At 47.0% G+C, this 56,488-nt stretch carries 56 protein-coding genes, 1 pseudogene and 1 riboswitch; of the genes and pseudogenes, 37 read left to right on the plus strand and 20 right to left on the minus strand.

The genetic code is table 11. The annotated features are described in order from the left end of the window. Positions 1-11: 11 nt before the first annotated feature. Positions 12-323 carry a DUF5658 family protein gene (locus tag ADA01nite_RS00570; protein WP_146807950.1) on the minus strand — a complete coding sequence of 104 codons (312 nt, stop codon included), beginning with the start codon at positions 321-323 and terminating at the stop codon, positions 12-14. 304 nt (positions 324-627) lie between these two features. Here ADA01nite_RS00570 and ytxC point away from each other — a divergent pair, with 304 nt between their 5' ends. The 6 genes from ytxC to rplT all read left to right on the plus strand — a co-directional run bounded on the left by ytxC (position 628) and on the right by rplT (position 7,639). Continuing rightward, on the plus strand, positions 628-1,515 hold the full coding sequence (gene ytxC, locus ADA01nite_RS00575) for a sporulation protein YtxC (RefSeq protein WP_170230039.1): 888 nt from the start codon (positions 628-630) through the stop codon (positions 1,513-1,515). Positions 1,516-1,850: 335 nt separating this feature from the next. Continuing rightward, positions 1,851-3,770: a threonine--tRNA ligase gene (thrS, locus tag ADA01nite_RS00580; RefSeq protein ID WP_146807952.1), complete on the plus strand. Its 1,920-nt coding sequence runs from the start codon at positions 1,851-1,853 to the stop codon at positions 3,768-3,770. Between the two features lie 184 nt (positions 3,771-3,954). Beyond that, complete coding sequence (locus tag ADA01nite_RS00585) at positions 3,955-6,207, plus strand: GGDEF domain-containing protein (protein WP_146807953.1); 2,253 nt, start codon at positions 3,955-3,957, stop codon at positions 6,205-6,207. 196 nt (positions 6,208-6,403) lie between these two features. Further along, positions 6,404-7,015 (plus strand): translation initiation factor IF-3, encoded by a 612-nt coding sequence (infC, locus tag ADA01nite_RS00590; RefSeq protein WP_146807954.1) that lies wholly within the window; start codon positions 6,404-6,406, stop codon positions 7,013-7,015. Between the two features lie 23 nt (positions 7,016-7,038). Further along, positions 7,039-7,239 (plus strand): 50S ribosomal protein L35, encoded by a 201-nt coding sequence (rpmI, locus tag ADA01nite_RS00595; RefSeq protein WP_146807955.1) that lies wholly within the window; start codon positions 7,039-7,041, stop codon positions 7,237-7,239. A 40-nt stretch (positions 7,240-7,279) separates the two neighbouring features. Further along, positions 7,280-7,639 carry a 50S ribosomal protein L20 gene (rplT, locus tag ADA01nite_RS00600; RefSeq protein WP_146807956.1) on the plus strand — a complete coding sequence of 120 codons (360 nt, stop codon included), beginning with the start codon at positions 7,280-7,282 and terminating at the stop codon, positions 7,637-7,639. Between the two features lie 47 nt (positions 7,640-7,686). Here rplT and ADA01nite_RS00605 read toward each other — a convergent pair whose 3' ends face one another. Beyond that, on the minus strand, positions 7,687-8,271 hold the full coding sequence (locus ADA01nite_RS00605; protein ID WP_146807957.1) for a class I SAM-dependent methyltransferase: 585 nt from the start codon (positions 8,269-8,271) through the stop codon (positions 7,687-7,689). A 157-nt stretch (positions 8,272-8,428) separates the two neighbouring features. Here ADA01nite_RS00605 and ADA01nite_RS00610 point away from each other — a divergent pair, with 157 nt between their 5' ends. Beyond that, positions 8,429-8,848 (plus strand): CoA-binding protein, encoded by a 420-nt coding sequence (locus ADA01nite_RS00610; protein WP_146807958.1) that lies wholly within the window; start codon positions 8,429-8,431, stop codon positions 8,846-8,848. Positions 8,849-9,316: 468 nt separating this feature from the next. Here the strand turns inward: ADA01nite_RS00610 and ADA01nite_RS00615 are convergent, their stop codons facing one another. The 3 genes from ADA01nite_RS00615 to ADA01nite_RS00625 form a co-directional block, all read right to left on the minus strand. Then, positions 9,317-10,123: an MBL fold metallo-hydrolase gene (locus tag ADA01nite_RS00615; RefSeq protein WP_146807959.1), complete on the minus strand. Its 807-nt coding sequence runs from the start codon at positions 10,121-10,123 to the stop codon at positions 9,317-9,319. Between the two features lie 111 nt (positions 10,124-10,234). Then, positions 10,235-10,969 (minus strand): polysaccharide deacetylase family protein, encoded by a 735-nt coding sequence (locus ADA01nite_RS00620; protein ID WP_146807960.1) that lies wholly within the window; start codon positions 10,967-10,969, stop codon positions 10,235-10,237. Between the two features lie 176 nt (positions 10,970-11,145). Further along, complete coding sequence (locus tag ADA01nite_RS00625; protein WP_146807961.1) at positions 11,146-11,853, minus strand: hypothetical protein; 708 nt, start codon at positions 11,851-11,853, stop codon at positions 11,146-11,148. Positions 11,854-12,219: 366 nt separating this feature from the next. On the opposite strand from ADA01nite_RS00625, the gene ADA01nite_RS00630 reads away from it, so the two are divergent. Next, complete coding sequence (locus tag ADA01nite_RS00630; RefSeq protein ID WP_146807962.1) at positions 12,220-13,671, plus strand: NAD(P)H-binding protein; 1,452 nt, start codon at positions 12,220-12,222, stop codon at positions 13,669-13,671. A gap of 26 nt (positions 13,672-13,697) precedes the next feature. On the opposite strand, the gene asd is transcribed toward ADA01nite_RS00630, so the two are convergent. After that, positions 13,698-14,546 carry an archaetidylserine decarboxylase gene (gene asd, locus ADA01nite_RS00635; RefSeq protein ID WP_146807963.1) on the minus strand — a complete coding sequence of 283 codons (849 nt, stop codon included), beginning with the start codon at positions 14,544-14,546 and terminating at the stop codon, positions 13,698-13,700. Positions 14,547-14,606: 60 nt separating this feature from the next. After that, positions 14,607-14,762 carry a hypothetical protein gene (locus ADA01nite_RS21835; protein ID WP_170230041.1) on the minus strand — a complete coding sequence of 52 codons (156 nt, stop codon included), beginning with the start codon at positions 14,760-14,762 and terminating at the stop codon, positions 14,607-14,609. A 115-nt stretch (positions 14,763-14,877) separates the two neighbouring features. Between ADA01nite_RS21835 and ADA01nite_RS21840 the strand changes: the two genes are divergently transcribed. From ADA01nite_RS21840 to ADA01nite_RS00655, 6 genes are all read left to right on the plus strand, one after another. Continuing rightward, the gene (locus tag ADA01nite_RS21840) at positions 14,878-15,054 is read left to right on the plus strand and encodes a hypothetical protein (RefSeq protein WP_170230043.1); all 177 of its coding nucleotides are present in this window, start codon (positions 14,878-14,880) and stop codon (positions 15,052-15,054) included. 164 nt (positions 15,055-15,218) lie between these two features. Further along, positions 15,219-15,833: a hypothetical protein gene (locus ADA01nite_RS21845; RefSeq protein WP_170230045.1), complete on the plus strand. Its 615-nt coding sequence runs from the start codon at positions 15,219-15,221 to the stop codon at positions 15,831-15,833. 148 nt (positions 15,834-15,981) lie between these two features. Beyond that, the gene (locus tag ADA01nite_RS00645; RefSeq protein ID WP_146807965.1) at positions 15,982-17,208 is read left to right on the plus strand and encodes a hypothetical protein; all 1,227 of its coding nucleotides are present in this window, start codon (positions 15,982-15,984) and stop codon (positions 17,206-17,208) included. A 48-nt stretch (positions 17,209-17,256) separates the two neighbouring features. After that, the gene (locus ADA01nite_RS21850; RefSeq protein ID WP_170230047.1) at positions 17,257-17,421 is read left to right on the plus strand and encodes a hypothetical protein; all 165 of its coding nucleotides are present in this window, start codon (positions 17,257-17,259) and stop codon (positions 17,419-17,421) included. Continuing rightward, the gene (locus ADA01nite_RS00650) at positions 17,414-18,793 is read left to right on the plus strand and encodes an arsenic transporter (RefSeq protein ID WP_146807966.1); all 1,380 of its coding nucleotides are present in this window, start codon (positions 17,414-17,416) and stop codon (positions 18,791-18,793) included. The genes ADA01nite_RS21850 and ADA01nite_RS00650 overlap by 8 nt, the downstream gene beginning before the upstream one ends. A 15-nt stretch (positions 18,794-18,808) precedes the next feature. Beyond that, the gene (locus ADA01nite_RS00655) at positions 18,809-19,477 is read left to right on the plus strand and encodes a YwrJ family protein (protein WP_146807967.1); all 669 of its coding nucleotides are present in this window, start codon (positions 18,809-18,811) and stop codon (positions 19,475-19,477) included. Positions 19,478-19,629: 152 nt separating this feature from the next. Here ADA01nite_RS00655 and ADA01nite_RS00660 read toward each other — a convergent pair whose 3' ends face one another. After that, complete coding sequence (locus ADA01nite_RS00660; RefSeq protein ID WP_146807968.1) at positions 19,630-19,809, minus strand: aspartyl-phosphate phosphatase Spo0E family protein; 180 nt, start codon at positions 19,807-19,809, stop codon at positions 19,630-19,632. A 160-nt stretch (positions 19,810-19,969) separates the two neighbouring features. On the opposite strand from ADA01nite_RS00660, the gene ADA01nite_RS00665 reads away from it, so the two are divergent. The 8 genes from ADA01nite_RS00665 to rbsB all read left to right on the plus strand — a co-directional run bounded on the left by ADA01nite_RS00665 (position 19,970) and on the right by rbsB (position 27,323). After that, on the plus strand, positions 19,970-20,908 hold the full coding sequence (locus ADA01nite_RS00665; protein WP_170230049.1) for a lysylphosphatidylglycerol synthase transmembrane domain-containing protein: 939 nt from the start codon (positions 19,970-19,972) through the stop codon (positions 20,906-20,908). A gap of 42 nt (positions 20,909-20,950) precedes the next feature. Further along, entirely contained in the window at positions 20,951-21,421 is a 471-nt protein-coding gene (locus ADA01nite_RS00670; RefSeq protein WP_146807970.1) for a hypothetical protein, read from the plus strand. 169 nt (positions 21,422-21,590) lie between these two features. Beyond that, positions 21,591-22,577 carry a LacI family DNA-binding transcriptional regulator gene (locus ADA01nite_RS00675; protein WP_146807971.1) on the plus strand — a complete coding sequence of 329 codons (987 nt, stop codon included), beginning with the start codon at positions 21,591-21,593 and terminating at the stop codon, positions 22,575-22,577. 3 nt (positions 22,578-22,580) lie between these two features. Then, positions 22,581-23,498, plus strand: coding sequence for a ribokinase (gene rbsK / locus ADA01nite_RS00680; protein ID WP_146807972.1), 918 nt, complete (start codon positions 22,581-22,583; stop codon positions 23,496-23,498). A gap of 20 nt (positions 23,499-23,518) precedes the next feature. After that, positions 23,519-23,914, plus strand: coding sequence for a D-ribose pyranase (gene rbsD, locus ADA01nite_RS00685; protein WP_146807973.1), 396 nt, complete (start codon positions 23,519-23,521; stop codon positions 23,912-23,914). A 19-nt stretch (positions 23,915-23,933) separates the two neighbouring features. Beyond that, the gene (locus ADA01nite_RS00690) at positions 23,934-25,424 is read left to right on the plus strand and encodes a sugar ABC transporter ATP-binding protein (RefSeq protein ID WP_146807974.1); all 1,491 of its coding nucleotides are present in this window, start codon (positions 23,934-23,936) and stop codon (positions 25,422-25,424) included. Between the two features lies 1 nt (position 25,425). After that, entirely contained in the window at positions 25,426-26,367 is a 942-nt protein-coding gene (locus ADA01nite_RS00695) for an ABC transporter permease subunit (RefSeq protein WP_146807975.1), read from the plus strand. Positions 26,368-26,393: 26 nt separating this feature from the next. Continuing rightward, on the plus strand, positions 26,394-27,323 hold the full coding sequence (gene rbsB / locus ADA01nite_RS00700; protein WP_146807976.1) for a ribose ABC transporter substrate-binding protein RbsB: 930 nt from the start codon (positions 26,394-26,396) through the stop codon (positions 27,321-27,323). An 81-nt stretch (positions 27,324-27,404) separates the two neighbouring features. On the opposite strand, the gene ADA01nite_RS00705 is transcribed toward rbsB, so the two are convergent. Further along, on the minus strand, positions 27,405-27,752 hold the full coding sequence (locus ADA01nite_RS00705) for a hypothetical protein (RefSeq protein WP_146807977.1): 348 nt from the start codon (positions 27,750-27,752) through the stop codon (positions 27,405-27,407). Positions 27,753-28,253: 501 nt separating this feature from the next. Here ADA01nite_RS00705 and zwf point away from each other — a divergent pair. From zwf to ADA01nite_RS22490, 4 genes and pseudogenes are all read left to right on the plus strand, one after another. After that, positions 28,254-29,741: a glucose-6-phosphate dehydrogenase gene (zwf, locus tag ADA01nite_RS00710; protein ID WP_146807978.1), complete on the plus strand. Its 1,488-nt coding sequence runs from the start codon at positions 28,254-28,256 to the stop codon at positions 29,739-29,741. A 44-nt stretch (positions 29,742-29,785) separates the two neighbouring features. Further along, on the plus strand, positions 29,786-30,679 hold the full coding sequence (gene gnd / locus ADA01nite_RS00715) for a phosphogluconate dehydrogenase (NAD(+)-dependent, decarboxylating) (RefSeq protein ID WP_146807979.1): 894 nt from the start codon (positions 29,786-29,788) through the stop codon (positions 30,677-30,679). Positions 30,680-30,789: 110 nt separating this feature from the next. Next, positions 30,790-32,127 carry a glucose-6-phosphate isomerase gene (locus ADA01nite_RS00720; RefSeq protein WP_146807980.1) on the plus strand — a complete coding sequence of 446 codons (1,338 nt, stop codon included), beginning with the start codon at positions 30,790-30,792 and terminating at the stop codon, positions 32,125-32,127. A 116-nt stretch (positions 32,128-32,243) separates the two neighbouring features. Beyond that, positions 32,244-32,390: pseudogene (locus ADA01nite_RS22490) on the plus strand (cyclase family protein); the annotation flags it as partial. Positions 32,391-32,508: 118 nt separating this feature from the next. Here the strand turns inward: ADA01nite_RS22490 and hxlR are convergent. Then, a complete protein-coding gene (gene hxlR / locus ADA01nite_RS00730; RefSeq protein ID WP_146807981.1) occupies positions 32,509-32,874 on the minus strand; it encodes a transcriptional activator HxlR in 366 nt (121 codons plus the stop codon). A gap of 330 nt (positions 32,875-33,204) precedes the next feature. Between hxlR and hxlA the strand changes: the two genes are divergently transcribed. Both hxlA and hxlB read left to right on the plus strand, forming a co-directional pair. Then, positions 33,205-33,837 carry a 3-hexulose-6-phosphate synthase gene (hxlA, locus tag ADA01nite_RS00735; protein WP_146807982.1) on the plus strand — a complete coding sequence of 211 codons (633 nt, stop codon included), beginning with the start codon at positions 33,205-33,207 and terminating at the stop codon, positions 33,835-33,837. 8 nt (positions 33,838-33,845) lie between these two features. Next, a complete protein-coding gene (gene hxlB, locus ADA01nite_RS00740) occupies positions 33,846-34,403 on the plus strand; it encodes a 6-phospho-3-hexuloisomerase (RefSeq protein ID WP_146808001.1) in 558 nt (185 codons plus the stop codon). Between the two features lie 92 nt (positions 34,404-34,495). Here hxlB and ADA01nite_RS00745 read toward each other — a convergent pair whose 3' ends face one another. Beyond that, positions 34,496-36,232 (minus strand): hypothetical protein, encoded by a 1,737-nt coding sequence (locus tag ADA01nite_RS00745; protein WP_146807983.1) that lies wholly within the window; start codon positions 36,230-36,232, stop codon positions 34,496-34,498. Between the two features lie 17 nt (positions 36,233-36,249). Continuing rightward, positions 36,250-36,519, minus strand: a complete 270-nt coding sequence (locus tag ADA01nite_RS00750; protein ID WP_146807984.1) for a hypothetical protein — start codon at positions 36,517-36,519, stop codon at positions 36,250-36,252. Between the two features lie 68 nt (positions 36,520-36,587). Here ADA01nite_RS00750 and ADA01nite_RS00755 point away from each other — a divergent pair, with 68 nt between their 5' ends. From ADA01nite_RS00755 to ADA01nite_RS00775, 5 genes are all read left to right on the plus strand, one after another. Then, complete coding sequence (locus ADA01nite_RS00755) at positions 36,588-38,579, plus strand: methyl-accepting chemotaxis protein (protein ID WP_146807985.1); 1,992 nt, start codon at positions 36,588-36,590, stop codon at positions 38,577-38,579. 89 nt (positions 38,580-38,668) lie between these two features. Next, positions 38,669-38,784, plus strand: a riboswitch (SAM riboswitch). Positions 38,785-38,891: 107 nt separating this feature from the next. Continuing rightward, entirely contained in the window at positions 38,892-39,656 is a 765-nt protein-coding gene (locus ADA01nite_RS00760; RefSeq protein ID WP_146807986.1) for a methionine ABC transporter ATP-binding protein, read from the plus strand. Continuing rightward, positions 39,649-40,311, plus strand: a complete 663-nt coding sequence (locus tag ADA01nite_RS00765) for a methionine ABC transporter permease (RefSeq protein WP_146807987.1) — start codon at positions 39,649-39,651, stop codon at positions 40,309-40,311. The genes ADA01nite_RS00760 and ADA01nite_RS00765 overlap by 8 nt, the downstream gene beginning before the upstream one ends. A gap of 24 nt (positions 40,312-40,335) precedes the next feature. Continuing rightward, positions 40,336-41,178 (plus strand): MetQ/NlpA family ABC transporter substrate-binding protein, encoded by an 843-nt coding sequence (locus ADA01nite_RS00770; protein ID WP_146807988.1) that lies wholly within the window; start codon positions 40,336-40,338, stop codon positions 41,176-41,178. A 26-nt stretch (positions 41,179-41,204) separates the two neighbouring features. Continuing rightward, the gene (locus ADA01nite_RS00775) at positions 41,205-42,773 is read left to right on the plus strand and encodes a fatty acid--CoA ligase (protein ID WP_146807989.1); all 1,569 of its coding nucleotides are present in this window, start codon (positions 41,205-41,207) and stop codon (positions 42,771-42,773) included. Between the two features lie 192 nt (positions 42,774-42,965). Here the strand turns inward: ADA01nite_RS00775 and ADA01nite_RS22790 are convergent, their stop codons facing one another. Next, positions 42,966-43,976 (minus strand): methyl-accepting chemotaxis protein, encoded by a 1,011-nt coding sequence (locus ADA01nite_RS22790; protein WP_146807990.1) that lies wholly within the window; start codon positions 43,974-43,976, stop codon positions 42,966-42,968. Positions 43,977-44,181: 205 nt separating this feature from the next. Between ADA01nite_RS22790 and dppA the strand changes: the two genes are divergently transcribed. From dppA to ADA01nite_RS00800, 4 genes are read left to right on the plus strand one after another with little or no spacing between them, the layout of a single operon-like run. Beyond that, positions 44,182-45,006 carry a D-aminopeptidase DppA gene (gene dppA, locus ADA01nite_RS00785; protein ID WP_146807991.1) on the plus strand — a complete coding sequence of 275 codons (825 nt, stop codon included), beginning with the start codon at positions 44,182-44,184 and terminating at the stop codon, positions 45,004-45,006. 34 nt (positions 45,007-45,040) lie between these two features. Beyond that, complete coding sequence (locus tag ADA01nite_RS00790) at positions 45,041-46,036, plus strand: NADPH:quinone oxidoreductase family protein (RefSeq protein ID WP_146807992.1); 996 nt, start codon at positions 45,041-45,043, stop codon at positions 46,034-46,036. Positions 46,037-46,073: 37 nt separating this feature from the next. Beyond that, positions 46,074-46,862, plus strand: coding sequence for an SDR family oxidoreductase (locus ADA01nite_RS00795; RefSeq protein WP_146807993.1), 789 nt, complete (start codon positions 46,074-46,076; stop codon positions 46,860-46,862). Between the two features lie 16 nt (positions 46,863-46,878). Then, positions 46,879-47,508 carry a fumarylacetoacetate hydrolase family protein gene (locus tag ADA01nite_RS00800; RefSeq protein ID WP_146807994.1) on the plus strand — a complete coding sequence of 210 codons (630 nt, stop codon included), beginning with the start codon at positions 46,879-46,881 and terminating at the stop codon, positions 47,506-47,508. 67 nt (positions 47,509-47,575) lie between these two features. Here ADA01nite_RS00800 and ADA01nite_RS00805 read toward each other — a convergent pair whose 3' ends face one another. The 7 genes from ADA01nite_RS00805 to ADA01nite_RS00835 all read right to left on the minus strand — a co-directional run bounded on the left by ADA01nite_RS00805 (position 47,576) and on the right by ADA01nite_RS00835 (position 56,165). Continuing rightward, a complete protein-coding gene (locus ADA01nite_RS00805) occupies positions 47,576-48,370 on the minus strand; it encodes an ABC transporter permease (protein WP_146807995.1) in 795 nt (264 codons plus the stop codon). After that, on the minus strand, positions 48,370-49,317 hold the full coding sequence (locus tag ADA01nite_RS00810) for an ABC transporter permease (RefSeq protein WP_146807996.1): 948 nt from the start codon (positions 49,315-49,317) through the stop codon (positions 48,370-48,372). Before ADA01nite_RS00810 ends, ADA01nite_RS00805 begins: the two co-directional genes overlap by 1 nt. Further along, on the minus strand, positions 49,281-50,381 hold the full coding sequence (locus tag ADA01nite_RS00815; RefSeq protein ID WP_146808002.1) for an ABC transporter ATP-binding protein: 1,101 nt from the start codon (positions 50,379-50,381) through the stop codon (positions 49,281-49,283). The genes ADA01nite_RS00810 and ADA01nite_RS00815 overlap by 37 nt, the downstream gene beginning before the upstream one ends. 25 nt (positions 50,382-50,406) lie before the next feature. Further along, entirely contained in the window at positions 50,407-51,522 is a 1,116-nt protein-coding gene (locus ADA01nite_RS00820; protein ID WP_146807997.1) for a polyamine ABC transporter substrate-binding protein, read from the minus strand. Between the two features lie 17 nt (positions 51,523-51,539). Next, entirely contained in the window at positions 51,540-52,583 is a 1,044-nt protein-coding gene (locus ADA01nite_RS00825) for a TAXI family TRAP transporter solute-binding subunit (protein WP_146807998.1), read from the minus strand. Between the two features lie 175 nt (positions 52,584-52,758). After that, positions 52,759-54,147, minus strand: a complete 1,389-nt coding sequence (locus ADA01nite_RS00830; RefSeq protein ID WP_146807999.1) for a sigma-54-dependent transcriptional regulator — start codon at positions 54,145-54,147, stop codon at positions 52,759-52,761. Beyond that, positions 54,147-56,165, minus strand: coding sequence for a transporter substrate-binding domain-containing protein (locus ADA01nite_RS00835; protein ID WP_146808000.1), 2,019 nt, complete (start codon positions 56,163-56,165; stop codon positions 54,147-54,149). The genes ADA01nite_RS00830 and ADA01nite_RS00835 overlap by 1 nt, the downstream gene beginning before the upstream one ends. Positions 56,166-56,488: the final 323 nt, after the last annotated feature.

Below are 56,488 nucleotides of genomic sequence, written 5' to 3' on the forward strand. Positions count from 1 at the left end.
TACAGAAAAACTTATACTATATACAAGCAGAAAAAGACAAGATGATAGAGGGTAACCATACTATACAGGCACACGGTAAATAACAAGGCATGCTGTACCCAGCTGCTTCGACAGTGTGGAAGCAGATAAAGCAGAATGAGAGGTCCGGCGCATTTCCAGAGAAGCACCAGGAGCGGATCCGTAGTAATTATATCCGATAACAGCGGGTTTGCTTCCTGAATATATTGATTACGGATACCGTAGCAGGTGAAATACCAGTCTGCGAGGTTGAGGAGTAACAGATAAAGGAGTAACCGCTGATAAAGGGTAAGAGAGCGAATCATTTTCATTCCTTCTTTGTCAAAAGATGTCTTCTTTTTTCCTTATAATTTCCACAGAAAAATGATCCATTGATTGTATCAATGGATCCAAGGTAGGAGTGGAGAGATTAATTCAATTCCAGGAGGTGTCAACCCATTTAAAGGGGTTGGTTTTATTATAGCCGTTTTTGTAAGCGTTATCAATACTGTTTTCCAAATTTTTTTTATCTTTTTTAAGGAGAACATTTTTCTTCTATATGACAAAAGGAGAAATACTTTTCCTTTTCATACATATAGTAAGGAAAAAAGCAGGAAAGAAGGTGCTAATGTGCGGTGGGTACAGCTATCTTTTCCACGTGCGGATGAACGTTTCTTGTTTGAGTTTCATTCAACGCTGTGCCATGGATTGGAGAGCGTGCATGCCGTGCTGCAATTCCGAATTAGAGAGGAAGTGGATGCATGGTACCGGAACTTTTATTGCCTCGGATGGCCGCGGGAAGAGCATACACCGCTGGTACATGAAGCGTGGCTGTTTGCACTGGCGCGCGCCGTGCGAACTTATGTGTCCGCCAAGGAAAAAGAGCTTGTGTATCGTCGCATCGTTCATCATGATGCATACGAAAAAATTGCAGACAAGATGCATCTTTTGCATTATGTGCTGAATTATATAGAGGCAAGAGAAGAAGAGGGCATAGAGGGCGTGCCGTACAGTAAGCATAAGGTTGAGCAGGAAGCCATCATCTATTTGGAGAGCGAACACGTATTGCGTCTGGATGGCTTTTTTCGATTTCGTTTACGGGAGTACATACAGGAATTGTGTGCCATGGTCGATTTAAAGATCGAACAATACATGGCGGAAGAAGAGCAGGAAGCGATTATTCGAAAACTTCGCGCGTTTTTGTTTGCGCTCCCGCGTCGTCAGAGTCTGCTCAGACTTGTCCATAATGCGTCCTTTGCGTTTACCTATTACAATGAAGCGTGGGAAAAGCTTATGCCCCAGGGCTTACTTTCGCTTCCTCCGCAGACCGAGTCCGCTTACGGAAATGAAGAAGCGAATATTATCGGGGCGTTGGCGGAATTTGCCCCGGAACAAATCGTCATCTATACTCGAAGGCCCGGTCATGGACTTGTCATGACGCTGAAAAAGATTTTCGAGGAGAAACTGATCGTTTGTACAGAGTTTTCGTTTCCGGTACATATTGGACCGGATACTTGACTTTCGTTTTATGGCTTACTATAATCAAGACAACAGCATGATAATAATAGCGATGATAAGGATATGGTCCCAACCAGACGGTTCCCAGAGAGGAAAGCCATTGGCTGAAAGCTTTCCAATACGAGGTTGACGACTACCGCCTTGAGCTGCCGACCGGAACGCGCAGAGGCGCCAGTATGGAAGGCCGGAACCCGGGTTCCGTTATCGAACGATGAGGGTATGGCTGCCTGTATAGGATTGCCGTGCCGAAGTAGGGTGGTACCACGAGAACAACACGCTCGTCCCTTTTGGGATCGGACGTGTTTTTTTTATTTTTGAAGGAGGAAGCAATCATTATGTCAACATTGCAAGTGACACTTCCGGACGGTTCCAAACGCGAATACGAATCCGGTGTAACGATTGAAGATGTAGCGGCTTCGATTAGCCCAAGCCTGAAGAAAAAAGCGATTGCCGGTAAGCTGAACGGCAAAATCGTTGATGTAAAAGCGATCATCCCGCATGACGCTTCCGTGGAAATCTTGACGGAAGACAGCGAAGAAGCGTTGGAAGTGATGCGTCACAGCTGTGCGCACTTGATGGCGCAGGCAATCAAGCGCATCCTCGGCGATGACAGGGTACGCCTCGGTATCGGCCCGGTTATTCAGGACGGTTTCTATTATGATATCGATACCGATGTGACGATTACACCGGAAATGCTTGAACAAATTGAGAAAGAGATGCAGAAAATCGTGAAAGAAAATCTCCCGATCGAACGCAAAGTCGTTTCTCGGGAAGAAGCGCTCGACATTTACGGCAAGCTTAATGATCACTTGAAAGTCGAAATCATCTCCGAGCTGCCGGAAGGCGAAGAGATTAGCATGTATCATCAGGGCGAATTCTTCGATTTGTGCCGTGGACCGCATGTGCCGTCTACCGGAAGAATTAAAGCGTTTAAGCTGATGAGTGTAGCCGGCGCATACTGGCGTGGCGACTCCGATCGTCAGATGCTGCAGCGCATCTACGGAACATGCTGGGCGAAAAAATCCGATCTGGATGAATACCTGCACTTCTTAGAAGAGGCAAGAAAACGCGATCACCGCAAGCTTGGAAAAGAGCTGGAACTCTTTATGTTCTCGGAAGAAGCACCGGGCATGCCGTTCTACCTGCCGAACGGGATGATTGTACGCAACGAGCTGGAGAAATATGCGCGCGGTCTGCAGATGGAGCGCGGCTACCAGGAAGTGCGTACGCCGCTCGTGATGAACCAGCGTCTGTGGGAGCAATCCGGCCACTGGGAGCACTATCACGAGAATATGTACTTCACCGAAGTAGATAACACCAAGTTCGCGCTGAAGCCGATGAACTGTCCGGGCCATATGCTCGTATTCAAAAATAAAATTCATTCATACCGTGACCTGCCGCTGCGCATGGCCGAGTTCGGTCAAGTGCACCGTCATGAATATTCCGGAGCGCTCAACGGTATGATTCGTGTGCGTACATTTACACAGGATGACTCACATATCTTCGTGCGTCCGGATCAAATTGAATCGGAAATTAAGCAAGTTATCGAACTGGTTGACAAAATTTATGGTGTATTCGGTTTTCCATACAGTGTAGAGCTATCCACTCGTCCGGAAGACTCGATGGGCAGCGATGAGCTATGGGAGACTGCGGAACGTTCGCTTCAGAATGTGTTAGATGAACTGCAAATCCCTTATCGCATCAATGAAGGGGACGGCGCATTCTATGGTCCGAAAATCGACTTCCACATTCAGGATGCGATTAAGCGGAGCCATCAATGCGCAACCATTCAGCTTGACTTCCAGATGCCGGAGAAATTCGATCTTACCTATGTGGGCGAAGATAACGCGAAGCACCGTCCTGTCGTTATTCACCGTGCGATTTACGGTTCAATTGACCGCTTCATCGGTATTCTAACTGAACACTTTGCGGGCGCATTCCCGACCTGGCTGGCACCGGTGCAGGCGAAGCTGATTACAATTGCCGAGCCGCACGTCGCTTATGCGGAGCAAGTGAAACGGAAAATGCTTGAGAAGGGCATTCGCGTCGAAGTGGATAGCCGCAACGAGAAGATTGGCTACAAAATCCGCGAAGCGCAGATGAACAAAATTCCGTTTATGCTCGTTATTGGCGACAAAGAAATGGAAGAGGGCGCATTGTCTGTACGCCGCCGCGGCGAAGGCGATCTGGGTGCGAAGCCGGTCGATGAAGTCGTCGAGATGATTCTTAACGAGATTGAGACGAAGAAATACTAATATATAAGAGATATATGTAAGTGATAAACACGGAGAGAATGAGCAGTTCTTTCCGTGTTTTTTATTTACTAATTCGTAAGACTTATCTATGAATAAAATAAAAGGGTCTTTTTACATATGTTTTACAAAATGTTAATTTTGGATTGGCATAATGAAAGGAAGAGAAAAAGGGGGGAAAACAGAGATGCTGTCGTTTTTTAGGAATTTACGGGAGAAGAAGACACCTTTTGTATACACGGACCAGCGGGTGCAGATTAAGAAGCGGCTGGAAACGGAGTTGGCCGCCCGTCATCATGTGGTGCTCCTCTATCTTGATATTATTAAGCTATCCGATATTGAAATGAAATTTGGCTATCTGACGGCCGGACGCATTCTACAGTATATGGATCAGGCGCTGCTTGTCGCATGCCGGCATACCCTAAAAGATCCGGCTCAGCTCATTGCGATTCAAAAGCTGTGGGCGGATGACTATGCTGTTTATATCTCATTCGCTCGGAATTATGCGGACACACTCATTCATAATATATGCATCGAGCTTAAACAAGAAGTGGAAAAAGTACTGAACCACAAAGTTACGCATTCTCATATCCGTAACATTGAAGTACATATCGGATACGCCAAAATTGAAGGTCAGGATCTTGCTAAAGATATGTATTCTTCCGTCAAACTGGCCAGCCAGATGGCTAAGTGCGGGTTTATGTCGGACGAATTCAGAGAGATACAGGAATTTCGCAGCATTCTTGAACAAGAAAATATCCATACGGTCATTCAGCCGATCGTCTCGTTGAAAACCGGCGTTCCGCTGGGCTGGGAGACGCTTGTGCGCGGACCGGAAGGAAGCGGATTTTACTCGCCGGGCCGCCTGTTTTCGTTCGCCCAAAAGACGGGCGCAAGCTTCCAACTGGAATCCATGTGCCGCCGTCAGGCCATAAAACGTCTTAAGCAACTGCGCCCGTCGGAAAAGCTATTTATTAATCTGGATGCACGGAGCATCGACGATCCGTTTTTATTGCGGGGTAAAGTGTTCAAAACAATGGAGGAGCACCAGCTGAACCCGCACAATATTGTATTTGAAATTACGGAACGGCACGCGATTAAGAATTTTGCTTCGTTCCGTTCCATCATTCAGGAATACCGCAAGAAGGGATATCTGATTGCCGTAGATGATGCGGGGGCCGGATATTCCAGTCTGGAGGCTATCACTGAGATTTATCCGGACTATATTAAGCTTGATATGGCGCTTATCCGAAATATTGACTCCGATCCGGTGAAACAGGCGCTGGTAGAGACGTTCGTTCAATTCGCGGATAAAGTAAAGTGCCGGATTATCGGTGAAGGAATCGAGACGGAAAGTGAGCTTGAGACGCTGGTGAAACTCGGTGTGGACTACGGACAGGGGTTTCTGTTGGGAAGACCCGAGCGCGAGAGCAGGCCGATTGCAGAACAGGCGCTCAATAAGCTTCGACAGCTGCAGGAAGAGAGAGCGCCGCTTGTGCTTGAAGAGCCTTCAGGTAAGATAGGTGACATTGTTCAAAGTACCATTTGTGTAGATCAGGATACATTGGTGCGTGAAGTTCATCATATCTTCGAGCGGAATACCAAAATTGACAGCATCGTCGTTTTAGAAAACAAAGTACCCAAAGGGTTAATCATGCGATTCCAGTTGTACAAGATTCTCGGCGGACAGTACGGCATTTCTTTATACTATGAAAAGCCGGTGGCCCAGTTGATGAATCGCAGTCCACTCGTTGTCGACCGGCGCGAAAACGTCGAGCAAGTTGCCAAGGCGGCAATGGAGCGGCAGTCTTTTCATCTCTATGATGTCATTATCGTGACGGAAAAAGGCAAGTATATGGGCGTAGCTTCCGTGCAAAGTCTGCTGGATATGCTGGCGAAAGCGAAGCTCGAAATCGCGGCCGTATCCAATCCGTTGACCGGTCTGCCGGGAAATGTACGAATTGATCGGGAGATTGCCGCACGGTTAAGCAGGTCGGAAGATTTTATTGTCGTATACTGCGACCTGGACAAATTCAAGTGGTTTAACGATCAGTTCGGATTTGAATTGGGGGATGAGATTATTCGCCGTACGGCACAAATGTTGGGGACGGCCATTCGAGTAAGCGGAGGAAAAAATTGCTTTCTGGGCCATATCGGAGGTGACGACTTCATTATTATTGCCCCACCCGAGCATGTTCCACATATTGTTTCGTATGTTCATCAGTATTTTTACAGCCATTTTCAAGACCTGGCGGAAGAGGGGAAGGACGTCTGTTCTGTGCTGTCCATTTCCATGGCCGGCGTCTGTTGTCCGGCAGATTCGTACAAGACGGCGGGACAGGTTGCGGAGAGAGCGGCCCGCATCAAGAAGGAAGCTAAGAAAATTGCCGGTATTTCTTATGTTGAAGATTCTGAACTCTGTGAAGACATATGTACATAAATCCCCCCTCCGATTTGCTTTATGGTAAAGCTGTCTAATTAAAAATATTAGTAGAGAAGACTTGACGGGACAATCTGTATCGGCTATACTATTACAAGTGTTAAGAATATAACGGATTCCAAAGCAGGAGCACCCGCTTCTCACCTGCATGACGCACATGATGTTGTCGACAGGTACTTATATATCATCCATAATCATGTATCGTAGTATCTTATGGAATGAAAGGCGGGCGCAATGCGTCCGCATTTTTTGCTTTGGATCAAGGTTCAAAAATTTCTGGAGGTGGCAGGCTATTAGCAAAGAGCATTTAATCAATGAGGATATCCGTGCTCGTGAGGTTCGTTTGATTGATCAGGAGGGTGAGCAGGTCGGTATTATGCCGCTTCGTGAAGCGCTCCGTCTCGCACAGGAGAAAGATCTTGATCTCGTGAACATCGCGCCGACTGCTAAACCGCCGGTGTGCCGTATTATGGACTACGGTAAGTTCAGATACGAACAGCAAAAGAAAGAAAAAGAAGCACGCAAGAATCAAAAAGTCGTTGACATTAAAGAAGTTCGCCTGTCACCGACGATTGAAGAACACGATTTCCAGACGAAACTGCGCAACACCGTGAAGTTTCTTGAGAATGGAAATAAAGTCAAATTGACGATTCGCTTCCGTGGACGCGCGATCACTCACGCTGAAATCGGCCAGCAGGTAATGGAGAAGCTGGCGAAAGAAGTGGAAAATATTTCGACCGTCGAGCGCAAGCCGAAAATCGAAGGGCGCAGTATGATTATGATTCTTGCGCCAAAAAGCGACAAGTAATTCTTGATTGGAGGATTTGTACGATGCCAAAAATGAAAACTCACCGTGGAGCTGCTAAGCGTTTCAAAAAGACTGGAAGCGGCAAACTGAAGCGTTCCCAAGCTTTCACAAGCCATATTCTGGAGAAAAAATCTCCGAAGCGTAAGCGTAACCTGCGTAAAGGCGCGCTTGTAGCAAAGGGCGATCAAAAACGCATTGCATCTCTGCTGGCGTACGTGAAGTAATTTCGATTTTTTGATTTGAAGATTTAGGAGGAGAACATCGATGCCAAGAGTTAAAGGTGGAAATGTGGCGCGCAAACGCCGCAAAAAAGTATTGAAGCTTGCTAAAGGTTATTTCGGTTCCAAACACCGTTTATTTAAATCTGCAAACGCACAGGTTATGAAATCTCTGCTGTACGCATACCGTGACCGTCGTCAGGTGAAGCGTGATTTCCGTAAACTGTGGATCACTCGTATCAATGCGGCAGCCCGTATGAACGGTCTTTCTTACAGCCGTTTCATGTACGGTCTGAAAGCAGCCGGTCTTGAAGTAAACCGCAAGATGCTTGCCGACATGGCTGTAAACGACAAAGAAGCATTCACGCAACTGGCTAACGCTGCAAAAGAAAAACTGAACGCGTAAGCTTTCCGGAATGAACCCGATCCCCATTGAGGATCGGGTTTTTTTGATTAATATGCTTGTCTTTCCCTTCTCCCAGAGGCAGCCGCTTGTTTTTTGCAGCGGTAAACAAATGCCGGCGGAATGTTCAAGGGAACAAAATCAATGTGAATTTGCTCAAATCGTTCCGCAAGCTGGCGTTTCATCTGATGTGAATATTGAAAGGCAATAAACAGCCCGTCCGGTTTTAAAGATTTCTCTACACCGTCCATAATCTTGTCACGCAATTCCTGTGAAAAGTTGGCGAACGGCAGACCGGAGAGAATATAATCAAATCCTTCGATATTTAATGTATGCATCACCTGATGGATGTCTGCCGCATTGTTATGGTAATGCAGTTCAGGATATGTGGCTTCAAGCCGGTGGCGCAGCTGATCATCTCTTTCGAATACGACCACTTTACAGTCGTTTTTTCTGTATTGATGTAAGTACTTGGTGAAAATTCCGGTTCCCGCGCCCAATTCGGCAATCGCTTTGGTTTTGCTGAAGTCAATCGGCTTCACCATCGCATGAGCGAGAAAGCGGGAGCTTGGCGTTATGCTGCCCACACTGCGCGGAGAGGTGAGAAATTTATAGAGGAAAAGAAGTTTTCCCATTAAGATCCTCCTTGTATGGATACTGTCTTTATTATAACAGTAACATATTTCTTTACCAAGCAAATCCGCCGACAGGCGGAAGTGCAGAGTAAAGAAGGGGATAGCGGGATACATAGCGAAAGATAATAAAGAAGACAAGAAAAAGGAGGCTGCATGTATGGCATTTACTAATCCATCAAATGAAGAACGACGCAAAATTCTTGAGGAAGCAAAAACGATTGCGGTTGTCGGATTATCCGACAAACCTGAGCGGACGAGTTATATGGTATCTCAGGCAATGCAGAACAACGGTTACAAAATCATTCCGGTGAATCCGACAATTCAGGAATCGCTCGGCGAGAAAGCGGTCGCCTCATTGACAGATATTAAGGAGCCGGTCGATATTGTAAATGTGTTCCGCCGCAGCGAAGATGTCGGTCCTGTCGTTGAAGAGGCACTGAAGATTAAACCGAAAGTTATATGGATGCAGCAGGGCATCTATAATGAAGAAGCAGCTGCGAAAGCGCAGGAAGCCGGTATTACAGTCGTAATGGACCAGTGCATTAAAGTAGACCACGCAATTTTGATGAGAAAATAATAAACGGTAGGTTCAAAGCTCGCTTCCATATATAAGACGGGGGCGAGTTCTTAATTGTAAATATAAAAAGGCCTTCCCGCAGGAAGCCGGGAAGGCGAGTAAAAAGGGATTCAACTAGACAATTCCATTTTACCATAAATATAATAATAAAAAACCTTAAAATACCAAAAATACTAATAAGAACCTATGTTGTGGAACATACAAATACGACTTCAGTCTTTCCTTTATTGTTTTTGTATGTCCGATGTACCGTAATATTCCCGCATCGGAACTTAACAGAAATTTAATCTTAGTAAAATACAGGCCTTACGTTCTTTCATTATAATAAGAAGTGTGTTGAACCCCTTGCCACTATTTAATAAGGTTCTCTTATCCCTTGTTTCGACCCTGTTTCCAGGGTCTTTTTTTTATGAATGAAGAGAACCGCTTGCTCGGCAGACGCGATGCGCATTGCGCTAAATTATTCGCTTAAAAAGAATTTTCCGGGGAACATTGATGAAAAAATGACTGTACAATATGAATGGGTGACCATTCACCGTGGGATAAGTGATAAATGGGTGGACGCTTCGGAAATAACGAACGAGTAATTTCTCGCAGATTCCAGCCCTGACGTCGCCGTTCCGCTATAATGGCCTCTATCTCTTCCAGATGGTTCAATTTTTGGCGAAGCCGTTGTTTTCCGTCAGGTACGACACCGGCGTGAGCACAAAATAAAGTATCAAAATCAAGGGCAAGCACTTTTCGCAGCGAATCGATTAGCGTGGGCATTGATTCACCCCGTATACAGATTTTTATTTTGGGGCCAAGAAACAAGTCACCGCTGAACAGCCAGCCATGTTCTGCATCATACAATACTGCGTGATCCGGAGCATGTCCGGGTGTTTCAACAATCTGGAAACGATGATGGTTTGTTTCATGTACAGGTTGTAGCGGCAAAGGGTGAAATGGTTCGGGATTTCCCCAGAACAATTCTCGATAGCGCGGAAGTACAGGCGGAAATGCTGCCGCTTCCACGGACATTGGATGAATGTAGATAGGGATTTCTTTTTCGCGCTGCAGCCAGCCCGCCATTCCGTAATGATCCTCATGCATATGGGTGATGAAAGCCTGCTCCGGCCGGTAACGGTCTACAAAAGCCTGAACATGGGGCGCAATGCTTTTGGCGCCCGTGTCAATTAGCATGCCGTCCACTTCATAAACATGGACGGAAAGTGTAACGCCATGCAGTGTAACGAATTCCTGAAGTATGTGGATATCTTCATATATACTTTCCATGCCTGTTTTCACCTCGCCTCGTTTATCTTATTTTAAACCTATTATTCAGAATATACAAACTCTTATGTTCGGATAAAATCCTCAATGCCAGTACAACATTGAGGATTATCATCAATGTTTTGTTGGAACCCATCGGGGCCGTTCAGAGAGTAGTTCGGATACTGTGACGAATTTGTAGCCTTCCTGCGAAAGGGTTTGAATAATTTTTTCCACAGCTTGGACCGTTTGTGTGCGGTTGCGGCCAAAATCATGGAACAGAACAATGTTCCCCGGACGGGCGTTCCGGCAGACGTTGGTGACAATCTTCTCCGTACCGGGATTCGACCAATCTTTTGTATCCTGTGTCCAGGACCACATGATGACAAGATGATTCCCGTTTTTGGACGCCTGAACGACCTTTTCACTGTATTCGCCACCCGGTGGCCGAAACAGTCTGGGAGTCTTGCCGGTAATGCCGTGTATGACCTCATCCGTCAGTTGGATTTCTTTTGTCAGCTTTTCCATGTTCACTTGACTCATCATTGGATGATGATACGTATGGTTGGCAATCTCATGGCCGTTGTTCTGCATTTCTTTCAGAAGGTGAGGGTATTGTTGGGCTTGTTTGCCCACCACAAAAAAGGTGGCTTTTGCATGATGTTTATGTAAGATATCGAGGATTTGCTTCGTATAGCGCGGATGTGGTCCGTCGTCAAACGTAAAGGCAATCCATTTCTTTTTCGTATGTACATCCCAAACGATATCTCCTGTGGATTCCCAGTATGCCCGATTTTTTTTTGCCGCCTGTACCGAGGGTTGGGTTATGCATAACGAAACGATCGCCAAAACCCATATCCATCGTTTCATTGCCTGAGACCTCCTGTCCATGATGTGAAATTTTCTTCTGTAGTGTATGCAGATTGCACTTTTCTATTTATGCCTTATCCCGGAAAAATGCACTGCATAAGACGTGCCGTGAAAAATAGAGAGCATAACAAAAAACCTGGCCAAAGCCAGGTTTTTTGTTATGCAAAAGAACGATTTTAGTCGTCATCATTTTCCGTATTGTCTTGCTGTTGATCATCGTCACCATTCGCTTTTTGCTCTTTCTCTTGTTTCTTTGCTTTTTCTTCTTTTTTCGGTTTATCTTCTTTCTTCGGTTTCCGGGACACTTGATCCATCACGGCTGCCAGATTTGGATTTCCGTTCTTGCGCAGGGATTGGGCAATTTCCTTCGGATCGACGCCTTCTGCCACCATGCGATCGATTTTTGCCAGATCTCCTTCCCGGATACCATGGCTGCGCAGCTGGCTAATCACATTCGCGTCAAGACCTTGGCCGGCTGCTGCGGCTTGCTCTACAGTGGCGGATTCGGTTGATTGTCCCGTTTGACCGTCAGAGGAAGATGTATTTTCCTGATTGCTGGTCTTCTCGCTATTTCGGTGCGTGCGGTCAACTGATGCCGAACCGGAGTTCGATTCCGAATAGAGTCCTTCCGCTTTCGCCTCATCAAGTGTTTTGTCTAACGGTATACGAACGACACCTTCTCTGTCACTTTCGGAAGAAACGGAAGCAGGGTCTTTTTCGTGCGAAGAAGATGCCTGCTGGGCTGTCTGTACGTCAGAAGGCGAATTGCCGGATTTCGTAAACATTGCGGCGAGCGCGAAAGCGACGAGCAGTACAACCAAGCCACCTCCAATAAGAAGGTAGATGCGCTTAATTCGCATTCGCGATTGCAACCATCTGTTCATCTATCGATGCTTCCTTTCTTTCTTTAAATCTCTCCTATCATCTTCGCATATTCCTTCAGGTTTTTAAAGGCTACAAAGGTAAGTTTTTCTTTGAAAATCATGAGAAAAGAAGGAAAGGGAAGAGGAAATAAGATTCAGGGAAGAAAAAGGCATTCGCCTTTTTCCACATTGAAATCCTCTCCTCATTCTTTCCTCTCTTTTCCTTCGTACTGCAAAAGTCAGCCGTCTTACCTTTCATTTTCATGTCGGGGTTGCGGCTGCAACGCCATGGTTGCTTGTTAGGAAAGGCCCTTGTATACTTTCCGAAATGATTTATTCCGAAATGATTTATACAATTAAAAAAGAGTCCACGAAAGGGGGCTTATTATGAAAGCAAGACAGCAAGACCGACGACCTACCGTGGCGATTGCAGGGGCCACTGGATTTGTCGGAAAAGCGCTGCTGAAGCGCCTGCTGCCTAATTATCATGTGGTTGGATTGACGAGGAGCGAGCGGAAAAAAGGCGAGCCAGATTCAGGGGGCCGACCCAACCCGGAATGGAGACGGGCGGATTTGTTTTCTCTATTAGAAGTCGAGAAAGGACTAAAGGGAGCGGATTATGCGTTCTATCTTGTTCATTCGATGGTGCCGTCCGCTCGCCTGACGCAAGGAAAATTTCAGGATATGGATTTGATTTTGGCGGATAATTTTGCGCGTGCCGCGAAAAAAGCGGGAATCAAACAAATTATATATCTGGGCGGATTGATTCCTGAGCAGACGGAAGGGCTGGCGAGCCACCTGCATAGTCGGTTGGAAGTGGAAGAGGTGCTGCGTTCGCACGGTGTACCGGTAACGGTGCTGCGCGCAGGGATTGTGGTCGGTGCGAACGGTTCGTCGTTTTGTATCATTCCCCGCTTGATTCGACGTCTGCCCGTAATGATTTGTCCGGGCTGGATGTCGTCTACGACACATCCGATTGCGCTGCAGGATGTAGTAGAGCTGTTGGCTGCGTGCATCGGACGCAAGGACACGTATCAACAATCGATCGATATCGGTGGACCGGACATGATGACATACAGTGAAATGATTCTGCATACAGCCAGGGTGATGGGAAAGAAACGTCGTCTGTATCCGGTTCCCTTTTTCGCGCCTATGCTGTCGGGCTTATGGATGACGCTTACGACCGGCGTGTCGCTAAAGATGGTGAAACCTTTGATTGGGAGTCTTAGGTATTCACTGGGAGCAAAAAACAGGTGGCTGCAGGAGGAGGTTGGAGTTCCTGGCCTTACATTTGAGAAGGCTGTTCGTATCGCACTGGAAGAGGAGCGGAAACGGGGGAAGGAACAGAGACGGAGGCAGAATCATTCTTTCGGTATAAAGAAAAGGAAGAAATCGATCAACAATGTTCGTTCCGTACAGCGGCTAATCCTGCCGAAAGGCTGGGATGCGGCCTGGACAGGCAAAGACTACGCACAATGGCTGCCGTGCTATTTAAAACCGTTTATTATTGTCCGTGAATACAAGGATGGACGCCTGCAGTTTCTGTTGAACGGCATGAAAAAACCACTGCTTGAGCTGAAGTACTCAGCGGAGCGAAGTACGCCGGATCGTGTATTATATTACATTACCGGCGGATTTCTCGCGCATGCTGACAATACGCGGCGCCGGGGAAGACTGGAGTTCAGGGAGGTGCTAAATAGAAAATATGTTATCGTAGCCATTCATGAGTTCATTCCGAAGCTTCCCTGGCTTTTATATAGCATAACTCAGGCTTTGGTCCATCTCTGGGTTATGCGTAGCTACGGTCGCCACCTTCGCCTGCAGGCAGAATCCTCATAAAAAAACGAGGCAGATGCCTCGTTTTTTTATGGTCTTGGGGAGAGGACAGTACCAATCCGCCCTCCATATTTGAGATAGGTGCCTTCTTGAATGTGTTCATCAAGTAAAATCCTGTCTTTTTCAAACAGTAAAATAACCGTGGAGCCGAATTCGAACAGACCGATTTCTTCTCCTTTCCGGTAGCGCGGCATTTCAGGCAGATCAAGGGAATACATTTTTCCTTTTTTTACATTAGTCGTATGCTCTCCATAACCAACCTTGACACTGCCGACGATAAAAGCACCGACTTTTACAATAGCCATCTCACCTGCAGGGGTGCGAGCGTACGTAATGAGACGCTCGTTTTTTGTAAATAGGCCGGGCACATGGTGAACGCCGATGGCATTGACCGGAAACAGCCGGCCGGGAATATAGGTGAAGTGCGTCAATTCTCCATCCAATGGCATGTGAATGCGATGGTAATCACGAGGACTTAAGTAGATGGTCAGAAATGTTCCGCCTTCAAACTTCTCGGCGTTTTCTTTCGGGCACCCCAGCAATTGCTCAACCGTGTACTCAATGTTTTTTGCCTGAATGAGCGTACCGCGGCGAATGGGACCGAACTGGGCCACTTTTCCATCCACGGGGCTGACCAGCGCATCGGAAAGAGAGCAAATCGGACGCGCTCCTGCTTTTAAATTCCTTGTGAAGAATGCTGTCAGGTGAGGATAGCTTGAGAGTGGTTGCTCGATCTCATCCGTATTAATATTAAAAATAGAAATATACGGTTTAATAAAACGCTTGCTTACCTTTGAACGTCCCGCACGCCCGATTAGGCGGGAGATTGCGTTTTGCGGCAGCAGCGTAATAACGGTTTTAAGCAAAGGGCGAATCACGTATTTGTATCCTTTCTTAAACTAAATGTAATGATATTATTTTATTTTAACACAAACCGCTTACCAATCTCTTACCTTTTCATCATCCGCGTCGTAGTCTCCATACCCTTCTAAATCCCACCAGTTCGTACCGCGCAGAGATTTGGCATACTTTATTTCATTATCAGGCGCATTTACGCGTGTGAGTTCAACTATGTAATTATTTCGGGAAAACACCGTAAATTCCTGCGTTTCACTAAGCAGAAGAGCGAATAAATCGGAAAAGTATAGGGAGGTCTGACATGACAAAAAATACAACCGTATGAGCTAAACAGTAAAGGAGGGAAATGACATGGGCGAAAACAGGTTCCGCCGCTATAGCCATCAGAAACCTCTGGGTCACCGGCATGTGGAGGATACCCCGTATCTTGGTGATGCGGATAAACCGGCCAAACCGTCACCGTCCGTTGAGGTGCGCAACGCTTCCGAGATGGAGAATGCGGGGGATATGCGGTTAGGAAAAAAGTAAAAATGCCAGGGCGCTCCATAGAGGAGCGCCCTTCTTCATGAATATCACGGGTAGGTAAACGCGGAATTCCGCGCAAATCAGGCGGATTCCCTATACCTTGGCTGTCCGAGCATACGTATATATATATCAATGATAATCAATTCAATGATTAGGGAGGAAGCCTAATGGAAGAGAATCATAATCTTGCATCGTTGATCGGCAGAAACATACGTATCGATCGGGGAGGTCCGGAATCGAGAACAGGTCGTTTGCTCGGAATGAAGGAAGACCATTTGGTCGTGTATGAGGAAAAAGAAGGCGTAATCTATTATAAGCGGCACCATATCAAAAGCATTGGGATAGACGCCCGGGAAAATTCTGATTTGGGCGGAGAGGATAGCGGTGATATGCCGGCATTTGTTGATGCTACTTGTTTTTGCGAATTACTGTCATCACTGCAGTATCGTTGGGTTCAAATCAATCGCGGAGGCCCAGAGAAAATAGAAGGTGTGTTGGGCGACGTCTTCCCGGACCGTGTTCTGCTTATCGTAAACAATGAAATCGTCGTTATCTTTAAATATCATATTCGCAGCATTAGTGTCGGCGCTGGAAAAAAAGAAGAGAAAGCAAAGGATGAAAAAGAAGACAAAGCAAAGGGAGAAAAAGAAAATAACAAAACAGAAAACCATAAGAAAGAAAGCGATCAAATCAGGCATGTTCGGTATAGAGAACATGATGATGACGATGATGACGACAGTAGCAACGGGAGAAGAGGTTATTATTTCAACACGAGAGCGTGATAAAAACAATGCCCGGATATATGCTTGCGTCAACTCGTATATCTGGGCTTCTTAGCCTCTTCACTGTTAGGTGGTAAATAGCATAATGATGCTTGGTGCGTAAAAGCGCGTAAGTAGAGGCATGCTCTGGAAACGGAGGAATAAAAAGATGGACGGAAGGGAAACGAAATCTCCGCTTCACTATTGGATTGGCAATGTGATTTGGATTAATAAGTTAGATGAAGGTCCTGCACATGGGCGTCTGCTGGATGTGAAGGAAGACTATGTAGTGATTGAGAATAATGAGGGTGAACACATCTACTACAAATCAGAGCAAGTCAGAAGCATTACGATTAACGTAAAAGATACGCCCCATCCTAACCAAAAACAGAGGGGAACACACACTCCTTACATTAATGAACCGAAATTCAAAGAACTCATTAAACGGCTTGCGCACCGATACGTGCGGATCAACTGCGGAGAAGAGGATATCCGCGGTATTATGGCCGGCATCCGTCAGGATGATATGCTGCTGGTCCATGAGCACGAGGTAATTATTTTATTCGCCAATGGAATCCACCACATTAGCTGCGTAAACGAAAGAGCAGACGCAAATGAAAACGAAAACGAGGAAAAGCCGGAAGTTGCCGACACGGCGCCGGCGGTCGTAAATGTTGGAGACGCAGTTGACACTCGTGCAGTTGAAGCTCGTTCGGAAGTGGCACCAGAGGAAACCCGCATGCAGGAGCAAGAAGATTACACGGAGGCTCAGAACTACGAAATTGAAGAACAGATAGAGACTCAGGAGAATAAAGTGGAGGTGCAAGCATACGTGCAGGAGGACGATATCACGGAAGCAAGAATTGTAGCGCAGGACGAGGAAGCGGATCTAGCTTTTGAAGAAGATGACGATGATATGGAAATGGATCAGGATTCAAGAATTATTAATGTAAGTCTAGAAATAGCAGATGAAGAAGTCGATGAGGAGGTAGATGGGAAGAGAGAAGGGGACAGAGGAAAAGAAGCGAAAGCTGCGGAAAATCCGGAATCGGAAAATGAACTGTATATTGCAGAATTTGAACCACTGACCCAACCGAAAACGCAGATGCCGTCAGTTCTGCCGTTTCCACGAAATGCTACGCGATCCAAAAAACGAACACTGCCCGCATGTACGAATGTTAAAAGAAATAAACGAAAAGCGACAAAAAATCGTCCATCATCTGTCCGTATCCCGCCTGTCCGTGCCCCATTCGTTGGCACTTTATCTGACGAATATGGAAATCGAAAGAAAAAAAAGGGGAGCACGAACACGAATACAAAAGGAAGCAAAAAAGCCAAGCAGTCAAAAAACAAAGCCTGGCTTTCTGGAAAGGTACATGGACGAGTTATTTCATAAAACATAGAAAACATCGTTCCTATTAGTATAAGTAGGGGAGGAAAACGTATGCTGGTCAGCTTGTTCCTTCTATCTGCGGGCTATTTCCTCTATCTATTGCTTAAACCTCCCGTGGAAAAGACCGCCAAAAGGAGAATAAAGTTACTTGCGGTAGTAAGACCGCGTCCTTTGCGCGGCAAGTCGCCTGATGACGGGGCGAAAACACATGTTTGATATGCAGACATGGTTTGTGTTGTGCATATTCTTCGCCACCGTCTTTGTTATTATTTGGCGGCCGTTCGGAGTTAACGAATCCGTACCTGCCGCAGCCGGAGCTGTTGTATTATTTGTGGCGGGAGTTGTTCCGCTGCAGGACGTATATTATATCGCCGCCACCGTAAGTGGAGCCGCGGTGACCATTCTGTCTACCATCATTATGTCTATCGTGATGGAGAGTGTTGGTTTTTTCCGCTGGGCGGCGTTTAATTTAGCCAAAAAAGCGAACGGCTCCGGGCTCGCTCTTTTTTGGTATACAAACTTACTTTGTTTCTTGATGACAATGTTCTTCAACAATGACGGAAGTATCCTCATTGCGACGCCGATAATCATTCAGACCCTCACCATTCTTAACCTTAAATCCCATCAAAAAATTCCGTACCTATTGTCGGGTGTCCTGGTGGCAACCGGTTCGAGCGCACCGATAGGCGTAAGCAACCTGGCCAATTTAATCGCACTTAACATCGTCAATCTGGATCTGAATCAGTATATCGCCATGATGTTCGTCCCTTCCATGCTGGGGATTGGCGCGATGCTCATCGTCCTTTTCTTATATTTCAAACGAAGCATTCCCCGTCGCATTCCGCTTCTTACACAGGCGTCCATCACTCAGATGACCGTCTATTATTCCAATAGGACGATGAGGGAGAGGTATCATCCGTTAGCTGTAGAAAAGCACGAAGTGCAGGAAATCGATTGGAATATGTTCCGTGTCTGCCTGACGCTCGTAGTTTTGATTCGGATAAGCTTCTTTGCGCTGGCTCCGCTGCATATCTCGACCGAATGGCCGGCATTGGCGGGGGCTGTTCTCTTAATCGCCGTCCGCTGGTATTACAAAAGGATAGGGCCTTATGATGTGCTGAAGCGGACGCCGTGGCACATTCTTGTGTTCGCTTTCGGCATGTATGTGGTGGTATACGGATTGTACAACACTGGCATGACTTCATTTATTGTAGAGGCGTTTAAAGCTCCCATCGCAGAAAGCCACTGGGCCGCCGTGTTTATTCCGGGCCTTCTGCTTACGGTTATGTCCAACCTGTGCAATAACCTTCCGTCTGTCATGATTGGAACGATATCGATTACTGAAATGCAGCTGGCTTCTCCTACGCTCCAGGTCGCCTACCTCGCTAATGTTATTGGAAGTGATATTGGAGCCTTGTTGCTGCCGATAGGCACACTTGCCTCTTTGCTCTGGATGTTTATTCTGCGAGAGAACAAGATTCCGTTTACGTTTGGCCAGTATGTAAAAGCGGCGCTGGTGGCTGTGCCTGTTGGATTGGTTGTCAGCTTATTCGGTTTATATGTGTGGACAAAGTGGCTATTTTTTTAAAAGGAGAGAAGAAGGATGGGTTTTCTTCACCAATATATCGGACAGTTTGTCTGCGTAGAACTGTCGGGTGAGAAGAAACACGAAGGGAAATTGCTAGATGTGGGTAATGATATTCTCGTTCTTAATACAATGACTCAGTTTATATATCTTCCGTTAACCCATATCCAATACGTCAACTTGCTGATGCCGCAGACGGAAGAAAGCATGCAGAGTCCGAACGTCGGATTGATTAACCATGAGAATGAGATTTCTTTCCGTAAAATCCTAAATAACGCTAAGGGTTTGTTTATCGAAATTTATGTGACGGGAAACCAATCGCTGCACGGATATGTAACCGGTGTGCTTTCCGATTATTTCGTATTTTATTCCCCTGTATATAAGACAATGTTTATTCCGTTCTTCCATCTAAAATGGTTAATCCCTTATAGCGATAATAAAACCCCGTATTCGCTGGACTCGCATCTGTTTCCGCTTCATCCGTCGAATGTGACACCGGCGCGCTCGTTTGATTTGCAGTTGAAGAAGCTGGAAGGCAGCCTGGTAGTATTTGATATTGGACAACACCCCAATAAGGTAGGGGTATTGAAGAGGGTTGATGGTGGGATGATAGAGCTTACGACTGTGAATGGTACGGTATGCTGTGGAATGCAGCATATTAAAACCGCTCATTTCCCTGACTTATGAGAAGCGCTGGTATTCATACATTGGCTGCCTATCCCACTATTTTGTATACTATGCATAAGAAAAGAAGGCGCTTCGCAAGAGCTTCGAAGGGCCTTCTTTTCCGGATTCATCACAATCGTTTACGGCGCGCCTGCGCCGATTCGGGGGAGAGGTCACAGGACGGGAGCGAAATTCTCTTGTCTTCGCATCGCTTTTATAATAAGCTGGTCCAGCTTCTGGCTTACGTATAATACGCTAGGATGCTGAAAGTCGAAGTTATGCTCCGCGGCCGTCAGCGCCAGCAGCACCTTTAGCTCTTCAATTCTGCGTGATAGCTTTTGATCGAACTTCATAAAAAACCGCCTTTTCTTAGTTTTTCATGCAGTCATTTTTGATACATGGTTATTATTATTTTCTATTTTACTGCATTTGACAACCGTATTTCTTCGACAAATTTTTAAATAAGCACAAAAAGCACATGGTTCATACGCAAAAAGGAGGATGATTTTTGAATTGCAGATAAAACTGATAGGAATTTGGGTAGTTCGCGCCTTGCTGCTGGGCGCGTTTCTTGCGCTAACGCTGTATGTGTTTGACTGGTTGCTCATCCGACGTCAGAGTGCGACCCTGCTGGCGCGTCCCGGCTGGCTCATATGGATGACGGCCATGTATATAAGTGCCTTTGCGCTGCGTGCCTGGGCTTGGCGGACGTATTTGCAGAGGCGCGTTTCGTTTGCGGATTGTATGCACGGATTGTTTTACAGTCTGTTTTTAAACCATATACTGCCGATAAAGGTGGGTGACGCGGTGCGCATTGGCTATATTGCGACACGGCAGGCGATTACGTGGGATGAAGCTGCGCATTCAGTTGTCGTGCTGCGCCTGCTTGATATGCTCGTATTGGGTGCCATAGCGGCGACCGGTATGCTGGCACTTGGTCTTGCGCTGTCTACTGCTTTTTTCTGGTTTTTTCTGGCGGCAAGTGTTGCTGGCTGCGGCGCGGTATATATGTGGCTGCGTACAAAGCCGTACGCATTTTGGGAAAAGCACTTGAGACTGTTGCAGAGCGGTCTTGCGGGGTCTGGGGGTATTTTGGTTATCGGAACCACTTTCGTAAGCTGGCTGCTGGAAGCGTGGGTGGTAGTTGGAGTCATTCGCGCAATTAATCTGGAACTTTCATTTGTGCAAGGCGTATGGGCCAACAGCATGACAATTGCCGGGCAGGTGTTTCATTTCACGCCGGGCGGGGTGGGCACATATGAAAGTGTGATGAGCTTCACGCTGGCGGCGCTTGGAATTCGCTTTCAGGATGCTTACATCGTGGCACTGTTGAGCCATGGATTTAAGTTTGCATTTTCTTATGTGGTCGGCGCGTATGTCTTGCTGCGTGTACCCATTTCTTTTCATCAGATTTGCGATTGGATAGGGAAAAAGAAGAATCGGAATGAATAGAGATAAATGATGACATACTACTATACAACAGGAAATTTGTGGATGAAGGGAGAGCAGGGAAAGGTGAAGACGGCATGGTGGATGCGTTTGTTTCATCGGGAGCGTCAGGTTCTTGAAACAGAGAGTATGGTAGAAGAAGGGCCGGATGAGCGAGAATTAACACGTATGCTGTTCACTTTGAAAGAAAAGATACGGACGGGATATGAGGAACGCACTCTTGACAACGAAATCTATGATGAATGCCGTTATCTCTTGTTTCGGCTGGACCTGCTGCTGCCGTATGCGCTTAAAGAACGCATCATCCGATTAATTGCTGAAGACGCTTTCGGTACACTGGAGCCATATCTGTCACTTCATGAAGAAAGCAGACGCAATGTTCGGGGCGAGATAGTGCGTGCTCTTCGCTGCATGGCTGCGGAAGCGGCACGTATTGTCGGCGCTATTCAGGAGTATGAACGGGAGGTATTTTCCAATCGGGCGGCATTTGTATCAAAGTGGTATGAAAAAAAGTAAAACACATTTAATAAAATAGGATTGACAAATTACAAGCTCTGCCTTTATAGTATGTGTTGAACAGAGTATGTAACCGGTTACTTATCGTATAATTATTTGTTTCCAATGATTTTTTAAAATTATGTGTAACCGATTACGCATAATGGGATAGTAAGGAAGGAAGAAACGAATGGCTACCATTAGGGATGTGTCAAAGCTTGCGGGCGTATCTGTAGCGACAGTATCGCGTGTATTAAACCGAAGCGGTTATGTGCACGAAGAGACAGAACGTAAAGTGCTGCGGGCAATTAAAGAATTGAGCTATACGCCGAACTTTGTGGCACGCAGTTTATCCAACAAGAAAACAAGTACAATCGGCCTGATGGTTCCCGATATTACAAATCCGTTTTTTCCGGAGTTGGCCCGTGCGGTGGAAGATGTAATGCAGTTATATGGCTATACAACCATCTTAGGGAATTCTGACGAAAGTGTAGAGAAAGAAAAGCAGTATGTTGAAGTGCTGAAACAAAGATATATTGACGGAGTTATTCTTGCTTCTACGGCGCTAACGGCGGACGAAGTGCATAAGTTCGGAGTGCCGGTAGTAGTACTGGACAGGGCGCTTACGTCTGATACGATTCCTATGGTAACGTCTAAGAACCGTGAAGGGGCAAGGGAGGCAACCCGTTTTTTGCTTGCGCAGGGCTGCCGCAAGATTGCGCACCTGCGCGGTCCGGCACAGCTGTTGAATGCGGATGAGCGTTGCCAAGGCTATCTTGATATCGTTGAGCAGACGGATTGGTTTCATCCAGGACTTGTTGTCGCGGGAAACTATGAGATGAAGCAGGCGACGGACGCAACGCTGGCACTGCTGAAGAAGTATCCGGATATCGACGGAATCTTTGCCGGAAACGATATGATGGCCATCGGAGCGTTGCGGGCAGCGCAAATACTCGGTATCTCCATACCGGATAAGCTGGCGATTGTAGGCTATGATGGCATCACAATGGGTGAAGTTGTATATCCGGAGCTGACGACAATGGCGCAGCCAATTTATGATATGGGAGCACTGGCTGCCCGAATGCTGATTAAGATGATTGAGAAACAGCCGCTTGATACGCTGTATTATGAATTGGACGTACAGCTTATTGAACGTGGAACGACAAGGAAGGTGTAAGGGATGAAGCGACCGAAAATCGTGGTAGTCGGAAGTATTAATATGGACCTGATAACGGAGACGCCGCGTGTGCCCGCACTGGGAGAGACAGTGCTTGGAAACAGATTTTCTACATTGCCGGGCGGCAAAGGCGCTAATCAGGCGGTAGCCTGCGCCCGGCTCGGTGCAGAGGTGCGCATGGTTGGCTGTGTCGGCGATGATGGCTTCGGTACAGAGTTAATAGAGAATTTGCGGCGGGAAGGTGTTTGCGTGGATGATGTGGAACCGGTTCCACATGTGGCGACGGGCATCGCTTCCATCGTGGTGGAGAACGGGGATAATTCGATTATTGTGGTGCCTGGCGCAAATCATGAGGTGACTGTAGAGAAGGTGCGCCGAGCCGAGCAGATGATTCGGGAAGCGGATGCAGTTCTGCTTCAATTGGAGATTCCGCTTGAAACGGTAGCGGAAACGGTGCGTATCGCAAGCCGCCATCATGTACCGGTTATCGTGAATCCGGCGCCGGCGGTTGAATTGCAGGCAGATATACTGCGAGAGATTACAATTTTGACGCCGAATGAATATGAATTGGCCGTTTTGCTGGGTAAGCATCCGGAAGAAACGGAAGACTTCCGGTCATTGATCGAAGCATACCCTGGTACGCTTGTCATGACAAAAGGCGGCGACGGAGCGTATTACAGTGATGGGGAAAAACGTGTGGCACATCAACCTGGATATAAGGTAGAAGTCGTCGATACGACCGGTGCCGGCGATACATTCAACGCAGCGCTTGCGGTGATGATTGGTCGTGGCCGAACGCTTTCCGAGGCGGTACAGTATGCAGTCGCAGCAAGCGCACTGTCTGTAACAAAGTTTGGTGCCCAGGGCGGCATGCCGTCGCATGAGCAGGTGGAAGCATTCCTGGCACAGACAGGAGAATAAGACAGCAGGGGAGCGGCAATATGAAGAAGATAGGAACGTTAAACAGCGAAATCACGGCGGTTATCGCCAGATTGGGACATACGGATACCATCGTCATCGGAGACTGCGGATTACCGATTCCGGACGGTGTGCCGCGTATTGATTTGGCGCTAAAGCCGGGTCTGCCGTCGTTTATCGAGACACTTGAGATCATTCTTGAAGAAATGCAGGTAGAAGCGGCGGTGCTGGCCAGCGAGATTCGGACGCATAATGCGGCAGTGGAACGGCAGGTAAAGGAGATGCTGTCCGGTACGGCACTGTCCTATGTGTCCCATGAAGAATTTAAGCGATTGACCGGGCAGGCAAAAGCTGTCATCCGGACGGGTGAAGCTACGCCATATGCGAATATTATTCTTTCGTCCGGCGTGATTTTCTAAGCAAAAGGGTGTGACATATATGAGCACGCTAATTGAAATGACAGGTATTAGCAAGTCGTTCGGAAAAGTGAACGTGCTGAAAAATGTTTCGTTTTCATTGAAAAAGGGCGAAATTCATGCGCTGATGGGTGAGAACGGCGCGGGCAAATCAACCCTCATGAAGATTCTGACCGGCATCTATCCGAAAGATGCGGGGACGATTCGGGTTCGCGGCCAGGAAGTAGAAATGAATCATCCGAAGGAAGCGGAGCAGATGGGAATTGCGGTGATTCACCAGGAACTGAATATCATCCCGCAGCTGACTGTAATGGAAAATATGTTTCTGGGCCGTGATTTGTGTTACGGCAGGACCGGCATTCTTCGTACGCGTGAGATGAAGAAGAAAACCAGGGAGTACTTGGCACAGCTGGGGGTGCATCTTGACCCGGATACGGAAGCAGGGACGCTTTCGATCGGCCAGCAGCAAATGATTGAGATTGCCCGTGCTCTGTCATTGAACGCGGAAGTGCTGATTATGGACGAGCCTACTGCTGCACTGACAGACAGAGAGATTGAGGCACTGTTCAAGGTAATGAAGGGTCTGCGCGCCCGGGGAGTAGGAATCGTCTACGTCTCGCACCGGATGGAAGAGATCTTTGCCATTTGCGATCGGATCTCGGTACTGCGGGACGGCATGTTTGTCGGCACAGAAATAATTAAAGAGACGGATCTGGAAACAATCGTGCGCATGATGGTGGGCCGACAGTTGGGCGACAGGTTCCCGGAGCGCAGTGTGCAGATTGGTGAAGAACGGCTGCGCGTCGAAAATATAAGCGATGGCAAGGTGATTTCAGATATTAGTTTTTCTGCCCGGCGCGGCGAAGTACTGGGGATCGCCGGCCTGATGGGCTCGGGCCGTACGGAGATTGCCCGCACGCTGTTTGGTATAGAAGGTAAGACAAGCGGCAAAGTTTTTCTTGATGGGGAAGAAATCCGTATCCGCAAACCGGATGATGCTATTGCACACGGTATCGCATTCGTTACGGAAGATCGGAAAAGCCAGGGATTGGTGCTGGAACTTTCTGTACGGGAAAACATTGCGCTGACCAATCTTGAGGCGTTATCGAAGAACGGTATCATATCGCCTGCCAAAGAAGCGCAGCTTGTACGTGATATGATTGAGCGTTTAAATATCAAGACAAGCAGCAGTGAACAGACGGTAAAATCGCTGAGCGGCGGCAATCAGCAGAAAGTCGTTTTCGGCAAGTGGTTGGGTATCAAGCCGAAGGTGCTCATTCTTGATGAGCCGACGCGCGGTGTCGATATCGGTGCCAAGAAAGAAATCTACAACATCATGAATCAACTCACGGCCGAAGGAGTCACAATTCTTATGATTTCGTCGGAGCTGCCGGAGATTCTCGGCATGAGCGACCGTATCCTGGTCATGCATGAAGGGAAACTGGCGGCGGTGATGGACAAAACACAGGCCACGCAGGAAAAGATTATGCATGCGGCCACCGGAGGAAAGTAACATGGCAGACAAGAAATCTTTCTCACGTAATCTTCAGAAACTGGGGCCATTTATCGGACTTGTTGTTATTTCAATTATTCTTGCGGTAATGAGCCCCGACTTTTTGACACTGAACAATATTTTGAATGTACTGCGTCAGGTATCGATTAATGCGCTGATCGCATTCGGAATGACGTTTGTCATCCTGACCGGCGGGATTGACCTGTCCGTGGGTGCGATTCTGGCACTGGCCGGAGCGTTGACGGCCGGACTGATGGCAAGCGGCATGGATGCGGTTCTTGCGACTCTTGTAGGATTATTGGCCGGAACCATAATGGGAATGGTAAACGGTTTGCTGGTCGCAAAAGGAAAAGTGGCGCCATTCATCGCGACGCTTGCGACGATGACGATTTTCCGCGGATTGACGCTCGTATATACAGAAGGACGTCCCATTACCGGCTTTGACAGCGACATGTTTACGATGCTGGGTGCGGGCTACTTGTTCGTTATTCCGGTTCCGGTGCTCTGGATGCTCGGCTGCTTCGCCGTTTTGTATTTCATCTTGAAGAAAACGGCATTCGGCCGTCGCGTCTATGCAATCGGGGGCAATGAAGAAGCGGCAATTCTGTCAGGTATTAAAGTCGATCGTGTAAAAGTATATATTTATGCGTTGACCGGATTCCTGTCCGCGCTGGCAGGCATCATCCTCACTTCGCGCTTAAACTCGGCGCAGGCGAATGCCGGGATGGGGTACGAGTTGGACGCCATCGCCGCAGTGGTACTTGGCGGAACAAGCCTATCCGGAGGACGCGGCTGGATTTTCGGTACGCTCGTCGGAGCGATGATTATCGGTGTGTTAAACAACGGGCTTAATTTGCTGGAAGTATCTTCGTTCTATCAGCAGGTTGTCAAAGGATCGGTTATTCTGCTCGCTGTTCTGCTTGATCGCAAGAAGGCGGCATAATCCATATATTCAAGGGGGATACAATAATGAGAAAGTTACTTAAAGGTCTTGCCGTAAGTATGCTTGGTTTGTCTATGCTGGTCGGCTGCACGACGCAGGCGCCGGGCACAGGCGATAAAGAAACAGGTGCGAAGAAAGAAGAGATTACGGTTGGTCTGGCTATTTCTACACAAAGCAATCCGTTCTTCGTTACGCTGAAAGAAGGCGCGGAGAAAGCAGCGAAAGAAAACAATATGAAGCTTATTACAGTTGACGCGCAGGATGATCCGGCAAAACAAATCTCCGGCATTGAAGACTTAGTCCAGCGTCAGGTAGACGTACTGCTGGTGAATCCGACCGATTCCGCAGCGGTTGTATCCGCAATCGAATCTGCGAACCGGGCCAATATTCCGGTTATTACGGTAGATAGAAGCGCAGAAGGCGGCGAAGTGGTGTCCCATGTTGCATCGGATAACGAAGCGGGTGGTAAAATGGCTGCCGAATACCTGCTTGAAAAGATTGGTAAGCAGGGCAATGTCGTTGAGCTGGAAGGTATTCCGGGCTCTTCCGCGGCACGGGAGCGCGGCAAAGGCTTCCATGAAATCATGGATAAAGAGAAAAACGTTAAAATCGTAGCCAAGCAGCCGGCTGATTTCGACCGTGCAAAAGGCATGAGCGTTATGGAAAATATCCTGCAGAGCAACAAAGACATCAAAGCCGTATTTGCGCATAACGATGAGATGGCCTTAGGCGCGCTGAAAGCCATCCAATCAGCAGGGCTTAAAGATGTTGTGGTTGTAGGTTTTGATGCAACTGACGATGCGGTAGCCGCGGTAAAAGACGGACGCATGGGCGCAACCGTGGCACAGAAACCGGAATTAATCGGTAAGCAGGCCATCGAAGTGGCGAAGAAAGTAGTCGCCGGCGAGAAAGTGGAAAAAAACATTCCGGTTGCACTTGAACTTATTAAACAGTAAGCAATAAGTGAAGAAGCCTCACCTCTCCGTTTCGATAAAATTCAACCGGGGGTGAGGCTTTTTTGCCCATATCCTTTTCGCTTACTCTTCTTCTGGTTGCCGGATGAGTGAGTTGCGGTGCTGGTATGCCCGCTCAAAGGAGTTAGCGGATGAGTATACGCTGTCTCTGTAATCTTCGTACCAGCGACGGATAAGTTCGAGCTTCTCTTTGTCCGATGATTTCTTGAGATACTGCAGCCGGGCTTTCTCGTCAGGCGGCATGCTTTCGGGTATTTCCATTTTATCGGCTGAGAAAAGCCGATTCATGCTGCTCATAAAGAAATTGAACATGTATTTCTGTGTGATTTCAAACGCGTATTCCTCGGCATGTCCTTTGTCGCGCCGTTCGCAGTAGATGCCGAGCAAATCCGGTTCTTCAAAAATCTTCATGAATGCTCTCCCCTTTCTCCTTTGCACCCGGGTTTTGTATCACTACAGAACAGTGTAAAGGATGAGGAACACATTCTTCAAGTAAGCCTGCTTTAGTAGAGTGTTGAACATTTGTGTTCTAATAAGAAAGGAAAAGAGAGAAAAGAACGAGACAATGATTTCAATGGGGAAAAAGGCGAAGGCCTTTTTCTTCCCTGGATCTCCTTTCCTCTTTCTCTCCGTCTTTCCTCACGATTTTCACAGAAAAAACAACGTGCAGTGACCTTTATAAAAGAGACTGCACGTTGTTTTTTCGTATATGCGGTGAGGGCGGTCCGGTAATCATCAGCTGAAATTCCTTTTTAGTTTCCTTCTTTTAGTATACTTTTCAACACTATATAACATAAAAGTATGTACTTGTTTAAAATTATTATATGTCTAATAATATCGGTATCGCCCATAAATGACATAGATTGAGCGAAATTTTTTAAGAAATGTGTTGAAAAAGTGGAGGAAGTAAAAGTGGATTCCATGACCTTTGTTTTATTTGGCTCAACAGGTGATTTAGCAAAAAGAAAAATATTTCCAGCTATCTATAATCTGCTTTTAGATCAAAAAATACCTCGTGCATTTTCCGTTATTGGTGTAGGAAGACAAGAGTTAACAGATGTTGAATTTCAAAGCTTTGTAGAACAATCTTTACGAACCTTTTCAAGACGTAAGCCAGAAGATGACTCGAATTTAGAAGAGTTTCTCCGTATCTTCCGTTATTGCCACTTAGATGTAACGAAAAATGAAGGATACCAATCGTTACTTGAAATGGTTCAATGTCGAGAAAAAGAGTTGGGCATCCCCGAAAATCGTATGTTTTATTTATCCGTTGCACCCAAGTTTTTTGATGTGATTGCGTTAAAAATCAAGGAGAGTGGATTAGGTTCTACAAAGGGATGGAAACGTCTGATTATCGAAAAACCATTTGGGCATGATTTGAAATCAGCCCAGGACCTAAACGAAAAAGTAAGTAAAGCGTTTGAAGAAGATGAAATTTATCGTATTGACCATTACCTTGGAAAACCAATGGTACAAAATCTTGAAGCGTTAGAATTTGCGAATCCTGTTTTTCAAGCTTTATGGAACAATCAATACATTGCTAATGTACAAATTACGGCCAGTGAAACGGTTGGGGTAGAAGAGAGGGCTGGTTATTATGACCATGCTGGAGCCATTCGAGATATGGTTCAAAACCACATGTTGCAAATGTTGATGATGACAGCCATGCAGCTGCCCAAACGGCTCACCGCTAAAGATATCCGTCATGAAAAGAGAAAAGTAATGGAATCTCTTCGTCCTTTACGTAAAGACGATGTAGTGAAACACGTGGTTCGTGGTCAGTATGGCCCGGGAGAAATACAAAATAAAGCGGTAATTGGATATAGGGAGGAGCCGGGTGTTACTCGTTCTTCAATGACGGATACCTTCGTTGCTGCTCGTTTATGGATTGATGATCCTTTTTGGAAAGGAGTTCCTTTTTATATCCGTACAGGGAAAAGAATGAGGGAAAAGTCTACACATATTGTCATTGAATTTAAAAATACGGTAAAGGATTTGTATATCGCTCAAAACGAAAAGCCTGTCCCCAATCTATTGGTAATCCAGATAAATCCAAACGAAGGTGTATCGCTGCAATTAAATAGTAAAAACCCATTAAAAAGTGGGCAGATTGAGCCTGTCACTGTGGATTTTTCACCTGATACGAAAGATGTACCGGAAGCTTATGAACTCTTGTTGTTTGATGCTCTGCGAGGCGACTCCACTTTCTTTGTCCACTGGAATGAAGTGGAATCATCCTGGAAGTGGGTACAGCCCATTTTAGAGGCATTTGAAGAAAATCTTTTACCCCTTCATTTATATCCGGCAGGTTCGGAGGGGCCAGAAGCTTCGCGGAAATTACTGGAAGAGGACGGGTTTCAGTGGTGGTTAGATAAAGAGCCTGCTGAGGTTTTGACTTGATTTTATGTCTTAAACTAAAAATTATTTAATAGGAGGCAATGAATATGAAAGTCGGGTTAATCGGTTTAGGAAAAATGGGATTGAACTTAGGAAAGAATCTAATCGACCACAAACATGATGTAGTGGCGTTTGATGTAAATACGAATGCGGTCGAAGAAATGAGAAGATATGGGGCTAAAGGAACGTCAAGCTTAAAGGAACTCGTTCAATCATTGGATACACCAAGAGTTCTTTGGATTATGGTTCCGCACCCCGTTGTGGATTCAGTTATCGATGAGATTACACCATTGTTAACCAAAGGAGATATTGTCATTGAAGCTGGGAATTCTCACTATAAGGAATCGATTCGCCGTTACAACCAATTAAAGAAAGCCGGGGTAAGCTTTATGGATGCAGGGACATCCGGTGGGATGGAAGGTGCCCGCAATGGAGCCTGTTACATGGTTGGGGGAGATCCTGAAGCTTGGCGCATTGTGGAGCCGATTTTCCGAGATACAGCTGTTGAAAACGGGTATTTATATGCCGGAAAAGCAGGGAGTGGTCACTTCTTAAAAATGGTTCATAATGGAATTGAATACGGGATGATGGCTGCCATTGGTGAAGGATTCGAAGTATTAGAGAAAAGCGAATTCGATTATGACTATGAAAAAGTAGCAAGAGTGTGGAATAACGGCTCGGTGATTCGTTCATGGCTAATGGAGCTAACCGAGCGTGCGTTTTCTAAAGATGCAAAATTGGATGAAATCAAAGGGGTCATGCATTCTTCTGGTGAAGGAAAATGGACGGTTGAGACCGCCTTGGATTTACAAACCGCTACGCCTGTCATCGCCATGTCTTTATTGATGCGTTATCGTTCATTAGAAGATGACACTTTTACAGGTAAAGTGGTAGCCGCTCTTCGCAATGAATTTGGAGGGCATGCTGTAGAAAAAAAGTAAAAAATTGAAAAAAGCCGACAAATGGTTAAAGATGGGATAGAGTGAATTCAAAATCCGAAAACTATCGATATCGGAACAATAAGTACGCACAGGCAAAGGGAGGAATTGGCATGGCCATTTCATTTGATTTTTCTAATGCATTACCCTTTATGAAAAAGAGTGAAGTAGAAAACCTGAGTGAATCTGTGAAAGTTGCTCATAGCTTTCTTCATGAAAAGAAGGGCCCCGGTTCTGATTTTCTTGGTTGGGTTGATTGGCCAATCAATTATGACAAAGAAGAATTTGTGCGAATTAAACAAGCTGCTGAGAGAATTAGGAATAATTCAGACGCTCTTATTGTTATCGGCATAGGGGGGTCCTATTTAGGTGCAAGGGCGGCTATTGAAGCATTGTCCCATACCTTTCATAACCAAAGGAATGATACGACACAAGTTTATTTCGCTGGTCAAAATATGAGTTCTACTTATATGTCCCATTTGTTAGAAGTGTTGGAGGACAAGGACATCTCAATCAATGTCATTTCTAAATCGGGAACAACCACGGAACCTGCTATTGCTTTCCGTATTTTCAGTGACTATATGGAGAAAAAATACGGGAAAGAAGAGGCGGGAAAACGTATTTATGTAACCACGGATCAAGCAAAAGGAGCGTTAAAAAAGCTTGCTGATGAAGAAGGATATGAAACCTTTGTAATTCCGGATGATGTAGGCGGAAGATATTCTGTCCTGACAGCAGTCGGTCTCTTACCGATTGCCGTAGCTGGACTCAATATTGATCGGATGATGGAAGGAGCAGCAGCGGCTTATCACAAATACAATAATCCTGACCTGTTGAACAATGAGAGCTATCAGTACGCTGCTGTGCGAAATGCTCTGTACCGTAAGGGGAAAACCATCGAATTGCTGGTTAACTATGAGCCATCCCTTCATTATGTATCCGAATGGTGGAAGCAGCTATTTGGGGAAAGTGAAGGAAAAGATCAAAAAGGTCTTTTTCCTGCATCGGTCGATTTTACAACGGACTTGCATTCCATGGGACAATATGTTCAGGAGGGTCGCCGGGATCTAATAGAAACCGTGCTGCAGGTAAAGAAACCTCGGATTGAATTGACGATTCAAGAAGATCCGGGAAATATCGATGGATTGAACTTCTTGGCCGGCAAGACAATGGATGAAGTCAACAAAAAAGCATTTCAGGGTACGTTACTCGCCCATGTAGACGGGGGAGTACCTAATTTGATTGTTGAACTTGATGAAATGAATGAATACACGTTTGGTGAAATGGTCTACTTTTTCGAGAAGGCTTGCGGGATTAGCGGACACCTGCTGGGTGTAAATCCGTTTGATCAGCCGGGGGTTGAAGCTTATAAGAAGAATATGTTTGCCCTGCTTGGCAAGCCGGGCTTTGAAGAAGAGAGGAATCAACTCGAGAAGCGTTTATCCAAATAAATCGTTACCATTCATTAGGTTAATGTATTTCGTATGTGGCGAGTACATTAACCTTTTGATCGGGAAAGACGCGGATATATAAGAGGTGGATAAAATGAAAATGTACGATGTAACCAAAAAATTCATTCGAAGATACATTTAATTTTGATTTTATTTTTCTGGCAGAGGATGGAGCGGAATATCTTACCCGGTTAGGAGTACGGGGAGTAGGAACAGATGCGCTTGGGATAGAAAGAAGTCAACCCGGACATCCAAGATCTAAGATGAAATCATCCATGCAGGGAAAAGGGAGCGTTTTTTTGCTCCCCAAAACTTTCTATATACTGGTTGAAATGTTTTCCTTTACCGCAATCGTTTTATCTTTTTCGTTGAGTATTTTTCCTACTGGATGGATTCCATCCTTTCCACCTGATTCTTTAAGACCGTCTCCATATAGTTTTTACCCCATTCATACATAGAATCAAGGACAGGCATTAAGCTTTTTCCCAGTTCTGTCAGTGAATATTCCACTTTTGGAGGAACAACGGGATAAACTTCGCGATGAACAATCTGATCTTCTTCCAGCTCCCGCAGATGGTTGACCAGCATTTTTTGTGTAATGCCGGGGATAAGGGCTTTCAGTTCACTAAACCGCTTTGTACCACTTTTTCCTAAATGCCATAAAATAATCATCTTCCATTTTCCGCCGATGACGGAAAGAGTCAATTCTTTTTCACAGTTAAATGCCTTTTCATGAATACGTCTCATTCGTTTCACCTCCAGGGCTACTACAAACCATAGTATACTTTTGGATACTACATGACATTAATATATCTACTTACAGATTAATATTATACATAGTATACTGACGTCTATGCAAGTAATAAATAACGGCTGCCTGTAGAAGTAATATAGTATACTTTTTGTTACTACATCACAAAAAAGTGCATACTTCCTTTTTTAAAGGTATGATCCTAAAATAAAGCATGTGTTAACCAAACACAAAACATCGAATGTTTTTTGGGCAGGTTCGTCATAATACCAAATGAATTAAGCCCGGAAAACAAAAATAGAATTTTTAATAGGAGTGAAGAATTCATGGAACTTCAATTAGCGTTAGATCTTGTAAACATCCCAGAAGCAAAAGCGCTGGTGAAAGAAGTTGAGGAATATATTGATATCGTAGAAATCGGTACGCCGGTTGTTATTAATGAAGGTCTTAGAGCTGTAAAGGAAATCAAAGAAGCATTCCCTAATTTGAAAGTATTGGCAGACCTGAAAATTATGGATGCAGCCGGATATGAGGTGATGAAGGCATCCGAAGCCGGTGCTGATATCATTACTATTCTCGGAGCGGCTGAAGATATGTCCATCAAGGGTGCTGTTGAAGAAGCGAAAAAACAAGGGAAAAAAATCCTGGTTGATATGATCGCTGTGAAGGATCTCGAAAAACGAGCTAAAGAAGTTGATGAGTTTGGTGTAGACTACATCTGTGTGCACACAGGCTATGATCTTCAAGCAGTCGGAAAAAATTCTTTTGAAGATCTTCAAACCATTAAACGTGTTGTAAAAAATGCGAAAACTGCCATCGCAGGCGGCATTAAATTAGAAACGCTTCCGGAAGTGATTAAAGCACAACCCGATCTTGTCATTGTAGGCGGCGGTATTACCGGACAAGCAGATAAAAAAGCTGCAGCTGCTGAAATGAAAAAATTGGTTACACAAGGGTAATAGCAATGATGGAGACTACTCAATATGTAGACAAAATCATCAGGGAGTTAAGTCAGACAGTTGACCTAATCTCTAATGAAGAAGCCGAAAAGCTCGTAAATGGGATTCTTGAATCAAAGAAAATTTTTGTAGCGGGCGCAGGAAGATCGGGATTAATGTCCAAGTCCTTTGCGATGCGAATGATGCACATGGGTTTAGATGCCTATGTAGTAGGCGAAACGGTCACCCCTAACCTGGAAAAAGATGATATATTGATTATCGGATCCGGTTCAGGAGAAACGAAAAGTTTGGTTTCCATGGCTGAGAAAGCAAAAAGTTTAGGTGGAACCGTGGCGGTTGTAACGATTTTCCCTGAATCGACCATCGGACGGTTGGCGGATATCGCAATTAAATTACCGGGCTCACCTAAAGACAAATCGGACAGCGGATACAAAACCATACAGCCAATGGGGTCATTATTTGAGCAAACCCTCTTATTATTCTACGATGCAGTTATATTGAGGTTGATGGAGAAAAAGGGACTGGACTCCACCACTATGTTTGGCAGACATGCCAATCTTGAGTAGAGCAAGGAGTCCTTCAGCATAACGGAGTTTTCGCTTATAAATCAAAAAATCCGGTTTTCTCTTGATTATAGAGAAAACCGGATTTTTTGGTTTCAATATTTTTCATTCTTTCTCTGCTCATCATTCTTGAATACATCCAGCAAAAGCTCCATATTGCTGTCCTCCTGCGCTTCCCAGCTGGTTGCGAAACGGACACGATGTGAAACTCCGAGTATGTCGTATTTTTGGACAAGGTGCTGGCGTGCCGAGCCGACAATAAGCGAATGCAGCCGGACATGTCGGCTCATTCCCAATTCGGCGAGCCGCTCGCGCACAGGAGGCGAGATGTGTCCCACACCGTCCGTCACCATAACGAAATCGGCGTCGCGAAATGCGGCGCTTTGTTCTATGAACTCAATACCGCGCCGGATTGGTGCGTCAAAATGCGTGCCGCCCCCGAACGCCATCTGCGATAGGCTGTAGAATGCCGGCCAATCCGGTTTCCGGTGATAGAGCGGCTGTTCTTTAAGCTCGCCTTTCGCGCCGAACAGCAGGAGCAGAAAATCACGCCTTTCCGACAGACTGAGAGCCGCGAAGGTCATGGTGAAAATCTGTGCCAGCCTTAGCTTGCTTCCGCGCATCGAATGTGACGTATCCAGCATGCAGATGACCGGGCCTTTCTGTGGCTCTTCAATGAAACCGGTGGTATTGTACGTCATTAGCTTCTGTTCAAGCCATTTCACCATAAAGTACGGCTCATAAATTTCGTCAGAAAGCAGCGCTGCCTCGCTTGGCAGCATGTGTGAGATGTCGCCGGACTGCCGCAGGTCGTCATATGCCTCCGGAATACGTGTGGTACGCCTTTTTCTTTTACTCACCCGGTACTGATGTACATTGCGTCCGACTTCCTGCAGAAACGAAAGCAAATCAGGGTGTTTCTGCAGTTTTTCCACCCATTCCAGATAGCGGTCGAACGCCTGGCGCCTTAGCTTGCCGAGTTCGCTTCCCCAGCGCCGGTTGGCGAACCGCTGGCTTGCTTCCAGAAGTTCATGCAAAAATAAGCTTTCTTCTTCTTCGGTGGAGAGCGTTTGTTTCAATGAAGTATCCAGCCATTGCCCCAGTTCTTCTTCAAGCCGGGACATTGCTTCTTTTTCCTGGCGTGCAAGTCGTTTTTGCTGTTTTTCCCGTTTGGCGAGAGCTTCTTCTGCCTTTTTCAACCTCTGTTTTAACTTAGACCTCTTGGTAAATTCGGTGCGCATCTCTTCCTGCAGGAAAGAAATACGTTCGCGCAGCGCCTGGATTTCTGCTTCCACCAACGGGCGTGTATCCTGTGCTTCCTGCCTCTCTTCCGCATTTCTCTTTTCCTGTTGAAGCGTGTAGCCGACCAGCTTTAGCTTCTCAATCTGCTTTTCCGACAGCTGCTCGCTGACTTGCACCGCTTCTTCTCCCTGCTGACCTTCTGCCTGATCCACACCGAGCGAGATATGCTGTTGCTCGTCTTTTTCCCGCTGTTTCACTTCTTCTTGATAGGTATGGGTAAGCCACATCAATGCTTTTAACGCTGTTTTGAACGACGCGCTGGCCTGTGAGACGGTGCGCGGGTGGATGGTCCGGTAGAAATACTGCTTCCTGAGTGTGTCGACCAGCCAGCGGTGAAACGGCTCCGCGTCTTTGCCCGGATCGATTTCCGGTTTAGCGAGATAAAAACAGAGAAAAAAATCGGCGAACAATTCGACGGTAAACCAGTTGGCCTGCTGCTTTGCCTCCTGTATCCACTCCTGCGCCGCACGTGAAGAACGAATGAATCCGTCAAACACATAGCGGTCGACACGGGTGCTGCGAATCATCATCTGCCATCACCGCCGTTCTAGAGGGTATAGTCGTATTCGGTGCCGGGAATGTCTTTGTCAAACAGCGTCCGGTATAATCCCTGGAGACTTTGCAGAATACGCTCGCCCTGGATACGCAAGCGCGTATATTTCACCGCATAGCGATCCGGCTGAATCAGCAGGAAGTTGCGGCCAAGCAGATAGGATTCGATGTCCTTCTCTTTTTCCTGCCAGGCCAGCAGCATAAAACGGTTTGTGTACAGCAGGCCGCATGTCTTCGGTGAATGGATATTTTCCCCGGGAAACATTGTGCTTTTTTTCACATTTTATTGTAAAATAATAGAAGAGAGGTAAAAAGGAGGAGGTTTTTGTATATATGGAAGAGAAAAAGAGACGTGCATTTGTAGTAAAAATGATTGCAATTATATTGAGTCTGACAGGGATTGCACTGACGGCGATGGGAGCTCTCAATTACTGGTCCGCCAAACGGTTGATTGTGACGTCCCTGGAGGAAAACGCCCGCTCGCAGGTAAACATTCACGCAAGCCAGCTGGAAACATGGCTTAATACCCGCATGTCGGAAGTGGTCATCATGGCGAATACGGATATCGTTCGTTTTGGAAACAAACAAGAAGTTCTTACGTATTTTCAGCGTGAGCGGGCAAGGATGGGCAGCACGTATTCTTCGATTGGACTGGGGGATACACAAGGAAATTTAACCCTTGATTTTGGTGTTACTATCCAGATTGGCAGCGAATCCACGTTTCCCGATGTGATGGCCGGAAAGAATATCATTTCCAATCCGTTTCCTGATAAAGCGGACGTCTCTAATCTGATTATCTCTTTCGAAACCCCCATTTTTGATAGAAATGAAAAGGTAAAAGGACTGGTCAGCGGGGCTTCCCCAATAAAGGAAGTATTTAAGAAAGTGACGGATTTCAAAGTGGGGAGCTCGGACATCGTATATGTATTCCAGGCGGATGGCACTCTCATCCACCATCCGGATAAAACGAAGATATTGAAAGAAAACGTACTGAAGCAGGGCGATGAGGCACAAAGAGAACTGGCTGGCCAGATGATAAAAGAAAAGAGCGGGATGAAGCAGGTTACCATTGGTGGAGTTGAGCGTATGGTATTCTTTACAACCGTAACAGGCACGCAGTGGATCATGGTACTGGATGTACCGTTGCAGGAATTCATGGCACCTCTTACTGCGCTTCTTTTTAAAGTAATTGTCTCGGCGGTTATCACCCTTCTTGCCATTGGGGCGGTTTTGTATTTTGTGCTTCGCCGGCCGTTTCGCAGAATTCGTGAAATCTCTGCCTTGGCCAATCAGGTGGCAAGCGGTGATTTACGTGTGCAGCCGCTTCATGCTGAAGGGAATGACGAAATCGGTCAGTTGTCGCATGCTGTCAACGAAATGGTTGATAATCTGCAGACATTGATTCGGCGTGTTCATACGACGGCGGAGCAGGTGGCCGCTTCTTCGCATGAATTAGCAACCGGAGTAGGGCATACCAGCCAAACGCTGGATCAGATTACGGCCTATACTCATGAAGTGGCGTCCGGAGTAGAGAATCAGGTAAAAGGGATCGAGAGGACATCGCAGATGATGGGGGAAATGAACGAAGGGGTACAGCGTGTCGCTGCTTCTTCGTCCGTCGTATCAGAAGCAGCCCGGCAGACAGCTCATGAGGCAGAGCAAGGAAATGAGGTGATTCAGAAGGCGGTACAGCAGATGGACACGATTCGCGTCTCAGTGGATGATGCGGCTTCGATCGTTCGTGTGCTTGGTGAAAGATCAAACCAGATCGGGGATATCATTAGCGTGATTACAGAAATCGCCAATCAGACGAATCTGCTGGCGTTGAATGCGGCGATAGAGGCGGCGCGTGCCGGGGAGCAGGGCAAAGGATTCGCCGTAGTAGCGAATGAAGTTCGGAAACTGGCGGAGCAATCGAAAGGCTCCGCCGCTCAGATTGCACAGATGGTACAGGATATTCAGAAAGATACCCAGCATGCTGTGAAGTCAATGGAAAAAGGCACACATGAAGTAAAAAACGGTATGGTTGCCGTCGACGATGCCGGTCGAATTTTCCAAACAATTCTGCAGGCGGTTGAGAAGATCTCCGATCAAATTGTGGAGATTTCCGCTTCGTCACAGCAGATGTCGGCCAGTTCACAGAACATTATGAGAGAGGCTAAGGACATTTTAGACATAGTGCAGAAATCGGCCGTACATTCTCAAAGCGTTGCCTCATATTCTGAGGAGCAGGTAACATCGATTCAGCAAATAGCCGCTGCTTCCACTATGCTAAGCCGGATGGCGGAAGAGCTGCACCAAGCCATTAGACAATTCAAAATTTAAAACGAGAAAATATTTATATAATTCTTAGTTGACTTTGCGGTTTAATTTGCTAAAATAAAATCAACAACTGAACATGAGAACAATTCAGACTCTTATCCAGAGAGGCGGAGGGACTGGCCCAGTGAAACCTCGGCAACCATTGGATCCTGAAACAGGATTTGAACGGTGCCAACTCCAGCAGTGCGTATGCGCTGAAAGATAAGAGGTCGGACGGACTTTAGTATATCGTATGCATTCGTCGACCTCTTGCCCGGCAAGAGGTCGTTTTTATTTCTCTTTACAGGAGACCAGGAGAAAGAGGGAGAAAAGGGCATGATTAAATTACAGAATGTTAGTAAAAGTTATATGTCACCCAATGGTGTTTTTCAGGCGGTAGCGCCGGCTTCGCTTCACGTAGAAGAAGGGGACGTGTACGGTATCATCGGATTTAGCGGTGCGGGGAAATCGACGCTGCTGCGGATGGTCAACCTGCTTGAGAAACCGGACGACGGGAAAGTGTATGTGGATGGTCAGGAGTTGACAAGTCTGTCAAAAAAAGACTTGCGGAAAGCACGGCAGTCCATTGGCATGATCTTTCAACACTTTAATCTTTTAAATAACCGGACCGTAGCAGGAAACGTAGCGTTTCCGCTTGAGGTCGCCGGAATCGGGAAAGAAGAGAGAGAAGCACGGGTTCGCGAATGCCTGGAAATTGTGGGGCTCACAGAAAAAATAAACAGTTATCCGTCCAAACTGAGCGGTGGACAGAAACAGCGGGTCGCCATTGCGCGGGCGTTGGCCAGCCGGCCAAAAGTGCTGCTGTGTGACGAACCGACGTCAGCATTAGATCCGCAGACTACGCGGTCGATTCTGGCTTTCCTTAAAGAAATCAACCAGAATCTGGGTGTTACCATTCTTCTGGTAACACATGAAATGAACGTAGTGAAAGAGATCTGCAACAAAGTGGCGGTAATGGAGAACGGGCATCTCGTTGAAAAGCTGTCGCTCTCCGAAAAAGAAATCGCGCCGAAGACCGATATTGCCAAACTATTATTTGAAGAGGAATTCACAGAGAAAAGAGGGGTCATTCATGTTTGATAATATTATTCCGCTGTTGCCGGAAATAGGTCTTTCTATCGTGCAGACCTTCGTGATGGTTGGCATTTCCATCGGAGCTGCACTGTTGTTAGGAACTCCGCTCGGTATTCTGCTCTTTTTGACAGACAAAGGACAACCTTTGGAAAAGCCGATTTTATTCCGAATCCTTAGCACCCTTGTTAATGTGGTTCGTTCATTTCCATTTCTGATTTTGCTGGTGGCATTGATTCCGCTGACGCGGGCGCTTATCGGCACAACCATCGGTCCGGTAGCGGCAGCCGTTCCGCTCTCGATTGCGGCGATTCCGTATTTCGCCCGCTTGGTTGAGCAGTCACTGCGCGAAGTATCAAAAGGCGTCATCGAAGCAGCAGTGGCGATGGGAGCTTCTACATACCAGATTGTCTGGAAAGTACTGCTGGTCGAAGCGCGTTCCGGCCTTATGCTTGGATTGACGGTATTGATCGTTAGCTTCCTTTCTTACTCGGCAATGGCCGGCGTAGTGGGTGGCGGTGGAATCGGAGACCTGGCGATTCGCTTTGGCTATTACAGATTCCAGACAGATGTAATGGTCGTAACCGTTCTGCTGTTGGTCATACTTGTTCAAGCTATTCAATTTACAGGCAATCGCCTGGCGCATTTTTTAGATAAACGTTAAATAAAACATCTAGGGGGAATTTTTGTGAAAAGAAAACCTTTTATTCTCATTGGACTAATCTTAATTTTGACGGCGTTTTTAGCTGCTTGCGGAGGACAGAAGGAAGAACAGGCAACTGCAAGCCAGCCGCAGAGTGAGACAAAAGAGTTAGTGATTGGCGCGACTGCGGGTCCGTACAGTGACCAGGTGAAAAAAGGAATCCAACCGATCCTTGAGAAAAAAGGGTATACAGTGAAAATTGTTGAGTTTAATGATTATGTACAGCCAAACCAGGCGCTGGCCGAAGGTTCATTAAACGCTAATGTATTCCAGCATATTGTATATCTAGAAAATTTTGCGAAAGAGCATAACCTGCCTATTGAAGATGTAATTCAAGTGCCTACCGCACCGATTGGCATTTACTCGCAAAAGCATAAAACATTAGATGAAGTACAGCCGGGAGCAACCGTATCTCTGCCAAACGATCCGACGAACCAGGCACGTGCGCTTGTGATGATGCAGAATTTTGGCTGGATTAAGTTAAAAGATGGTGTAGATTTGCTTCGTGTATCAGAAAAAGATGTAGTGGAAAACAAGAAAAATATTAAACTGCTTCCTCTTGAAGCGGCTCAACTGCCGCGCTCGCTCGCGGATGCGGACTATGCGTTCGTAAACGGGAACTTCGCGATCGCATCCGGCCTGAAGCTAACAGAAGCTCTTGAATTGGAAGATATTCCGGATCAGTACATGAACGTTGTAGCGATTAAAACGGCGGACAAAGACAAGCAATTTGTAAAAGATTTGATCGAAGCGTATAAATCACAAGAGTTCAAGGATGTAATCGACAAGGAATTCCAGGGATTTGTCAAACCTGATTACATGAAATAAACAAAGCGGGAAAGGGAGGAAAACGGATGAGCACAACAATCGGAGAGACTCTAGAGTGGTCGGCCCGCAATTTTCCGAAGAAGACGGCTTTAGTTTATGAATTTGAAAACAAGCATCACCGCTGGGATTATACAGAATTGGATCAAAAGGTAAACCAGTTCGCCCGGGCGCTTCAGCGCCTGGGTGTGCAAAAAGGCGATGTGGTTTCTTCCTTCTTATATAATACGAGCGAATTCGTCGTGACGCTGTTTGCGACCGCTAAAATCGGAGCCATTTTCAATCCGATTAATTATCGTCTGGCTGCGCACGAGCTTCAGTATATTCTGCAGGATGGAAAAGCGAAGGTTTTGCTGTATGAAAATCAGGGTTCCGATATCGTAGCTAAAGCACGCGAGCTGGGAAATCCGGTGGAACACTATATCTACGTAGATGCTGAAATTCCGGAAGGTGCGCTGGATTTCTATGCGCTGCTTGAGGCGGAAGACACGGCTCGTCCGAATGCGAGCGTCTCGGAAGACGATTATTGCATTATGATGTATACCAGCGGTACGACAGGGCGCCCGAAAGGTGTGCTTCATACGCATCGAAGCAAAATCCATCACAATTTCATGATGATGCAGTGCATGGGACTGACGAAAGACGATATCGGATTGGCCGCGGCACCGCTGAATCATACGGCGGAGCTGCATACGTCATTCCTGCCGCGTGTGCAGGTGGGGGCAACCAATGTGCTTTTGCACCATTTCGACGTTTCCCATGTGCTTCATACGATCGAGAAGGAGCAGATCACGCATATGTTTGCGGCGCCGACGATGGTAAATATGCTGCTGCATGCGGACGATTTCGACGCATATAATCTGTCGTCGCTGCGCTTGCTCGAATACGGCGGAGCGTCGATGGCTCCTGTACTTATCCGTGAGTTTGAAGAAAAAATTGGTGCCGACCTCATCCAGATTTACGGGACGACGGAGATGGGACCCTGCATGGCGGTGTTATATGCAGACGAGCAATTGAAGAAAGCGGGTTCGGCAGGAAAGCCGAGTCTGACACACCAATTACGCATCTGCCGGGTGCAGCCGGACGGCTCCCCTACCCATCCGGACGATATTTGCGAACCGGGAGAAATCGGTGAAATTCTGGTGAAAGGACCGTGCATGATGGGCGGCTACTATAACCGTCCGGAAGCGACAGAAAAAGCGCTGGCATACGGCTGGTATCATACCGGGGATATGGGTGAATATGACGAGGAAGGGTATGTCTGGATACGCGACCGGATTGACCACATGATTATTTCGGGAGCGGAAAACATCTACCCGCGTGAGGTGGAAGATCGGCTTGTCGAGCATCCCGGGGTACGCGAGGCAGCGGTTGTGGGAAAACCGGACCCGAAATGGGGACAGATCGTGTTCGCCTATGTCGTTCGTGCTAAAGGCAGTCAGGTTACGGAACAGGAGCTGGACGAATTCCTCCTTACCGGCAATCGACTTGCCAAATACAAGCGCCCCCGTGCCTATTGTTTCGTCGATGAACTTCCGAAAACGGCAAGCGGTAAAATTCAGAAGTTTATTCTTGAAAAGCAGGCGGCCCATGTATAGAGTGAATAGAAAAAGGAGCGGACGGTACCGCTCCTTTTTCTGTGAAAATTGTGAGGAAAGAAGGAGAGAAAGAGGAAATGAGATCCAGGGAAGAAAAAGGCATTTGCCTTTTTCCACATGGAAATCATTGTCTCGTTCTTTTCTCTCTTTTCCTTCGCACCTTAAAAGTCAGCCGTCCTTTCAGCATATTTATTAGCTGATCGATTCGCTAACAATAACAGACCAGCCTTTTCCTTTGTATGCGTTATACCCTTTCGTTTGGCAGAAGGCGTATATTTTTTCTTGGCCGAAGCGGTCACGCTCAATCGTATAGCCGTATGGCTGACCTGAGAGAAGTTTTTTAACGGCAGACAACGAGGCGAGGTTTGTCTTTAGAATTCCTTGCCGATCGCGGGAAGCGATCACTGTACCCTCTTGATTAATAACATAGAGTTCGCTTTGACTATCAATTTTGACCGTGTCGATAATATCGTAGATATAATTCCAATTGAAACGGGTGGTAAAGACGCCAAGTACGGAACCGTCGTCTTCGCGAACCGGGCAAGAATAAGCGATGGTATGCCCGTTCATCGCTTTGGAATAGTACATGTCCGTAACGTAAACATTGTTTGTTTTCATTGTCTCGCGAAACCACTGGCGATCGGACATATCGAGTCCGACTAGGTTCTGGTTAACGCCAGCCGCCACAACCTTTCCCTCTACATCAGTGACGAACAAATCGAAGTATACCTCATAAATGTCAACGATCTTTTTCATAAAGGCGGTTGCTTTTCGCTTTCGTTCCGGTTCTTGAACACGGAGGCACTCTTTAATGGCATTGAAGGTAGCCCAGGCTTGCACATCACAGTTCCGTTCAAAAAGGTTGCGATCGATTTTGTCAATGGTGTCAAAAGCTACGTCCGCTGTCCGGACGGCGATGACTTCGTTTGCCTTTCTCTGGATATTACGGATGAGTTCATCGCTTTCCTGATTGGCGGCTAAACATTGCTGCGAAAATCGTTTGATTTCGTCAGCTACGACAGAAAAACCGCGTCCATACTCTCCGGCTCGTGCAGCTTCAATAGCTGAATTAAGCGCGAGTAGATTGGCCTGGGAGGCGACATGGTTAATCGTCTTTACTACTTGCCCCATTTTTTCGTTTGCCTGCTTTAGCTCATGAAGCAGCAGTGAGACATTCAACGACTCTGAATTCATTGTCTTCATGGAAATACCACCTTCCTTTTAGCCAAAATGAATTTAGTGTTATATATATGTTAGATAATTTAACATTAAATGTAAAGATATTTTTGACAAAAGGAATGTATTTTAACGAAAAAAGTGAAGCATATAGTATGTTGCTGAAAGAAAGGAATCTCTGAAGAGAATATAGAATATTTAAATTTGAGGAAAAGTAGAGAGGAGTGAAGAGATGAAACTGTATCTTTCCGTCGATATGGAAGGGATTACCGGGCTTGTGGATCAGACGTTTGTGGATGCACGAGAGCGAAATTATACGCGCGGCCAAAAGCTAATGACCGATGAAGCAAACCATGTTATTGAAGCCGCATTTCAACAGGGATTCAAAGAGATTGTGGTCAATGACAGCCATTCTAAGATGAATAACCTGGTAATCGAACGGCTGCATCCGGAAGCGCAGCTTATCTCCGGAGATGTTAAGCCGTTTTCCATGGTACAGGGACTTGATGATACATACGCCGGTGCCATGTTTCTCGGGTATCATTCACGTGCCGGAAGAAGAGGTGTGCTCAGCCACACGATGATTTTCGGTGTGAGAAATATGTACATCAACGATCAGCCGATCGGCGAGCTGGGATTTAACGCATATGTGGCTGGACATTACGGCGTCCCGCTCTTGATGGTGGCGGGCGATGACGAGACGGCGGCCGAAGCCGAAGCGCTGATACCGGGCATTACAACTGCCGTTGTGAAGCGGCAGATTTCCCGGACGTCCGCACTCTGCCTTACGCCGGAGAAAGCGGGCTGGCTTCTGCGGGAAAAAACAAAACAGGCGATTGAGAATCGGAAGAATGTGAAGCCTCTTACGCCGCCGGAGAATCCGGTTCTAACCATTGAATTCGCCAATCATGGCCAGGCGGAGTGGGCAGGCCTGATGCCGGGTACGACGATTGAAGAGAACGAGCCCGTCGTGCATTATCAAGCGAGGGACATTCTTGAAGCGTATAAAGCGATGATCGTGATGACAGAGCTGGCAATGAAAGCAACGTTTTGTTAATCAATAGGAACAAAAAGTGGAAGGGGAGAGACGCATGCAAGAGAAATTTCGCGCATTGGTTGTCGATAAGACGGAGTCAGGGGATGTATCGGTTAAGGTAAAAGAGCTGTCCATAGACCAGCTTCCGCAAGGGGATGTCATCATCCGGGCTGCCTATTCAAGCGTAAACTACAAGGATGGCTTGGCCAGCACGCCGAACGGCAATATTGTTCGAACCTATCCGTTCGTACCGGGGATTGATGTAGCTGGAACGGTGGTCTCGTCAACGGATGAACGTTTCAAAGAAGGCGATCAGGTACTGGTCACCGGGTTTGAGCTGGGAGTGTCGCATTACGGCGGCTTCAGCGAGTATGTGCGTGTTCCGGCCGAATGGATTGTTCCACTTCCATCCGGATTAACGCTCAGAGAAGCAATGGTCTACGGTACGGCCGGTTTTACCGCGGCGTTATCGGTGCAGAGGCTGGAGGAAAGCGGTGTTACACCGGACAAGGGTGAAGTGCTGGTTACCGGTGCGACAGGCGGAGTGGGCAGTCTGGCTGCGGCTATGCTGGCAAAGAAGGGGTATGATGTGGTCGCCAGTACCGGAAAAGAATCCGAGCACGGCTATTTGCGGGAGCTGGGTGTGAAGGAAATTATAGCACGGGAAGACGTAGCACCTGAGAAATTCAAGCCGCTCGGTAAGACGCGCTGGGCCGGTGCAGTCGATCCGGTCGGAGGCAATACACTGGCCTATGTGCTAAGTACAACGCAGTATGGCGGCTCTGTCGCGGTCAGCGGGTTAACCGGCGGGACAAATGTGCCGACAACGGTGTTTCCGTTTATTTTACGGGGGGTCAATCTGCTGGGAATCGATTCCGTCTATTGCCCGATGGAGGTTCGTCTGCCGTTGTGGAAACGGATGGCGGATGACTTGAAACCGGATCGCCTTGAGGATACGATTGCACACGAGATTACGCTGGATGAGCTACCACATTCGCTTCAGCGCATTTTGCAGGGACAAATGCGCGGGCGGGCCATTGTGAAATTATAAAGATTGTTTATTCATCTTAAGAGAAGGAGACATGTATATGGAACTGAAATTAAACGGCAAAGTGGCGCTGGTCGTTGCCTCTAGCCAGGGGCTGGGCCGGGCGATTGCGGAGCAGCTTGTTAAGGAAGGCGCACACGTGATGATTACGAGCCGTCACGAAGAGAAGCTGCGGCAGGTGAAAGAAGAGCTGGAACAGCTGGGGACGGGGAAGGTAGCGTACCATAAAGCGGATATTACCAGTTATGATGAAATTAAGTCTCTCGTACAGGCGACGCGTGAGACGTTCGGCGGAATTGATATTCTTATTAACAATGCCGGCGGACCACCGGGCGGCACATTCGAGCAATTTGATGATGAACAGTGGCAAAAAGCATTTGAATTAAATCTATTAAGTTATATCCGCCTCATTCGGGAGGTGCTGCCTGATATGAAGCAGGCAGGAGGCGGCCGTATCATTAATATCGCTTCTTCTTCCGTCAAGCAGCCGATTCCAGGTCTCATTCTATCTAACACATTCCGCTTGGGAATTGTAGGAATGGCTAAGACGCTGTCGATGGAACTTGCGCCCTATAACATTCTCATCAATACGGTGGCGCCGGGCCGCATCGCAACGGATCGCGTGGCGCATCTGGACCAGCTGAATGCTGAGAGGCAGGGCATTACGAAGGAAGAAATGGAAGAGAAAGCGAAGCAGGCCATTCCGCTTAAGCGGTACGGAGAGCCGGAGGAGTTCGCCAGGGTGGTAACGTTCCTCGTTTCTGGTGCCAGCACATATATTACGGGAAGCACGCTGCTGGTTGATGGCGGCATGATAACGTCAGTATAAAGAGAGAAGGGGACCGATGAATCAAATACGCAACATTTATTGTGTGGGAAGAAACTATCGGCTACATGCGGAAGAGCTGGGGAATGCGGTGCCGACTTCTCCGTTTCTCTTTTCTAAGCCGACCCATGCGTTGGTAGAAGCGAACGGGCAGACGATTGTACTGCCGGGAAATCAGGGTGAAGTGCATTACGAAACGGAACTGGTGCTGCATATCTTTCGTCCGTATGAGCCGGGAATGAGTGTGGAAGACATAGTGGATAAGATGGCATTGGGCATTGATTTTACGCTGCGCGATGTGCAGAGTGAATTGAAGAAGAAAAGTCACCCTTGGCTGAGAGCAAAAGGATTTCCGAATTCGGCGGTGTTGACGAAGTTTCATGCGTTTCCCGGGGAAGCGGCATGCGCTGAAACGGATTTCTCGCTTTTCAAAAACGGGGAGCGGGTACAGCGCGGCAACGTGAGCGATATGCTGTTTAACATGCAGACAATTATCGAATTTGCCGCCGAGCACTTCGGATTGGGGCAGGGTGATATTATTTATACGGGTACACCGGCGGGCGTCGGTCCAGTGGCGGATGGCGATAAGTTGGAGCTGCTTTGGGGCGATGACGTATGGGGAACTTGCGTGATTCACTTACGTCTATAGATAAAAAGAAGAAAGCAAAAACACCGCACTACCGGCAGCCAGGCCGGTTGTGCGGTGTTTTTTGGTATCAGTGCGTGCCGCCGAACATTCGGCCTACACCCTGAAGTTTCTCAAGGATGATAATGAGAATGACCGAGATAAAAATAACGACACTGGAAACGGAAGCGACCAGCGGATCGTACGCATCCTGCATATGCGAGAAAATTTCGATCGGCAGTGTACGCATATCGGGAGATACCATAAACAGCGATACGGTAACATTGTCAAATGATGTCAAAAATGCGAACAATCCTCCCGAAATGATAGCCGGACGGATTAATGGCAGCGTCACTCTCCAAAATACCGTCAGCGGACTTGCGCCGAGAATCGCGGCAGCCCGTTCCAGATTGTAGTCAAATCCGCTTAAACCGGTAAGCACCAGCCGGATTACATAGGGGATACAGATAATGATGTGGGCAATCAGGAACCCTGTTCCGGTACCGGCCAGCATCAGTGGTGTAAAGTAAATAAGCAGTGCTACGCCTAATACAAGCTGAGGTACGCTAAGCGGCGAAGTCAGCAGCGACGTAATATACGATTTGCCCGGGATATCATATTTGGCTATAGCCAATGCACCAAGCGTACCGAATAAGACAGAGAAAAATGCGGCCACCAATGCGAATTTGGCGCTATTGGCAAGAGCCGTCATGAATTCCGGCCGCTCCAGCAGTTTCGTGTACCACTGGAAGGAAAAGCCCTGCGGCGGAAAACTTGGATAATTAGCGCTTGTAAAAGAAGCCGGAATGACGACAAGCAGCGGAATTAAAATATAAATAATGGTAAGGATGGCTACGAGCAGACGCAGTCTTCCCAGTGTTTTCATTATCGGAATACCTCCCTGAATCTGCTTTTTTCAAATCCGCGCGTAAAGACGGTTACAAGCAGCATGGTTGTAGCCAGAAGCACATAAGACAGCGCGGAACCGAATGTCCAGCGGAGCAGGTTGTTAATCTGATCATACGCCACAATCGGCATCATCGGTACGTTAGCTCCTCCCATGAGTGCGGGTGTAACATAGGCGCTCATCGACATGCTAAAAACAAGTACGCAGCCGGATACGATGCCGGGAAGGCTAAGCGGCAGCGTAATCGAGAAGAAGGTGCGCATCGGACTTGCACCAAGAATCGCGCCCGCTCTCTCCAGCGAAGGATCGATATTATACAGGCTTGTGGCAATCGCTAAAATCATGAACGGCAGATACGCATTAGAAAGGCCGATAACCACCCCGACTTCTGAAAATAGCAGCTTCAGCGGAGCGCTGACAATGCCGAGTGAAGTCAATATACTGTTAATGGTTCCATTTGGAAGAAGCAAGAGATACCAGCCGAAGTTGCGCACCACAATGCTGACAAGCAAAGGGGATGCGATGAGCAGCGCAATGTATCCGCGTATGCGCGGCGAACTTTTGGCCATTGTCAATGCGACCGGGTAGCCAAGCAGCAAAGATACAAGAACCGTATACAGGCTTACTTTTACTGTTATCCATAGTGACGATAGATAATAGGAGTCTGTAAAAAACAGCGCATAGTTTTTCAAACTGTATACTGCGTTTGTTGCGTTCGGGCTATCTGTATAAATAAAGCTTAAATACAGAATGTATAACATCGGTACGACAAAAAATCCAAAGATAAACAGTAAAATCGGAAGCAAAAGAAGAAGGCCGGGAAGATACGCTTTTTTCTTTTTGCGCGGCTTTGTTTTTATTGGTTCCGGTATCGTTGCCGGTTCCCGAATCACTTCTTGATGAGCATGATGTCTGACGGATTCCATCCAATCATCACCTCTTTCCCGATTTGCCATGAAGCATCATACATAGGGGTTAAAATTTGCACGGATTTTCCGAGCAGGGTAGCGTCAATCTCCCAGGAAGCTCCCAGGTAGTTCATCTGAGTAATCGTCGCTTTGTGGAAGTGTTCCAGATGTCCGGATTGTTCCGCAGAAGCGAGGGACAGTTTTTCAGGGCGAATATATAGCTTTACTTCATCTCCCGGGCGGCATGTACGCTCGCTGCCCATAATGTTGTCCGCATCGACAAACGTTACCCACCCGTCTTCCAGCTGTACGGAAATTTTTCGGTTGTTGATTTCCGCCACTGTACCGTGGAAGCAGTTGGACTTACCGATAAACTGGAAGACGAACTCGGTTTCCGGATGGTTGTAAATGGTGGTCGGTGAACTGATCTGCTCGATTTTTCCTCCGTTCATGACGACGACCCGATCGGACATGGAGAGCGCTTCTTCCTGGTCATGCGTAACAAAGATGGTCGTAACCCCAATTTCTTTCTGCAGTCGCTTAATCTCCGCACGCAATTCATGGCGCAGTTTGGCGTCTAGATTAGAGAGAGGTTCATCGAGCAGCAGCAGTTCAGGCTCCACGACAAGCGCGCGGGCGATGGCGACACGCTGCCGCTGTCCGCCCGACAACTCACGCGGGTAGCGATGCTCAAGTCCGGACATTTTCACGAGATCGAGCGCACGGGCAATGCGGTTTTGTTTTTTCGGTTTGGGCACCTTGCGCAGTCTAAGACCAAAGTCGAGGTTTTCGTATACGGTCATGTGCGGAAAGAGAGAATATGTCTGGAAAACCATTCCCAGGTCGCGTTTGTACGGGGGGATATGCGTTACGTTTTTTCCTTTAATATAGACATCCCCTTCATCGGCTTCGAGAAAGCCTGCGATTAAGTTCAAGGTGGTTGTTTTGCCGCAGCCGGAAGGGCCAAGCAGAGTGAGAAGCTCACCCTGCTTGATTTCCAGATTGATGCCGTTCAATACCGTATTAGAACCGAAGCGTTTGACGACATTTTTGATTTCCACGTCATTTCTTGTTGCCAGTATGGTCATGATACGTCCCCTTTCTTACTTATTTTTTCAACAGTTTACCAAGCTGCGGTGTTACTTCTTTCGACCAGCGATCCGACCACTCGGCTCTCATTTTCGCAAATTTCGCAAAATCGGGCTTGTACGTTTTGTCTGTTTCTTTTAGTCCGATGAACGGTTCGTATTTCTCCGACAGTTTCATTCCTTTTACGACCGGATAGAATCCCGCGTCTGCCGTCGCTTTTTGCGCCTCTTCGCCTACAAGATAGTTAATAAAATCAAGCGCTTCCTTTTTATGCGGCGTGTTTTTAACCAGGGTAGCGCTGAATGCTTGCAGCGGTACACCCTCTTTCGGTACAACCATTTTGAGCGGAACACCGGAAACAGCCAGGTCTCCAATAGCGTAGCTTCCCATCACTGTTACGTCGGCGGCGCCCTGCTGCATAGCCGGCATCATTTGCGTCGAGTTTTTGTAGAAAGTGGACGAATAACCGGCAAGTTCTTTCGCTTTTTTCAGACCAGGCTCCATGTTATCGATGCTGCCTCCGTTTGCCAGTGCCAGAGCGTATAAAGTATTAAAACCCCAGTCATTTGAAATATCCGAGAAGGCGGTTCTGCCTTTGTATTCCGGACGAGCGATGTCATTCCAGGATTCAATCGGTTTGATGTTATTCTTTTCGAAAGCCTCCGTGTTATAAGCAGGCGCGATGACAAGCCCGAAAGCAGGCGCGGCTGTTTTTTCCACAACGATAAAACGCGGATCGACGTTTTTCAGTGCAGGAACGTTCGTTTCGTCAAGAGGCTCGGTAAGTCCTTTTTCTTTGGCGCGCTGTACGTCAATCGGCACATAAAGTGCAATGTCGATCTGCGGCGCGTTTTTCTGCAGCTCTACTTTTGAGAGAATTTCACCTGAGAGGCCGGCGATGTAGTTGATTTGAATGCCGGTCTTTTCTTTGAACTTCGGAGCAATCTCGTCGCGAATGGCTTTTTCGATCTTACCTCCGTTTCCGGCGATGGTCAGCTGTTTGGCACCTTCTGCCGCAGGTGCGTTGCCAGCAGGGGCATCACCTGTTTTTTGTGCGGTAGGAACGCCGCAGCCTGCCAGGATGGCAAGCGTTAGAACGGCGAAGATAGAGATGAGTTTTTGCAGTTTATGCATAGTAATTGACCTCCTTATTAATTGGAATCCTTTCTTTTCTTTTTCATTTCTTCAAAATATTGAGCCGCACCCGGATGAAGGGGAAGATAGATATGCTTGTCCGCCTCTTCCGCTTTGATTTCTCTGGCGGCAGGATGAATATCATACATCTCGGGAAGATGTTCATAGAAACTCCGGGTTAACTCGTATGCCGTTTCTTTGGGCAGGTCGCTATGGGTGAGAAGCACATTTTTTACGACTACTGTTTCGACATCGTGGTCCAGTCCGCCGTATGTTTCCTTCGGAATAACTTTTTTTGAATAATAAGGGTACTGCCGCTGAAGCTCTGTCATTACTTGTTCCGGAATCTGCACCAGGGTAAGCGGAATGTCTTTCGCCAGCGAAGCAATATCGGGATTCGGCATGCCCGAGGAGAAAAAGGCCGCGTCAATAACCCCATCTCTAAGCGCCTGAGATGATTGGGAGAAAGAGAAATAATATTTTTTTACGTTATATCGCGTCAATTTTGCTGCCTGCAGGATACGTTCTGCCGTTAATTCCGTGCCGCTTCCGATGGGCCCCATACCAATCCGTTTCCCTTTTAAATCCTGTAGAGAACGAATTCCACTTTTTTTGGTAACTGCAATATGGATATAATTGGAATAAATTTCGGTGATGGCCCGCAAGCGGGATCGTTCGTATCGCTCTTCGGCGTTGTTTGGCTGGTTAACAGTCAGAAGCGCATCGACAGTGGCAAATCCCAGCTCCGCCTTCTTCTGGGCGACAAGTCTGGTATTTTCGATAGATGCCTTTGTGATTCGCGTACCTGTAACCGCGCCGTCATACCGTTCATAGATGTCGGCAAGAGCCTGACCGAGCAGGTAGTATACACCCGATATGTCGCCTGTGGCAATGGTGACATTTTGGCCCTGCAGCGAGGGAACAGACGCATCTTCCGATTGCCGCAGCGGATAGTATGAAACAGGAGAAGGGATTTCCTGTTTGTTTTCCGCGAGGGAGCAACCGACCGTGAGCCAGGTTAGCAAAAGAATTGCTCCCGCGAAAAAATAATGTTGTTTCATTTGCACGCTCCTTTCCTATATCAGAGTAATTGCAATTTTCGTTCCAATTTTCCGATTTATATAAATGTTAACGTTTTCAACTTGGAAAGAAGGATGTTAAAAATAATTCGGCAGAGTTTGCCGGATGAGACGGCGAATTTTGCCGAATCGGCAAATTCTGCCGAATTAGAAAATATTATAATTCTTGCTCATTTTGGATATTATAAAGCTTAATTTTATCACGCAGGCTTCGCTCCGAAATTTGCAGAACACGTGCGGTTTCCTGTCGATGCCAATTGCAGTGGTGAAGCGTGGCGGCAATGGCCCTTTTCTCGATTTCTTTCATAGGAGCACCGACGGGAATGCTAATGATGCGTTCGGCGTCAGCCCGGGCAGCAGGAATCGTGGTTGGACTAGGCTGCTGAACATATTCCGGCAGATCTTCTTCCGTAATGATGTCGGAGGAGGAAAGGGCGACGGCATACTCTATAATATTTCCGAGCTGGCGGATATTGCCCGGATAGTTGTAAGCGAGCAAGAGACGGCGCGCGGCTGCTGACAACCTTTTTGGAGCTTTGTCCATTTCCCGGGAGTATTTTTGCAGGAAGTATTCAAGCAGCAGCGGCAAGTCTCCCTCTCTTTCCCGCAGTGGCGGGACCGATATAGGGATGACATTAAGCCTGAAATATAAATCTTCGCGAAACGTTCCTTCCGCTACCATTTGTTCCAGCCGTTTATTTGTAGCGCTTACAATCCGTACGTCCAGGGAGATTTTTCGGTTTGACCCAAGAGGTGTCACTTCACGTTCCTGGAGAACCCGCAGAATCTTAGCCTGCAGAGCAAGCGGCATCTCGCTTATTTCATCGAGAAATAGCGTACCGCCGTTCGCTGCTGCCCACTTTCCTTCTTTTCGCTGCGTCGCTCCGGTGAATGCACCTTTTTCGTAGCCGAACAGTTCACTTTCCAGCAGCGTCTCCGGAATGGCTGCGCAGTTGACGATTTCTAACGGACCGTTCTTTCGCCTGCCTGTATCATGGATGGCACGCGCCACCAGCTCTTTGCCGGTGCCGCTCTCTCCGGTGATGAGCACGTTCGAATCGATATCTTTTACACGTTCAATCATGGAGAAGACATGTTCCATCGCCTTGCTTTTCCCTACGAAACATCTTCGTCCGCTGGTTTGCTGAAGCTGTGCATGCAGCGTCTCAACCTGAAGGGAGAGCCGTTTATGTTCAAGCGCTTTCATCATTAACAACTGTATTTCTTCCGTGTTAATCGGCTTTTCAATGTAGTAGTACGCCCCCTGCTTAATCGCTTCGATAGACGATTCGATGGAGGCGTAAGCGGTCATCATAATCACGATGACAGATGGATGCTTCTGTTTAATCTGACGCAGGATATCGATGCCGCTGCGGGACCCTATCCGCAAATCCAGCAGTACGATATCGAACGGATGCTGTTCCATTGCACGCAGTCCTTCCATGGGGTCAGTAAAAGCAGCGATATCATATGCGTCTTCTAGCGCAAAGCTAAGTGAGGTACAGATGGCGCGTTCATCATCAAGTATCAATACGTGCGGTTTCATTATGATTCCTCCTCCGGTTTATGCAACGGTAAAAAGACAGTGACTTTCGTTCCCAGGCCAGGATGGCTTGTTATGCGAATGTCTCCCTTGTTTTCTCTGAGCAGTTTATAGGAGAGGGGAAGTCCGAGTCCGACACCGTTATGTTTGCTTGAGTAGAAAGGTTCGAAAATACGTTTCATCTGTTCCGATTCGATTCCGGTCCCGGTATCGGCAATTGTAATTCGTCCTGTCTCCGCGTTTTCTTTTTCCACGGTAATTATGATTTTCTTCTCTGCTGTTTCTTCTACAGCATCAATGGCGTTGAGCAGAAGATTCAAAAAAACTTGCCGTATCTGCTGTGGATCAGTATAAAAGGCAATATCATCCTGGCAGGATTGTTCAAGAACAATCTCTTTCTTTTCCAGGGTAACCCGTAAAAACGTGAGCAAAGAAGTGAGCAGGGCGTTGGCCGGATACATTTCTTTGCTGGGCGAACGAGGACGGGCGTAATCCAGTAAATCGGTTACAATCGCATTCAGCCTGTTAATTTCAGCAGGCAGATGTTCCATGATGGCTTCCCGGAATTTTGGCTGATCGTATTTGCTGGGCAGCAGGTCGACGAATGTTTTAATAGACGTCAGCGGGTTGCGGATTTCGTGAGCGACTCCCGCTACAAGCTGGCCTAAAGCATGCAGCTTCTCCTGCATGACAAGCTTTTGTTCCAGGCGTGTCTCTTCCGTGCGGTCGGTCATAGAGAGCAAGTATCCTATTTGCTTTTTCTGGGCGTCATGCAGGGTGAGCAGACGGTAGTAAATCACTTTCCAGACTCCTGATTCGTTGATTTCTAATTTGGTTAAAGCGTTTTTGTGGCTTTGATGTTGTTCGCTGTTATCTCTGTAGTGTGCCAGAATACGGGCGAGCAGCGGAGGGTAGTTCTTCTCTTTGAAAAATCCATCCGTGAATCCCAGCATTTCATTTGCGCGCGTATTGTAGCTCGTTACCGTATAGTCCATACTGAATGTGACAATTCCGGTATGGATGTTATTTAAGATTTGTTCTTTGAATGCATCACGGTCAGCGATATCTTGACGTTGTTCTTGCAAATGGTGAGTAAGCAGCCAGAGTTCTTCGGTGCGACTTTGCACCGCTTTTTTTAAACGCTGGTTCCATAAATAAATAAACAGAAGCACGCACGCTGTTGCGATGAGAACCGTCGCCAGCAATTGAATGAACTTCTGTAGGCGGGCGATTTGTACATCCGATTCCGACATCAGCCAGTTATTCATGAGCTGATTAATTTCTCCTTTCGCTTTCATTGTTGTCAATGTCCGATTGATGACGGCAAGCAGCGAGTCGTCACCTTTACGAACGGCAATGGCGAAATCGGCCGGCTCGATAACTTCTTCCAGAATGATAAAGTTGTCCTGCTGTCTGAAATGCCGCAAGTATACGTTCGCTGTCCATTTATTACCGATAAATACATCCGCCCGCTTCTCAAGCAGGAGCAGCATACCGGAAAGCTGGTTTCTGGTGACCGTAAGATTGGAATGGCGCAGATTAAGCAGCGATTCCAGCACGGGTTTCCGATTTTGCAGAACGACATGCAGGGAGCGTATGTCGCTGATGCTGTGTACGGCCTGCCTTTTTTCTTTAGGAATAATTAACGCGTCCGACATGGTGAAGTACGGATCTGAGAAATCAAACGCACCGCTTTTTTCCGTACTGTATGTCATCCCGGCGATGGCATCGATTCGCCCCGCCTGCAGCTCTTTTTCCGCGCGGGCAAGGTCCATTGGAATGTATTCGAAGGCAAGATTATTATAGGTCGCGATTTTATCCATGATATCGATACTGGCGCCGACGAACGATCCGTTTGATGTTATATAAGAAAAAGGAGGAAGTGCCCATTCTGCCGCGATTTTGTATGTCTTTTTCACTGGCAGCTGTGAAGGAGAGACAGCGGCGCATACAAGCTGCGGGACCCCGAGCGACAAGACGAGTAAGGTATACACTAGCATAAGACGCTTTCGTAGACTCAAGCAAGCCACCTCTTCTGAGACGATAAATTGATATGTTAAAATTATAAATCAATAAAAATGTTTGACAATTGCCTAAATTGAAGTAAGTATACGTACAGTAAATCGCTTTTTGAAGAGGAACGGGGGAGTAAAGAAATGAAAAAAGAGATTGCATGATAAAAACATGCCGATTCATAAGAAAGGGCAGCTTTCCGTCAAATGGGAAGCTGCCTTTTGATTGGTTGCGGTTTATGAATTAGCCGAGAACACTCGTGACCTCAGTCATGAGATGAATCGGCTTCGGACAAGGGAAGGTTTTAGCCTTCTCGCAAGTCCGACTGTAC

This window comes from Aneurinibacillus danicus, assembly GCF_007991215.1.
GTDB lineage: Bacteria > Bacillota > Bacilli > Aneurinibacillales > Aneurinibacillaceae > Aneurinibacillus > Aneurinibacillus danicus.

Excerpts from the sequence above, each read along its gene's own strand:
- ADA01nite_RS00605 (WP_146807957.1), bottom strand. The coding sequence starts at position 8,271 with ATGGGAAAACTTCTTTTCCTCTATAAATTTCTCACCTCTCCGCGCAGT.
- ADA01nite_RS00775 (WP_146807989.1), top strand. The coding sequence starts at position 41,205 with ATGAGCACAACAATCGGAGAGACTCTAGAGTGGTCGGCCCGCAATTTT.
- ADA01nite_RS00805 (WP_146807995.1), bottom strand. The coding sequence starts at position 48,370 with ATGAAAACACTGGGAAGACTGCGTCTGCTCGTAGCCATCCTTACCATT.
- ADA01nite_RS00675 (WP_146807971.1), top strand. The coding sequence starts at position 21,591 with ATGGCTACCATTAGGGATGTGTCAAAGCTTGCGGGCGTATCTGTAGCG.
- ADA01nite_RS00570 (WP_146807950.1), bottom strand. The coding sequence starts at position 323 with ATGATTCGCTCTCTTACCCTTTATCAGCGGTTACTCCTTTATCTGTTA.
- hxlR (WP_146807981.1), bottom strand. The coding sequence starts at position 32,874 with ATGAGACGTATTCATGAAAAGGCATTTAACTGTGAAAAAGAATTGACT.
- ADA01nite_RS00645 (WP_146807965.1), top strand. The coding sequence starts at position 15,982 with ATGGACGGAAGGGAAACGAAATCTCCGCTTCACTATTGGATTGGCAAT.
- hxlA (WP_146807982.1), top strand. The coding sequence starts at position 33,205 with ATGGAACTTCAATTAGCGTTAGATCTTGTAAACATCCCAGAAGCAAAA.
- ADA01nite_RS00705 (WP_146807977.1), bottom strand. The coding sequence starts at position 27,752 with ATGAAGATTTTTGAAGAACCGGATTTGCTCGGCATCTACTGCGAACGG.
- rbsB (WP_146807976.1), top strand. The coding sequence starts at position 26,394 with ATGAGAAAGTTACTTAAAGGTCTTGCCGTAAGTATGCTTGGTTTGTCT.
- hxlB (WP_146808001.1), top strand. The coding sequence starts at position 33,846 with ATGGAGACTACTCAATATGTAGACAAAATCATCAGGGAGTTAAGTCAG.
- ADA01nite_RS00650 (WP_146807966.1), top strand. The coding sequence starts at position 17,414 with ATGTTTGATATGCAGACATGGTTTGTGTTGTGCATATTCTTCGCCACC.
- ADA01nite_RS00825 (WP_146807998.1), bottom strand. The coding sequence starts at position 52,583 with ATGAAACAACATTATTTTTTCGCGGGAGCAATTCTTTTGCTAACCTGG.
- ADA01nite_RS22790 (WP_146807990.1), bottom strand. The coding sequence starts at position 43,976 with ATGAAGACAATGAATTCAGAGTCGTTGAATGTCTCACTGCTGCTTCAT.
- ADA01nite_RS00625 (WP_146807961.1), bottom strand. The coding sequence starts at position 11,853 with ATGAACAGATGGTTGCAATCGCGAATGCGAATTAAGCGCATCTACCTT.
- ADA01nite_RS00670 (WP_146807970.1), top strand. The coding sequence starts at position 20,951 with ATGAAGGGAGAGCAGGGAAAGGTGAAGACGGCATGGTGGATGCGTTTG.
- dppA (WP_146807991.1), top strand. The coding sequence starts at position 44,182 with ATGAAACTGTATCTTTCCGTCGATATGGAAGGGATTACCGGGCTTGTG.
- ADA01nite_RS00655 (WP_146807967.1), top strand. The coding sequence starts at position 18,809 with ATGGGTTTTCTTCACCAATATATCGGACAGTTTGTCTGCGTAGAACTG.
- rbsD (WP_146807973.1), top strand. The coding sequence starts at position 23,519 with ATGAAGAAGATAGGAACGTTAAACAGCGAAATCACGGCGGTTATCGCC.
- rbsK (WP_146807972.1), top strand. The coding sequence starts at position 22,581 with ATGAAGCGACCGAAAATCGTGGTAGTCGGAAGTATTAATATGGACCTG.
- ADA01nite_RS00765 (WP_146807987.1), top strand. The coding sequence starts at position 39,649 with ATGTTTGATAATATTATTCCGCTGTTGCCGGAAATAGGTCTTTCTATC.
- ADA01nite_RS00750 (WP_146807984.1), bottom strand. The coding sequence starts at position 36,519 with ATGTTTCCCGGGGAAAATATCCATTCACCGAAGACATGCGGCCTGCTG.
- ADA01nite_RS00690 (WP_146807974.1), top strand. The coding sequence starts at position 23,934 with ATGAGCACGCTAATTGAAATGACAGGTATTAGCAAGTCGTTCGGAAAA.
- ADA01nite_RS00695 (WP_146807975.1), top strand. The coding sequence starts at position 25,426 with ATGGCAGACAAGAAATCTTTCTCACGTAATCTTCAGAAACTGGGGCCA.
- ADA01nite_RS00660 (WP_146807968.1), bottom strand. The coding sequence starts at position 19,809 with ATGAAGTTCGATCAAAAGCTATCACGCAGAATTGAAGAGCTAAAGGTG.
- ADA01nite_RS00755 (WP_146807985.1), top strand. The coding sequence starts at position 36,588 with ATGGAAGAGAAAAAGAGACGTGCATTTGTAGTAAAAATGATTGCAATT.
- ADA01nite_RS00795 (WP_146807993.1), top strand. The coding sequence starts at position 46,074 with ATGGAACTGAAATTAAACGGCAAAGTGGCGCTGGTCGTTGCCTCTAGC.
- ADA01nite_RS00810 (WP_146807996.1), bottom strand. The coding sequence starts at position 49,317 with ATGGAATCCGTCAGACATCATGCTCATCAAGAAGTGATTCGGGAACCG.
- ADA01nite_RS21850 (WP_170230047.1), top strand. The coding sequence starts at position 17,257 with ATGCTGGTCAGCTTGTTCCTTCTATCTGCGGGCTATTTCCTCTATCTA.
- ADA01nite_RS00830 (WP_146807999.1), bottom strand. The coding sequence starts at position 54,147 with ATGAAACCGCACGTATTGATACTTGATGATGAACGCGCCATCTGTACC.
- infC (WP_146807954.1), top strand. The coding sequence starts at position 6,404 with ATGTATCGTAGTATCTTATGGAATGAAAGGCGGGCGCAATGCGTCCGC.
- ADA01nite_RS00620 (WP_146807960.1), bottom strand. The coding sequence starts at position 10,969 with ATGAAACGATGGATATGGGTTTTGGCGATCGTTTCGTTATGCATAACC.
- ADA01nite_RS00615 (WP_146807959.1), bottom strand. The coding sequence starts at position 10,123 with ATGGAAAGTATATATGAAGATATCCACATACTTCAGGAATTCGTTACA.
- ADA01nite_RS21840 (WP_170230043.1), top strand. The coding sequence starts at position 14,878 with ATGGGCGAAAACAGGTTCCGCCGCTATAGCCATCAGAAACCTCTGGGT.
- ADA01nite_RS00800 (WP_146807994.1), top strand. The coding sequence starts at position 46,879 with ATGAATCAAATACGCAACATTTATTGTGTGGGAAGAAACTATCGGCTA.
- rplT (WP_146807956.1), top strand. The coding sequence starts at position 7,280 with ATGCCAAGAGTTAAAGGTGGAAATGTGGCGCGCAAACGCCGCAAAAAA.
- ADA01nite_RS00585 (WP_146807953.1), top strand. The coding sequence starts at position 3,955 with ATGCTGTCGTTTTTTAGGAATTTACGGGAGAAGAAGACACCTTTTGTA.
- ADA01nite_RS00610 (WP_146807958.1), top strand. The coding sequence starts at position 8,429 with ATGGCATTTACTAATCCATCAAATGAAGAACGACGCAAAATTCTTGAG.
- ADA01nite_RS00790 (WP_146807992.1), top strand. The coding sequence starts at position 45,041 with ATGCAAGAGAAATTTCGCGCATTGGTTGTCGATAAGACGGAGTCAGGG.
- thrS (WP_146807952.1), top strand. The coding sequence starts at position 1,851 with ATGTCAACATTGCAAGTGACACTTCCGGACGGTTCCAAACGCGAATAC.
- ADA01nite_RS00630 (WP_146807962.1), top strand. The coding sequence starts at position 12,220 with ATGAAAGCAAGACAGCAAGACCGACGACCTACCGTGGCGATTGCAGGG.
- ADA01nite_RS21845 (WP_170230045.1), top strand. The coding sequence starts at position 15,219 with ATGGAAGAGAATCATAATCTTGCATCGTTGATCGGCAGAAACATACGT.
- gnd (WP_146807979.1), top strand. The coding sequence starts at position 29,786 with ATGAAAGTCGGGTTAATCGGTTTAGGAAAAATGGGATTGAACTTAGGA.
- rpmI (WP_146807955.1), top strand. The coding sequence starts at position 7,039 with ATGCCAAAAATGAAAACTCACCGTGGAGCTGCTAAGCGTTTCAAAAAG.
- ADA01nite_RS00760 (WP_146807986.1), top strand. The coding sequence starts at position 38,892 with ATGATTAAATTACAGAATGTTAGTAAAAGTTATATGTCACCCAATGGT.
- ADA01nite_RS00720 (WP_146807980.1), top strand. The coding sequence starts at position 30,790 with ATGGCCATTTCATTTGATTTTTCTAATGCATTACCCTTTATGAAAAAG.
- ADA01nite_RS00745 (WP_146807983.1), bottom strand. The coding sequence starts at position 36,232 with ATGATGATTCGCAGCACCCGTGTCGACCGCTATGTGTTTGACGGATTC.
- ADA01nite_RS00820 (WP_146807997.1), bottom strand. The coding sequence starts at position 51,522 with ATGCATAAACTGCAAAAACTCATCTCTATCTTCGCCGTTCTAACGCTT.